This window comes from Streptomyces sp. NPDC050161, assembly GCF_044460025.1.
Classification (GTDB): Bacteria; Actinomycetota; Actinomycetes; order Streptomycetales; family Streptomycetaceae; genus Streptomyces.
The window spans coordinates 1-56347 of record NZ_JBITJM010000014.1 but is presented as its reverse complement, the minus strand read 5'-3'; the positions used below and the strand labels follow the sequence as shown (position 1 = coordinate 56347).

50 protein-coding genes, 3 pseudogenes and 1 riboswitch (1 of these 54 cut by a window edge) are annotated in these 56347 nt (G+C 71.4%); of the genes and pseudogenes, 29 read left to right on the top strand and 24 right to left on the bottom strand.

The annotated features are described in order from the left end of the window. Together ACIBK8_RS22675 and ACIBK8_RS22670 are read left to right on the top strand one after the other, a co-directional pair. Nucleotides 1-988, top strand: the 3' portion of a protein-coding gene (locus ACIBK8_RS22675) for an NAD-dependent epimerase/dehydratase family protein (RefSeq protein ID WP_399043609.1). Its footprint begins 50 nt before the window's first position; only the last 988 of its 1038 coding nucleotides appear in the window; the start codon falls outside the window, past its left edge; it ends in the stop codon at nucleotides 986-988. Nucleotides 989-1085: 97 nt separating this feature from the next. After that, nucleotides 1086-2777, top strand: coding sequence for a DUF885 domain-containing protein (locus ACIBK8_RS22670; RefSeq protein WP_399043608.1), 1692 nt, complete (start codon nucleotides 1086-1088; stop codon nucleotides 2775-2777). Nucleotides 2778-2915: 138 nt separating this feature from the next. Here the strand turns inward: ACIBK8_RS22670 and ACIBK8_RS22665 are convergent, their stop codons facing one another. From ACIBK8_RS22665 to ACIBK8_RS22645, 5 genes are all read right to left on the bottom strand, one after another. Then, complete coding sequence (locus ACIBK8_RS22665) at nucleotides 2916-6083, bottom strand: AAA family ATPase (protein ID WP_399043607.1); 3168 nt, start codon at nucleotides 6081-6083, stop codon at nucleotides 2916-2918. Continuing rightward, nucleotides 6080-7246 (bottom strand): exonuclease SbcCD subunit D, encoded by a 1167-nt coding sequence (locus tag ACIBK8_RS22660; protein ID WP_399043606.1) that lies wholly within the window; start codon nucleotides 7244-7246, stop codon nucleotides 6080-6082. The genes ACIBK8_RS22665 and ACIBK8_RS22660 overlap by 4 nt, the downstream gene beginning before the upstream one ends. Before the next feature lie 114 nt (nucleotides 7247-7360). Continuing rightward, a complete protein-coding gene (locus ACIBK8_RS22655) occupies nucleotides 7361-8542 on the bottom strand; it encodes a bifunctional 2-methylcitrate synthase/citrate synthase (RefSeq protein ID WP_399043605.1) in 1182 nt (393 codons plus the stop codon). A 19-nt stretch (nucleotides 8543-8561) separates the two neighbouring features. Further along, a complete protein-coding gene (prpB, locus tag ACIBK8_RS22650) occupies nucleotides 8562-9467 on the bottom strand; it encodes a methylisocitrate lyase (protein WP_399043604.1) in 906 nt (301 codons plus the stop codon). Next, nucleotides 9467-10975, bottom strand: coding sequence for an MmgE/PrpD family protein (locus tag ACIBK8_RS22645; RefSeq protein ID WP_399043603.1), 1509 nt, complete (start codon nucleotides 10973-10975; stop codon nucleotides 9467-9469). The genes prpB and ACIBK8_RS22645 overlap by 1 nt, the downstream gene beginning before the upstream one ends. A gap of 206 nt (nucleotides 10976-11181) precedes the next feature. Between ACIBK8_RS22645 and ACIBK8_RS22640 the strand changes: the two are divergent. Next, nucleotides 11182-12540: pseudogene (locus tag ACIBK8_RS22640) on the top strand (short-chain fatty acyl-CoA regulator family protein); the annotation flags it as partial. 109 nt (nucleotides 12541-12649) lie between these two features. After that, nucleotides 12650-13222 (top strand): histidine phosphatase family protein, encoded by a 573-nt coding sequence (locus tag ACIBK8_RS22635; RefSeq protein WP_399043602.1) that lies wholly within the window; start codon nucleotides 12650-12652, stop codon nucleotides 13220-13222. An 87-nt stretch (nucleotides 13223-13309) separates the two neighbouring features. On the opposite strand, the gene ACIBK8_RS22630 is transcribed toward ACIBK8_RS22635, so the two are convergent. Beyond that, nucleotides 13310-14068 carry a CbtA family protein gene (locus ACIBK8_RS22630; RefSeq protein WP_399043601.1) on the bottom strand — a complete coding sequence of 253 codons (759 nt, stop codon included), beginning with the start codon at nucleotides 14066-14068 and terminating at the stop codon, nucleotides 13310-13312. Between the two features lie 21 nt (nucleotides 14069-14089). Next, a complete protein-coding gene (locus ACIBK8_RS22625; RefSeq protein ID WP_399043600.1) occupies nucleotides 14090-14311 on the bottom strand; it encodes a CbtB-domain containing protein in 222 nt (73 codons plus the stop codon). Between the two features lie 61 nt (nucleotides 14312-14372). Then, nucleotides 14373-14458, bottom strand: a riboswitch (cobalamin riboswitch). Between the two features lie 516 nt (nucleotides 14459-14974). Here ACIBK8_RS22625 and ACIBK8_RS22620 point away from each other — a divergent pair. From ACIBK8_RS22620 to ACIBK8_RS22605, 4 genes are all read left to right on the top strand, one after another. Beyond that, nucleotides 14975-16735, top strand: coding sequence for an ABC transporter permease (locus ACIBK8_RS22620; protein ID WP_399043599.1), 1761 nt, complete (start codon nucleotides 14975-14977; stop codon nucleotides 16733-16735). A gap of 41 nt (nucleotides 16736-16776) precedes the next feature. Then, nucleotides 16777-18210: a nitrate/sulfonate/bicarbonate ABC transporter ATP-binding protein gene (locus ACIBK8_RS22615; RefSeq protein ID WP_399043598.1), complete on the top strand. Its 1434-nt coding sequence runs from the start codon at nucleotides 16777-16779 to the stop codon at nucleotides 18208-18210. Between the two features lie 181 nt (nucleotides 18211-18391). Continuing rightward, complete coding sequence (locus ACIBK8_RS22610; protein WP_399043597.1) at nucleotides 18392-19885, top strand: right-handed parallel beta-helix repeat-containing protein; 1494 nt, start codon at nucleotides 18392-18394, stop codon at nucleotides 19883-19885. A gap of 340 nt (nucleotides 19886-20225) precedes the next feature. After that, nucleotides 20226-20900, top strand: a complete 675-nt coding sequence (locus ACIBK8_RS22605; protein WP_399043596.1) for a hypothetical protein — start codon at nucleotides 20226-20228, stop codon at nucleotides 20898-20900. A 238-nt stretch (nucleotides 20901-21138) separates the two neighbouring features. On the opposite strand, the gene ACIBK8_RS22600 is transcribed toward ACIBK8_RS22605, so the two are convergent. After that, a complete protein-coding gene (locus tag ACIBK8_RS22600) occupies nucleotides 21139-21555 on the bottom strand; it encodes an ArsR/SmtB family transcription factor (protein ID WP_399043595.1) in 417 nt (138 codons plus the stop codon). Between the two features lie 188 nt (nucleotides 21556-21743). Next, nucleotides 21744-21947, bottom strand: a pseudogene (locus tag ACIBK8_RS22595) (SAM-dependent methyltransferase); the annotation flags it as partial. Nucleotides 21948-22158: 211 nt separating this feature from the next. Between ACIBK8_RS22595 and ACIBK8_RS22590 the strand changes: the two are divergent. The 4 genes from ACIBK8_RS22590 (at nucleotide 22159) to ACIBK8_RS22575 (ending at nucleotide 26009) form a co-directional block, all read left to right on the top strand. Continuing rightward, nucleotides 22159-22299, top strand: coding sequence for a hypothetical protein (locus ACIBK8_RS22590; protein WP_399043594.1), 141 nt, complete (start codon nucleotides 22159-22161; stop codon nucleotides 22297-22299). A gap of 84 nt (nucleotides 22300-22383) precedes the next feature. Next, complete coding sequence (locus ACIBK8_RS22585) at nucleotides 22384-23571, top strand: cupin domain-containing protein (protein WP_399043593.1); 1188 nt, start codon at nucleotides 22384-22386, stop codon at nucleotides 23569-23571. A gap of 14 nt (nucleotides 23572-23585) precedes the next feature. Beyond that, complete coding sequence (locus ACIBK8_RS22580; RefSeq protein WP_399043592.1) at nucleotides 23586-24656, top strand: hypothetical protein; 1071 nt, start codon at nucleotides 23586-23588, stop codon at nucleotides 24654-24656. A 126-nt stretch (nucleotides 24657-24782) separates the two neighbouring features. Continuing rightward, on the top strand, nucleotides 24783-26009 hold the full coding sequence (locus ACIBK8_RS22575) for an MFS transporter (RefSeq protein WP_399043591.1): 1227 nt from the start codon (nucleotides 24783-24785) through the stop codon (nucleotides 26007-26009). 35 nt (nucleotides 26010-26044) lie between these two features. On the opposite strand, the gene ACIBK8_RS22570 is transcribed toward ACIBK8_RS22575, so the two are convergent. Continuing rightward, nucleotides 26045-26671, bottom strand: a complete 627-nt coding sequence (locus ACIBK8_RS22570) for a YigZ family protein (RefSeq protein ID WP_399043590.1) — start codon at nucleotides 26669-26671, stop codon at nucleotides 26045-26047. A gap of 251 nt (nucleotides 26672-26922) precedes the next feature. On the opposite strand from ACIBK8_RS22570, the gene ACIBK8_RS22565 reads away from it, so the two are divergent. Together ACIBK8_RS22565 and ACIBK8_RS22560 are read left to right on the top strand one after the other, a co-directional pair. After that, nucleotides 26923-27771, top strand: coding sequence for a type VII secretion system-associated protein (locus tag ACIBK8_RS22565; protein WP_399043589.1), 849 nt, complete (start codon nucleotides 26923-26925; stop codon nucleotides 27769-27771). Between the two features lie 203 nt (nucleotides 27772-27974). Next, a complete protein-coding gene (locus ACIBK8_RS22560) occupies nucleotides 27975-28382 on the top strand; it encodes a CoA-binding protein (protein WP_399043588.1) in 408 nt (135 codons plus the stop codon). 15 nt (nucleotides 28383-28397) lie between these two features. Here ACIBK8_RS22560 and ACIBK8_RS22555 read toward each other — a convergent pair whose 3' ends face one another. Beyond that, entirely contained in the window at nucleotides 28398-28994 is a 597-nt protein-coding gene (locus ACIBK8_RS22555; protein ID WP_399043587.1) for an AAA family ATPase, read from the bottom strand. A gap of 171 nt (nucleotides 28995-29165) precedes the next feature. Here ACIBK8_RS22555 and ACIBK8_RS22550 point away from each other — a divergent pair, with 171 nt between their 5' ends. Then, nucleotides 29166-29663 carry a GNAT family N-acetyltransferase gene (locus tag ACIBK8_RS22550; protein WP_399043586.1) on the top strand — a complete coding sequence of 166 codons (498 nt, stop codon included), beginning with the start codon at nucleotides 29166-29168 and terminating at the stop codon, nucleotides 29661-29663. A gap of 30 nt (nucleotides 29664-29693) precedes the next feature. Here the strand turns inward: ACIBK8_RS22550 and ACIBK8_RS22545 are convergent, their stop codons facing one another. Beyond that, nucleotides 29694-30251 (bottom strand): YbaK/EbsC family protein, encoded by a 558-nt coding sequence (locus ACIBK8_RS22545; protein WP_399043585.1) that lies wholly within the window; start codon nucleotides 30249-30251, stop codon nucleotides 29694-29696. Nucleotides 30252-30325: 74 nt separating this feature from the next. Then, nucleotides 30326-30898, bottom strand: a complete 573-nt coding sequence (locus ACIBK8_RS22540; protein WP_399043584.1) for an XRE family transcriptional regulator — start codon at nucleotides 30896-30898, stop codon at nucleotides 30326-30328. Between the two features lie 94 nt (nucleotides 30899-30992). On the opposite strand from ACIBK8_RS22540, the gene ACIBK8_RS22535 reads away from it, so the two are divergent. Beyond that, nucleotides 30993-31862 (top strand): EamA family transporter, encoded by an 870-nt coding sequence (locus ACIBK8_RS22535; protein ID WP_399043583.1) that lies wholly within the window; start codon nucleotides 30993-30995, stop codon nucleotides 31860-31862. Between the two features lie 5 nt (nucleotides 31863-31867). Here ACIBK8_RS22535 and ACIBK8_RS22530 read toward each other — a convergent pair whose 3' ends face one another. The 3 genes from ACIBK8_RS22530 to ACIBK8_RS22520 form a co-directional block, all read right to left on the bottom strand. Continuing rightward, nucleotides 31868-32620, bottom strand: a complete 753-nt coding sequence (locus ACIBK8_RS22530) for an acyltransferase (protein ID WP_399043582.1) — start codon at nucleotides 32618-32620, stop codon at nucleotides 31868-31870. Nucleotides 32621-32709: 89 nt separating this feature from the next. Next, nucleotides 32710-33240 (bottom strand): gamma carbonic anhydrase family protein, encoded by a 531-nt coding sequence (locus ACIBK8_RS22525; protein WP_399043581.1) that lies wholly within the window; start codon nucleotides 33238-33240, stop codon nucleotides 32710-32712. Between the two features lie 93 nt (nucleotides 33241-33333). Beyond that, nucleotides 33334-33690, bottom strand: coding sequence for a DUF4333 domain-containing protein (locus tag ACIBK8_RS22520; protein ID WP_399043580.1), 357 nt, complete (start codon nucleotides 33688-33690; stop codon nucleotides 33334-33336). Nucleotides 33691-34019: 329 nt separating this feature from the next. Between ACIBK8_RS22520 and ACIBK8_RS22515 the strand changes: the two genes are divergently transcribed. Next, a complete protein-coding gene (locus ACIBK8_RS22515; RefSeq protein WP_399043579.1) occupies nucleotides 34020-36011 on the top strand; it encodes an ATP-binding protein in 1992 nt (663 codons plus the stop codon). 80 nt (nucleotides 36012-36091) lie between these two features. Then, nucleotides 36092-36301 carry a hypothetical protein gene (locus ACIBK8_RS22510; RefSeq protein ID WP_399043578.1) on the top strand — a complete coding sequence of 70 codons (210 nt, stop codon included), beginning with the start codon at nucleotides 36092-36094 and terminating at the stop codon, nucleotides 36299-36301. Between the two features lie 106 nt (nucleotides 36302-36407). On the opposite strand, the gene ACIBK8_RS22505 is transcribed toward ACIBK8_RS22510, so the two are convergent. Together ACIBK8_RS22505 and ACIBK8_RS22500 are read right to left on the bottom strand one after the other, a co-directional pair. Next, entirely contained in the window at nucleotides 36408-37058 is a 651-nt protein-coding gene (locus tag ACIBK8_RS22505) for a DedA family protein (RefSeq protein ID WP_399043577.1), read from the bottom strand. Nucleotides 37059-37268: 210 nt separating this feature from the next. Further along, nucleotides 37269-37724 carry a DUF4442 domain-containing protein gene (locus ACIBK8_RS22500; protein WP_399043576.1) on the bottom strand — a complete coding sequence of 152 codons (456 nt, stop codon included), beginning with the start codon at nucleotides 37722-37724 and terminating at the stop codon, nucleotides 37269-37271. A 238-nt stretch (nucleotides 37725-37962) separates the two neighbouring features. On the opposite strand from ACIBK8_RS22500, the gene ACIBK8_RS22495 reads away from it, so the two are divergent. Continuing rightward, on the top strand, nucleotides 37963-39240 hold the full coding sequence (locus ACIBK8_RS22495; RefSeq protein WP_399043575.1) for an MFS transporter: 1278 nt from the start codon (nucleotides 37963-37965) through the stop codon (nucleotides 39238-39240). 25 nt (nucleotides 39241-39265) lie between these two features. Here the strand turns inward: ACIBK8_RS22495 and ACIBK8_RS22490 are convergent, their stop codons facing one another. Continuing rightward, nucleotides 39266-40120: a spermidine synthase gene (locus tag ACIBK8_RS22490; protein WP_399043574.1), complete on the bottom strand. Its 855-nt coding sequence runs from the start codon at nucleotides 40118-40120 to the stop codon at nucleotides 39266-39268. Between the two features lie 194 nt (nucleotides 40121-40314). Next, on the bottom strand, nucleotides 40315-41493 hold the full coding sequence (tuf, locus tag ACIBK8_RS22485) for an elongation factor Tu (protein WP_399043573.1): 1179 nt from the start codon (nucleotides 41491-41493) through the stop codon (nucleotides 40315-40317). Nucleotides 41494-41923: 430 nt separating this feature from the next. Here tuf and ACIBK8_RS22480 point away from each other — a divergent pair, with 430 nt between their 5' ends. The 3 genes from ACIBK8_RS22480 (at nucleotide 41924) to ACIBK8_RS22470 (ending at nucleotide 44111) form a co-directional block, all read left to right on the top strand. Beyond that, on the top strand, nucleotides 41924-42625 hold the full coding sequence (locus ACIBK8_RS22480; RefSeq protein ID WP_399043572.1) for a TVP38/TMEM64 family protein: 702 nt from the start codon (nucleotides 41924-41926) through the stop codon (nucleotides 42623-42625). A gap of 210 nt (nucleotides 42626-42835) precedes the next feature. Beyond that, a complete protein-coding gene (locus tag ACIBK8_RS22475; protein ID WP_399043571.1) occupies nucleotides 42836-43708 on the top strand; it encodes an undecaprenyl-diphosphate phosphatase in 873 nt (290 codons plus the stop codon). 217 nt (nucleotides 43709-43925) lie between these two features. Next, entirely contained in the window at nucleotides 43926-44111 is a 186-nt protein-coding gene (locus ACIBK8_RS22470) for a hypothetical protein (RefSeq protein ID WP_399043570.1), read from the top strand. Between the two features lie 30 nt (nucleotides 44112-44141). Here ACIBK8_RS22470 and ACIBK8_RS22465 read toward each other — a convergent pair whose 3' ends face one another. Beyond that, nucleotides 44142-45365 (bottom strand): GDSL-type esterase/lipase family protein, encoded by a 1224-nt coding sequence (locus ACIBK8_RS22465; protein ID WP_399043569.1) that lies wholly within the window; start codon nucleotides 45363-45365, stop codon nucleotides 44142-44144. Between the two features lie 403 nt (nucleotides 45366-45768). Here ACIBK8_RS22465 and ACIBK8_RS22460 point away from each other — a divergent pair, with 403 nt between their 5' ends. The 3 genes from ACIBK8_RS22460 (at nucleotide 45769) to ACIBK8_RS22450 (ending at nucleotide 48226) form a co-directional block, all read left to right on the top strand. After that, nucleotides 45769-46911: a serine hydrolase domain-containing protein gene (locus tag ACIBK8_RS22460; protein WP_399043568.1), complete on the top strand. Its 1143-nt coding sequence runs from the start codon at nucleotides 45769-45771 to the stop codon at nucleotides 46909-46911. A 213-nt stretch (nucleotides 46912-47124) separates the two neighbouring features. Beyond that, on the top strand, nucleotides 47125-47856 hold the full coding sequence (locus ACIBK8_RS22455) for an alpha-ketoglutarate-dependent dioxygenase AlkB family protein (protein ID WP_399043567.1): 732 nt from the start codon (nucleotides 47125-47127) through the stop codon (nucleotides 47854-47856). A gap of 112 nt (nucleotides 47857-47968) precedes the next feature. Next, entirely contained in the window at nucleotides 47969-48226 is a 258-nt protein-coding gene (locus ACIBK8_RS22450) for a DUF2277 domain-containing protein (protein ID WP_399043566.1), read from the top strand. A gap of 33 nt (nucleotides 48227-48259) precedes the next feature. On the opposite strand, the gene ACIBK8_RS22445 is transcribed toward ACIBK8_RS22450, so the two are convergent. Continuing rightward, nucleotides 48260-48880, bottom strand: a complete 621-nt coding sequence (locus tag ACIBK8_RS22445; protein WP_399043565.1) for a flavin reductase family protein — start codon at nucleotides 48878-48880, stop codon at nucleotides 48260-48262. 119 nt (nucleotides 48881-48999) lie between these two features. On the opposite strand from ACIBK8_RS22445, the gene ACIBK8_RS22440 reads away from it, so the two are divergent. After that, entirely contained in the window at nucleotides 49000-49359 is a 360-nt protein-coding gene (locus ACIBK8_RS22440) for a hypothetical protein (protein ID WP_399043564.1), read from the top strand. Continuing rightward, nucleotides 49356-50006 (top strand): recombinase family protein, encoded by a 651-nt coding sequence (locus tag ACIBK8_RS22435; RefSeq protein ID WP_399043563.1) that lies wholly within the window; start codon nucleotides 49356-49358, stop codon nucleotides 50004-50006. The genes ACIBK8_RS22440 and ACIBK8_RS22435 overlap by 4 nt, the downstream gene beginning before the upstream one ends. A gap of 92 nt (nucleotides 50007-50098) precedes the next feature. On the opposite strand, the gene ACIBK8_RS22430 is transcribed toward ACIBK8_RS22435, so the two are convergent. Both ACIBK8_RS22430 and ACIBK8_RS22425 read right to left on the bottom strand, forming a co-directional pair. Further along, on the bottom strand, nucleotides 50099-50479 hold the full coding sequence (locus tag ACIBK8_RS22430) for a hypothetical protein (RefSeq protein WP_399043562.1): 381 nt from the start codon (nucleotides 50477-50479) through the stop codon (nucleotides 50099-50101). 22 nt (nucleotides 50480-50501) lie between these two features. Beyond that, a complete protein-coding gene (locus tag ACIBK8_RS22425; protein ID WP_399043561.1) occupies nucleotides 50502-54176 on the bottom strand; it encodes a tetratricopeptide repeat protein in 3675 nt (1224 codons plus the stop codon). Between the two features lie 252 nt (nucleotides 54177-54428). On the opposite strand from ACIBK8_RS22425, the pseudogene ACIBK8_RS22420 reads away from it, so the two are divergent. Then, nucleotides 54429-55199, top strand: a pseudogene (locus tag ACIBK8_RS22420) (IS5 family transposase). Nucleotides 55200-55439: 240 nt separating this feature from the next. Further along, nucleotides 55440-56294, top strand: a complete 855-nt coding sequence (locus ACIBK8_RS22415) for a hypothetical protein (protein WP_399043560.1) — start codon at nucleotides 55440-55442, stop codon at nucleotides 56292-56294. Nucleotides 56295-56347: the final 53 nt, after the last annotated feature.

Sequence of the window (56347 nt, the reverse complement as noted above, 5' to 3'; positions counted from 1 at the left end):
CGCACTCCGTCTCCTCACCGCCGGCTGGCAGGTGGACGTCACCGGCCGCGACCCCGGCCACCTGCCGCCCGAACTCGCCGCCGCGGGAGCCCGTTTCCGCCGCGCGGACCGTACGGACGCCAACCGCATGCGGGCCGTCATCGGCGACGGCACCGACCTGCTCGTGGACTGCGTCTGCTACACCGCGGCCGACGCCAGGATGCTGCTCCCGTGGGCCAGGGAATCCGGCTCCACGGTGCTGATCTCCAGCAAGGCCGTCTACGTCGACGAGCACGGCAACCACTCCAACTCCGTCACGCCGCCCGACTACGGCGGGCCGGTCCACGAGAGCCAGGCCACCCTGGCCCCGAGTGACATCGACCACCGCTCCCCGGAGGGCTACGGCCCCAACAAGGTCGCGGCCGAGCACGTCGCCCTCGACAGCGGGCTGCCCATCAGCGTGCTGCGCCCGTCCCGGGTGCACGGCGTCGGCGCGGCCAGGCCGCGCGCATGGGTCTTCGTCAAACGGGTCATCGACCGGCGCGCCAGTGTGCTGCTGGCCCGCCGTGGCACCGGCACCGTGCATCCGACGGCGGCGGCCAACATCGCCGCCCTCATCGAAACGGTCGCCCGCAGGCCGGGAGCCCGCATCCTCAACAGCGCCGACCCGGACGCGCCGACGGCGCTCGACATCTCCCGGACCGTCGCCCGGCACCTCGGCCACGACTGGACGGAAGTGCTGCTCGACGCCGACGCCGACGAGGACCTCGGCAGGACTCCCTGGGACGCGCCGCACCCGGTCGTCCTCGACACCTCCGCCGCCGAGCGGCTCGGCTACCGTCCGGCCGGTGACTTCGCCGCCACCGTCGCCGCCGAGCTGGACTGGCTCGTCGAGGCCGCCAGGACCGGGGACCACGCCGGAATCCTGCCCGCCGCCGACGACCCGTATTTCCGCCGGATGTTCCGCTACGACGCCGAGGACGCATATCTCGCGGCACACCGGGCCTGAGCCGGGTGCGCCGGGGAACCCCGCCACAAGGTAAAACGGCCGGAACGCCGGGCCACTTGGTGTGACGCGGAGGGGCCATCCGTACGAAGATGGCGGCATGTCCCAGAACCAAGCTTCCGGCGGGCAGCTGCCCCGCCAGATCTCCGACGCCTACGTCGACGCCCTCATCGAGCTGGACCCGATCACCGGCACCTTCCTCGGCATCCCCGAAAGCTCGGGCAGGCTCCCCGACCTGTCGCCGACCGGCCAGGAGGCGCTGGCCCAGCTCGCCCGTACGACGCTCGACCGGCTCACCGAGGCCGAGGCGCTGCCGGGCGCGGACAGCGCCGCCGAGCAGCGCTGCGCCCGGCTGCTGCGGGAGCGGCTGACCGCCGAACTGGCCGTCCACGAAGCGGGCGAGGGCCTGCGGGCCGTCAGCAATCTGGGCTCGCCGCTGCACCACGTACGCGAGGTGTTCACCGTCACCCCGGCCGAGACCGAAGAGGACTGGGCGGCCATCGCGCAGCGGCTGCGGGCGGTCCCCGGCGCGCTGGAGGGCTACCGCGCCTCCCTCGACGCGGGGCTCCGGCGCGAGCTGCCCGCAGGGCCGCTCCAAGTCACCACCGTGCTCGGCCAGTTGGACGAGTGGATCGGCACGGACCGCAGCTGGTTCGCCGAGTTCGCCGACGGCGGGCCGCAGACGCTGCGCGAGGAGCTGGGCGCGGCGGCCGAGGTCGCGACGGGCGCGCTCGTGGAGCTGCGGGACTGGCTGCGCACCCACTACGCGCCGGCCGTCGAAGGCGCCCCCGACGTGCTGGGCAGGGAGCGCTACGCCCGCCTCGCCCGCTACTACAACGGCGCCGACCTCGACCTGGACGAGGCGTACCGCTACGGCTGGTCGGAGTTCCACCGGCTGCTCGCGGAGATGGAGACGGAGGCCGAGAAGGTGCTGCCCGGGGCCAAGAGCCCCTGGGAGGCGCTGGCCTGGCTCGACGACAACGGCGAGATGGTCGAGGGGGTCGAGGAGACCCGGCAGTGGCTCCAGGACCTGATGGACCAGGCCATCGCTGAGCTGGACGGCACCCACTTCGAACTCGCCGAGCGGGTACGCCGGGTGGAGTCACGGATCGCGCCGGCCGGCAGCGCCGCCGCGCCGTACTACACCCAGCCGTCGCTGGACTTCTCCCGGCCGGGCCGCACCTGGCTGCCGACCATGGGCGAGACCCGCTTCCCGCTGTACGACCTGGTCTCCACCTGGTACCACGAGGGCGTGCCAGGACACCATCTCCAGCTGGCGCAGTGGGCGCACGTCGCGGACGAACTGTCGCGCTACCAGACGACGGTGGGCATGGTCAGCGCCAACGCCGAGGGCTGGGCGCTGTACGCCGAGCGGCTGATGGACGAGCTGGGGTTCCTCGCCAACGCCGAGCGCAGGCTCGGGTACCTCGACGCACAGATGATGCGTGCGGTGCGGGTCATCATCGACATCGGCATGCACCTCCAGCTGGAGATCCCCGCCGACTCGCCCTTCCACCCCGGCGAGCGCTGGACCCCCGAGCTGGCGCACGCCTTCCTCGCGTCCCACTGCAGCCGCCCGGCGGACTTCGTGGAGAGCGAGATCATCCGCTATCAGGGCATCGGCGGCCAGGCCATCGGCTACAAGCTCGGCGAGCGGGTCTGGCTGCGGGGCCGCGAGGCGGCGCGGGCCCGGCACGGCGCGGACTTCGACCTCAAGGCGTGGCACATGGCGGCGCTGTCCCAGGGGTCGCTCGGCCTTGACGACCTGCTCGTCGAGCTGTCCGCGCTCTGAGCTGCTGGCCGGCCACCATCGGGGCGGGTGTGCGGATACCCGATGGTGGCCGGCCACCGCCGTCCGTGGTGTCCACTGACATGACGAGGGACATCACGGCGGAGCGACCGCTCCTCGCCGCTCCCCCGCCGTCGCCGCTCAGCCGGGCACCCGGTGCCTGACGGTCGATCCCGACCGGTTCTTGACGACTTCGAGCTGGGCGGGGATGCGGCCCTTCAGGTCGGCGACATGGCTGACGATGCCGACGCTGCGGTCGCGTTCGCGCAGCCCGTCGAGGACGTCCAGGACCTCGTCCAGGGTCTGCTCGTCGAGGCTGCCGAACCCCTCGTCGATGAAGAGGGTGTCGAGACGGGTGCCGCCCGCCTCGTCGGTGACGACGTCGGCCAGGCCGAGTGCCAGCGCCAGCGAGGCGAAGAAGGTCTCGCCGCCGGAGAGGCTTGAGGTGTCCCGTTCCTGCCCCGTCCAGGCGTCGATGACGTGCAGGCCGAGTCCGGAGCGCCGGGTGCCGCCGGAGCGTTCGTCGGAGTGCACGAGGGTGTAGCGGCCGGATGACATCTTGTGCAGCCTGGCACCGGCGGCTGCGGCGACCTGTTCGAGCCGGGCGGCCAGGACGTACGACTCCAGGCGCATCCGCCGCTCGTTCTCGGCCGATGTGCCGGAGGTGAGGGTGGCGAGCCGGGCGATGAGGTCGTATTCGGCGCGCAGCGGGGCGAGTTGGCGGGTGTCGGCGGTGGCCCGTGCGGAGAGCCGGTCCAGTTCGGCGCAGCGGTCGCGGGCGGCCTCGTACGCCGCGGTGGCGGTCCGCAGCCGGTGGCCCGCGCGCTCCAGTGCGTCGCGCGCGGCGTCCGGGTCGGCGGCGGGCAGCGCAGCCGCCGCACCGGCCTGCGGATCGGCCAACTCGGCGTGGACGGCGGTCGATTCGGCCTGCCAGGTGTCGACGCGTTCCTGGAGGGCGCGCCATTCGGTGTCCGTCAGCTGCGCGTCGGCAGCGGCCCGGGGGGTGTCGAAGCCGGCCTGCTTCGCGGCGTCGGTCAGGGCCGCTCCGGTCTCCTCCAGACGGGCGGACGCCAGGCCGGCGGCGCGGGCGGCCTCCGCGGCGTCGGCGAGCCGCGTCACCCGGCTCTCCAGGAGGCGGGCCCGCTCGGCGACGCTCGCGCAGTCCCCGCGTGCCTGCGTCAACTGCTCGTCCAGGGCCGCGCTTTCGCGGTCCAGCGCCTCACGCTGCGAGGTGCGGGCGGCGGCTCTGCGTTCGGCCTGCTGCTGTGCGGTGCGGCGGCGTTCGTATTCGCGCTCGGCGCGGTCGAGCGCTTCGCGTGCGGCGTGCAGGTCGGCGCCGGCGGCGTGCTCCCGTGCGTGGTCGGCCCGCAACTGTTCGACGTGCGCGGCGAGTTCGGCGGCTGGGGTGTCGCCTGCCGTGGCGGTGGCGCCGGCCAGTGCCTCCTTGACGGCCTGCCGGTGCCGCTCGGCCTCCTGGCGCGACTCCTCGCGGGTGTGGTGGGCGGCGAGCGCGGCTTCCTCGGCCGCCCGGTCGACGTGCCCGGCTCCGGCGCGGGCGGGCGCGGGGTGCGCGGTGGCGCCGCACACCGCGCAGGGGTCGCCGTCGCGCAGCCCGTCGGCGAGTTCGGCGGCGATGCCGCGCAGCCTGCGGTCTTTGAGGTCGAGCCAGTGCTCGCGGGCGGCGGCCGACCGTTCCCTGGCGGTGAGCAGTTCCGCATCGGCGGTGCGGGCGTCACCGGCCAGCCGGTCGCGGCTGCGGGCGGCGTCCAGGCGTTCCTGGGCGGGGTCGATGCGGGCCCGCAGCTGTTCGGCGCGGGCGGCGGCCTCCTGGGCCGTCTCGATGCGGCGCCTGAGTGCTTGGCGGGTGGTGTCCCAGCCGGTGAGCCACTGTGCGGCGTCCAGCAGCGCCTGGTCGTCGGCGCGTGCCTCGCGGTCGATTCCGGCGCGCTCGGCGGCGATGTCCGCGGCCCGGTGTTCGGCGCGCCGGGCCGCGGTGAGCGAGCCGAGGTCCTCGCGTGAGCGGCGTTCCAGGGCGGCGAGCCGGTCGCCGTCGGCGCGGGTGAGGTCGGCGGGCAGCAGGGAGCGGCGGTGCTGTTCGGCGCGCAGGGCGGTGTCGTGTTCCCTCCTGGCGGCGTCGTGCAGGGCGAGTGCGGGCGCGACATCGGCGGCGGCCCTGGCGCGTGCCAGCCGGGTGCGGGCGTGCTCGCAGGCGTCGGCCGTGGCGTCGAGCTGCGCGGCGCGGCGGCGGGCGGTGGCGTACCGCTGCTGGAGCCGGTCGCGTTCGCGGGCTTCGTCGAACTGCTCGGCGGCGGCCCGCTCCGCCGTCTCCGCCGCCCGTACGGCGGTGTGCGCGCCCGTCAGCCGTTCGCGTGCGCTCACCCTGGCGACCGCGGCGCGGACGAGGACGGCTTCGGCGAAGCCCGGCTCTCCCGGGCCCGGCGCGGCTTCGGGTGCCGGTGCGGCGGCGGTACGGGGCGAGGGGCGGCCACCGGCGGCGGCCTGGCCGGGGATGCGCGTGCCCGCCGGTTGCCGTGTCCGGCCGCCGGAGCGGTCCCGTGCGGCGGGGTCGGGGGCCGCGGCGCCCGGTGCGGGGAGCGACGGGTCGGCGAGGTCGGCGCAGTCGCCCGCCGCCTGGGTCAGGCGGTGGGCCAGCGCGAGGAGTTGGTCGTCACCGGCGGCGACGCGGTCGGCGGCGGCCTTGCGGCGGGCGCCGAGACGCTCTTCGAGCGCGGCGAACCTGCGGGTGTCGAAGAGCCGGCCGAGCAGCCGGGCGCGGGATTCCGCGTCGGCGCGCAGGAAGCGGGCGAAGTCGCCCTGCGGCAGCAGCACCACCTGGCAGAACTGCTCCTTGCTCATCCCGATGAGCTGGCCGATCTCCTCGCCGATCTCCTGGTGGGACCGGCTGAGCGCCTTCCAGTGGCCCGCCGCTCCGTCCCCCTGTCCTGGCACGTACTCGCGCAGCAGGCTCTGCGCCTTCTCTTTGGTCGTGCCGGTGCCGCGTTTCTTGGGGCGGGTCTGCTCGGGCAGCCGGGTCAGCTCCAACCGGCGTTCCGCGACGGTCAGTTCGAGGACGACCTCGGTGAGCGTGAACGGGTCGGCGAGGTCGCTGCGGAGCGCCTGGCCGCTCTGCCTGGCGCCCGGCACCGAGCCGTACAGCGCGAAGCACACAGCGTCCAGGACGGAGGTCTTGCCCGCGCCGGTCGGCCCGTGGAGGAGGAAGAGGCCGTCTCGCGAGAGCCGGTCGAAGTCGACGGTCTGGGTGGCGCCGAACGGCCCGAAGGCGGTGACGGCGAGCCGGTGCAGCCTCATCGGGCCACCTCGTTCACCGTGTCGTCGAGCCGTACGTCGTCGATCGCCGACCGCAGCACGGCGCGCTCCTGTGCGTCGGCGGCGCGCCCTGACCGCACGTGTTCCACGAAGTCCTCGGCGATCTCCTGGTCGCTGCGTCCGCGCAGCCGCTGGGCGTACGAGGCGAGCGAGGTGGCGGGCCCCTCGTCGGGGTCGAAGACGAGGCTGACGATGTGCGGGAAGCGCTCGGTGAGGCGGGCCATCGGCTCGTGCGGGCGTACCGGGTCGGTGAGCGTCGCCTCCACCCATGCCGTGGTGTGGCGGTCCAGGTCCGGGTCGTCGAGCAGGGTTTCCAGGGGGCCGCGGACGCGGGCCAGCGGGCGGGGCACCGGGCAGTCGATCCGTTCGGCGTGCACCGTGCCGTCCGCGTCGAGGTCGATGAGCCAGGAGGACTTGCGGTGATCGGCCTCGGAGAAGGAGTAGGCGAGCGGGGATCCTGAGTAGCGGACGCGGTCGGTGAGCGCCTGGCAGCCGTGCAGATGCCCGAGCGCCGCGTAGTCCACGCCGTCGAACACGGACGCCGGGACGGAGGCGACGCCGCCGACGGTGAGGTCGCGCTCGCTGTCGCTGACGGTGCCGCCGGTGACGAAGGCGTGCGCGAGCACCACGGACCGTGTCCCGGCCGGGCGGGCGGCCAGGTCCGCGCGGACCCGGTCCATGGCGGCGCCCAGGACCTCGGTGTGCCCGGCTCGGGGGGCGCCGAGGGTGTCGCGTACCAGGGCGGGTTCCAGGTAGGGCAGTCCGTAGAACGCGACGGGGCCGTGCGCGTCGTCGAGGAGTACCGGGTCGGCGCAGTGTTCCGGGTCGGTCCGCAGGTGGATGCCGGCCTTTTCCATGAGCCCCGAGCCGACGCCCAGCCGGCGGGCGGAGTCGTGGTTGCCGGAGATCATGACGGTGGGGACGCCGAGGCCGGCGAGGCGGTGCAGGGCGCTGTCGAACAGCTCGACGGCGGCGAGCGGCGGCACGGCCCGGTCGTAGACGTCCCCGGCGACGAGTACCGCGTCGACCGCGCGGTCACGGACCGTCGCCACGAGGTGATCGAGGTAGCTGCGCTGGGCGTCCAGCAGGCTCACGCGGTGGAAGGCGCGGCCCAGATGCCAGTCGGAGGTGTGCAGGATCCTCACAACACCGCTCCGACCTGCATGTTTACCGCTCCTCCTGTGCCGTGCCCCGTACGGAACCTGCACGGGTACCGCGGTCAGCACCGACCACGTTAGCGCCGGCCGCCGCCGGGTCCGTCACCGACCTCGGTTTCCCGCCCGTGCCGGGGGCAGGACCGGCGCGCTACGGGCGGCCGGTACGGCCCGCTGCCCCGGGCCGTCGTAGGAGGCGAGCGGCCTGATGAGCGCGTTGTGGGCCAGCTGTTCCGTGATGTGGGCGCTCCAGCCGGTGATGCGGCTCATCACGAAGAGCGGGGTGAAGGTGGGGGTGTCGAAGCCCATCAGGTGGTAGGCCAAGCCCGCCGGGTAGTCGAGGTTCGGGTGGATGCCCTTCCGGGCGAGCACGGCGGTGCGCAGGGCACTGTGGAGTGCGCCGAGACGGGTGGCTTCGGGGTCGGCGGCGCGGGCCACCAGGCGGTCCAGGGCCTCCTGCATGATCGGTACGCGGGAGTCGCCGTGCCGGTAGACGCGGTGTCCGAAGCCCATGATCTTCCGTCGGCCGGCCAGGGCCGCGTCCAGCCACTCCCCGGCCCGGTCCGGGTCGCCGATCTCCTCCAGCATGTGCATCACGGCCTCGTTGGCGCCGCCGTGCAGCGGGCCTTTGAGTGCGCCGATCGCGGCGGTGACGGCGCTGTGCAGGTCGGAGAGGGTGGAGGTCACCACGCGTGCGGTGAACGTCGAGGCGTTGAAGCTGTGTTCGGCGTAGAGCACGAGGGAGATCTCGAAGCAGCGGACCACTTCGGGGGCGGGCACGCTGCCGAAGCACATCTGGAAGAAGTTCTCCGCGTACCCGAGTCCGGGGTCGGGGAGGATCGGGCCGAGGCCCCGGCGGCGGCGCTGGTCGGCGGCGACCACGGTCGGCAGCTTCGCCAGCAGGGCCAGGGACTTGGCGCGGTTGGCGGCGGGGCTGCCGTCGTCCTCGGTGGGGTCCTCGGCGCCGAAGACGCTCACGGCGGTGCGCAGCACGTCCATGGGGTGGCAGGTTTCGGGCAGCCGGCGCAGCAGCTCGGACGTGGTGCGGTCCAGCGGGCGCAGGGCGCGTTCGCGGGCCCGGAAGTCCCGCAGCCGTCCCGGGCCGGGGAGTTCGCCGTACCACAGCAGGTGGGCGACCTCCTCGAAGGAGCGGTGTGCGGCCAGGTCCTGGACGGGGTAGCCGCGGTAGGTGAGGGAGTTGGTCTCCTGGATGACGGTGGAGATGCCGGTGGTGTCGGCGACGACGCCGGCGAGCCCCCGGTGGATCCGGGGCGTGACGGTGGTCATGGTGGGTGTCTCCGGTGCGTCAGGTGCCGGGCGGGAGGGTGAAGTCGAAGACGGCCGCGTCGAAGGCGGTGTACGCCTCGTAGCCGAGGAGTTCGTAGAGCCGGGAGCGGGTCTGCATGCGCGGCAGCAGGGATTCCTGGGTGCCGTCGGCTGCGAGGGTGCGCAGGCCGTCCTCCATGGCGCCCATGGCCAGGCGCAGCAGGGTGACCGGGTAGAGGGCGATGTCGTAGCCGAGGTTCTGCAGGGTGTGTGCGTCGAGCAGGCGGCCCTTGCCGAACTCGGTCATGTTGGCGAGCAGGGGCACCGGGACGGCCTCGCGGAACGCCGCGAACTCGGCCTCGTCGGCGAGGGCTTCGGGGAAGACCGCGTCGGCGCCGGCGTCGACGTACGCCTTCGCCCGGTCGATGGCCGCGTCCAGGCCCTCGACGGCGCGGGCGTCGGTGCGGGCCATCAGCAGGAAGCCGGGGTCGCGGCGGGCGTCGACGGCGGCCCGGATGCGGCGGGTCATCTCCTCGCGCGGTACGACGGTCTTGCCGTCGAGGTGGCCGCAGCGCTTGGGGTTGACCTGGTCCTCCAGGTGGAGTCCGGCCAGTCCCGCGTCCTCCATGAGCTGGACGGTGCGGGCCGCGTTCATCGGTTCGCCGAAGCCGGTGTCGGCGTCGATGAGGACGGGCAGGTCGGTGGCGCGGGTCGTCTGCTGGGCGCGGGCGGCGATCTCGGTGGATGTGGTCAGGCCGATGTCGGGCAGGCCCAGGTCGGCGGCGAGTACGGCGCCGGAGAGGTAGGCGGCCTCGAAGCCGGTGTCCTGGATGAGGCGGGCGGAGAGCGGGTTGAGGGCGCCCGGCACGGTCAGCAGGCGGCCGGTGGCGAGCCGCTCGCGCAGCGCGCGGCGGCGCCCGGCGGGGGTGGTGCGGGTGTGCAGCATCAGAACAGTCCCTTCGGCAGGCCCGCGTCGTACGCGGCGACGGCGTCGGTGTCGACGGCGGGGAACAGCCCGTCGAGGTCGGGGGCGGTCAGCTCGGCCAGGTGTGCGGCGGCGGCCAGGAAGCGGTCCTGGCCGTCCGGCGTGACGATGCCGTCGGCGAGGGTGCGGAACTTGCCTTCGTAGGCGGGGCGGTCGAAGGGCCGGGCGCCGGCCGGGTGGGCATCGGCGACGGCGAGTGCGTCCTCGACGACCGTGCCGTCGTCGAGGGTGATCACCGCGCGTCCGCCGAAGGCACGGCGGCTCGGGTCGGGGTCGTGGTAGCGGCGGGTCCACTCCGGGTCCTCGACCGTCGTGATCTTCTGCCACAGCCCGACCGTGTCCGGGCGGCGGGCGCGCTCGGGTGCGTAGGACCGCTCGTGGTGCCAGGCGCCGTCCTGGAGGGCGACGGCGAAGATGTAGGGCACGGAGTGGTCGAGGGTCTCGCGGCTCGCGGTGGGGTCGTACTTCTGCGGATCCCGCGCGCCGGAGCCGATCACGTGATGGGTGTGGTGGCTGGTGTGCAGGACGACCGAGCGCACCTGCTCCAGCGGGCCGGTCCGCTCGCGCAGCCGCCGTGCCAGGTCGATGACCGCCTGGGCCTGGTATTCGGCGGAGTGCTCCTTGGTGTACGTGTCGAGGATCGCGCGGCGCGGTTCGCCCGGTTCCGGGAGGCTGACGGTGTAGTCGGCGCCGGGCCCTTCGAGCATCCAGGCCAGGAAGCCGTCCTCGCCCTCGTAGACCGGGGACGGGGAGGTCTCGCCGCGCATCGCCCGGTCCACGGCCTCGACGGCGGCCTTGCCGGCAAAGGCGGGTGCGTACGCCTTCCAGCTGGATATCTCGCCCTTGCGGGACTGCCGGGTCGCGGTGGTGGTGTGCACCGTCTGCTGCACGGCCTGGTACACCGTCTCCGTCGGCAGCCGCAGCAGGGCGCCGATGCCGCAGGCGGTGGCGGCGCCGAGGTGGGCGATGTGGTCGATGCGGTGCGCGTGCAGGCAGATGCCCTTGACCAGGGCGACGTGGATCTCGTACGCGGCGACGACGGCGCGCAGCAGGTCGGCGCCGGTGCGTCCGGTGTGCTGGGCGACGGCGAGCAGCGGCGGGATGTTGTCGCCGGGGTGGGAGTAGTCGGCCGCCAAGTAGGTGTCGTGGTAGTCGAGTTCCCGCACGGCGGTGCCGTTGGACCAGGCGGCCCACTCCGGCGAGACCCTGGCGCGGGAGCCGAAGACCGCGGCGCCGGGGGCGGCGGCGCGGTGGGCGGTGGCCTGGGCGCGGGCGACGGCGACCGGGCGGCGCGTCAGGGAGGCGACGGCGACCGCGGCGTTGTCGATGACCCGGTTGACGGCCATGGTGACGCTGCCGGTGTCCAGTTCGTCGGTTGCGGTGGCCACCGAAGCGAGCTTCCAGGCGAGTTGCTCCTGACGCGGGAGCCGGTCGGCGCTGGGACGGACGCGGACGTGGTGCTCGATCACGGGGCTCCTCGTGGGTCGGCGTTCCTGTGGTGGTGACAGGAGTGAGACTGCCCGGTGGGCGGTGGGCGGGACACCGTTCCCGGGTGCGGAATCCGTACCCGGCCGGGTCGCGAAGCTGCGGACGTTGCGAATTCTGCGGATGCTACGTTCACCTCCACAGCCGCCGTGGCACCACCGCCCTGCGGCTCACGACGGGGAGGTCCGCCATGGCCGGGCGACCGGCAGGCCGCAAGGTCTACGCGCACGCCAAGCTGCGCCGCCTGCGCAGGGAACACGGCATGAACCAGGTGGACATGGCCCGCGCGCTGGGCATCTCCACCAGCTACGCCAACCAGATCGAGCAGAGCCAACGCCCGCTGACGGTTCCGGTGCTGCTGCGGATCGCCGAGGTCTTCGGCGTCGACACGGAGTTCTTCTCCGAGGCCGACGAGGACCGTCTCGCCACCGATCTGCGGACCGCCCTCGCGGACGAGGCGTGCGGGGCGCCACTGCCCGCCGCCGAGGAGATCACCGAGGCGGCCCGCGACCACCCGGAGGTGGCCCGCGCCCTGGTCGCCCTGCACCGCCGCTACCGCGACGCCGCCGAACGGGCCGCCGTGCTCGCCGCGCCGGACGCGTCCGGACCGCCGCTGCTCCCGGGCGAACCGCATGACGAGGTCCGCGACTTCTTCTACGCCCACCACAACCACTTCGCCGCGCTGGACGCCGAGGCGGAGCGCATCGCCGGTGCCATGGAACTGGCGCCTGGCCTGGCGTCCGTGCCGCTCACCGCGCGCCTCGCCGAACGGCACGGCGTCCGGGTGGTCAGGGCCGCCGCGCAGCGCTCGTCCGACGCCCGGCGCTACGACCGGGACACCGGGCTGCTGTTCCTGTCCCCGTGGCTCAGCGACGGCCGGCGCGCCTTCCAGCTCGCCACCCAGCTCGCCCTGCTGGAGCAGGGGCCGCTGCTGGCCCAACTAGCGGCCAGTGCCCAGGAGTTGACCTCACCGGATTCGGTGGCGCTGGCCCGCATCGGCCTGGCGAACTACTTCGCGGGCGCGCTCCTGATGCCGTACACCGCCTTCCACGCGGCGGCCGAAGAGGCGGGCTACGACATCGAGTTGCTGTCGGCGCGCTTCGGCGTCGGCTTCGAGACGGTCTGCCACCGCCTGAGCACCCTCCAGCGCACCGGCCGCCGGGGCGTGCCGTTCTCCTTCCTGCGGGTCGACCGGGCCGGAAACATCTCCAAGCGGCAGTCGGCGACGGACTTCCACTTCTCCCGGCTGGGCGGCACCTGCCCGCTGTGGACGGTGTACGAGGCGTTCTCCGCGCCCGGCCGGATACTGACGCAGGTCGCCGAAATGCCGGACGGCAAGCGGTACTTCTGGATCGCACGGACCCTCACCCGCGGCGGATACGGCCACCGCGCCCCGCGCGCCGAGTTCGCCCTCGCGCTCGGCTGCGAACTGCGCCATGCGCACCGTCTCGTCTATGCCGACGGTGTCGCGCTGGACGGCGCCCGCGCGGCCACCCCGATCGGCCTGGGCTGCCGGATCTGCGAGCGCCGCGACTGCGCGCAGCGGGCACGGCCCCCGGCCGGCGGGCGGCTGGCCATCGACCCCGACCGCCGCACCTACGTCCCCTATCCCGTCGTCCACCGCGCCACCTGACCGCACCGCGCCCGAAGGAGCCCTTGTGACCAGCCGTGTCCTGCTCGTCTCGCCCGCCACGACCGCGTCGCTGCGCCGGGCCGCCTTCGACGACGGCGACCCGCTCGACACCGCGGGTGCGGCGCGGGCCCGCGCGGCGGCCGGTTCGCTGACCGCTCCGGCCGCCGTCGTCACCTCACCGAGCGTCCGCTGCCGGGAGACCGCCCGCGCCCTCGGGCTCGACGCCGGTGACGCGCCGCCGGAGCTGGCCGGTCTCGACGCGGGGCGCTGGCGCGGCAGGACGCTGGAGGAGGTGAGCGCGGCCGATCCGGAGGCGGTGGCCCGCTGGCTCGCCGATCCGCGGACGGCGGCGCCCGGCGGGGAGTCGGTGGCCGCCGTGTGTGCGCGGGTGGCGCACTGGCTCGACGCGCTCCGTCCGGCGGGCCGGGTCGTCGCCGTGGTGGAGCCCGAAGTGGTGCGGGCCGCGGCCGTGCGCGCGACCGGGGCGCCCGATGCCGCGTTCTGGCGTTTCGACGTACCGCCGCTGACCTGCACCGAACTCAGCGGACGGGCCGGACGGTGGAACGTGCGGCTCGGGGGTCCGCTCGCCGCCGCCTGAGGAGCGCGGTGCGCCGCCTTCGGGGCCTTCCGTGACGGCGCGAGGGCCCCCGGACGGATCCGCGGGCCCTCGTGCCGGTCGGTCGCGTCACTGCCCGGCAGGCACCGCCCGTCCGGGCACCGCCGTCGCCGCCGGACGCAGCAGCCGCTGCGCCAACTCGCCGAAGAGCAGGCCGAATCCGGCCCACAGGGTGAGCTGCATGGCGAGGGCGGAGAGCCGGAAGCGCCACAGCAGGGCCGCGGGGAAGTGCTCCGGCGTCTCGTTGATCGCGGGCAGGAAGGCGAACGCGAGGCCGACGACCACGGCGAAGGCCGCGACGGCCACGACCGTGGCGTACCAGGTGCCGGTCCTCGGGGCGAGCCGCTTGCCCAGGAGGGTCGCGGCGACGGCGAGGAGCACGCTCAGCACCATCATCAGGAAGTACAGGGCGGTCCGCTTGCCGATGGTGTCGGGGTTGCCGACGGCGGGCGGGTTGGCCGGGTACTTCAGGAACGGTACGACGTACACCGCGAGCAGGGCGCAGCCGGACAGCAGCAGCGCCGTGGCGCGCGGGCCGAAACGGCCGACGCGGCCCAGGGCGAAGCAGTGGACGAGTGCGGCGATTCCGCCGAAGGCGATGCCGTACACCAGGACGCCGGTGGCGAGTCCGGCGGTGGACTGCACGCCCCGGGAGACGAGTTCGACCTCGTGTTCATGGGAGTGGCCCGCGTGGGCCTCCTCGAAGCCGATGGCGCTGTCGACGTTCGGCTCACCGATGAGGTAGGCGACGATCAGGGCGAGCACGCCGGCGCCGAGGCCGGCGAGCATGCCCCGCACGAGCAGGTTTCTTACCGTTGCGGAGTTCATGGGTATGCGGCGCCCCTCGCGTCAGTGGCAGGGAAAGCCGAGCAGGTGGCGGGCGTCGTGCACCCATTCATGGACCTCCGCGCCGCTGAACACGGAGGTGGCGCCCTGTTCGGCGCCGACGAAGTACAGCAGGACCAGCATCAGGATGCCGAAGAAGACCGCCCAGGGAGCGACCGCCTTCAGCGGCAGCTTGACCGGTACGGCCTGGGGTGTGGCGGTCGGCTGGGCGACGTGTTGCGCCATGTCGTGGCCTCCTCTGGGAGTTCGCGTCCCAACTCGGTGGTGCACAGGACGACGGCCACGGGTCTGACTCACACACCCGCCCCGTCCGCGGGGACGGGGCGGGTGTGCACACAGTGGCGCGACCGTGCCGGTTTTCCACCGGCTTCCGTCGTGCCGTCGTCGATATCGCACCGAAGGTACCGCGTGTCGCAGGCCCGGCCAAGGCCCGGTCCGAGGCGTGACACCGCTCGCCGGGCGGCCGGCCCCGCGGACCTCCCCCGAAGCCCGAACCCTGAAGCCACCCACCGTATTTGCACAGAGACGCAAATAAAAAGCGCCCGATACTTGCGTACAGACGCAACAAAAGGCAGACTTTCCCCCGTCGAGCCGCCCGCCGCGCCGTGCGGGCGAGGCCGTGTCGCACCGGATCGCACCGCATCACTGGAGGAGGCAGCCATGGGCGAAGACCCTCCCAGTCCGCGCTGCCTCACCGGCCGCCTCTGACCTCTGTGCGCCGCCACGGCTGACCGAACCGTGCCACGGGCGCTGCCGCCGCACGGGCACCGGATGCCCGCCCACGGCGGTCCCGCTTTCTCCCTTTTTCCTCCACGCCGGGCCGGCGTGGCCCGGCGTGCGCGCTCACGCCCGGAGCCCGCCGTGCCCGGTGTGGCCGGAGGTTCTGTGATGTCGTTCCGTACGACGAGTCCCACCGCCCCCTCGGGGGCCTCGCTCCGCTCCCGGTTCACCGGCCGCCTGTCCCGCATGACCTGGGTGGACGTGGTCGTCGCCGCGGCCGTCCTGGTCCTGTGCTACCTCGTCCTGAGAGTCGGTCAGGGCACGACCGTCCGCTTCTCCCCCAGCCACTCCGTCACGGTGGACACCGGCCCCGGCCGGTTGCCGTACGACGCGGCGCGCTCGCTGCTGCGGATGTTCGTCGCGCTGGCCCTGTCCACCGTCTTCACCTTCGTCTACGCCTACGCCGCGGCCAAGAGCCGGCGGCTGGAACGGATCCTGATCCCGGCGCTCGACATCCTCCAGTCCGTACCGGTACTGGGCTTCCTGACCGTTGCGGTGACCGGGTTCCTCGCCCTGTTCCCCGGCTCGATGCTGGGCCTGGAGTGCGCGTCGATCTTCGCGATCTTCACCTCGCAGGCATGGAACATGACCTTCGCCTTCCACTCCACGCTCACCTCCCTGCCCCGTGAACTCGACGAGCTGTCACGGTCGTTCCGGTTCACCCGGTGGATGCGGTTCTGGAAGGTCGAGCTGCCGTCCGGGATGATCGGGCTGGTCTGGAACGGCATGATGAGCTTCGGCGGCGGCTGGTTCTTCCTGGTCGCGTCCGAGGCGATCAGCGTGAACAACAGGGACTACGCGCTGCCCGGTGTCGGCTCCTACGCGGGAGCCGCGATCGCCGACGGCGACCTGACGAAGGTCGGCTGGGCCATCCTCACCATGGCGGTCATGGTCATCGGCGTGAACTTCTTCTTCTGGCGGCCACTGACCGCCTGGGCCGAGAAGTTCAAGAACGAGCAGTCCGAGGCGAGCGAGGTACAGCGCTCCGTCGTCCTGGACTTCCTGCGCCGCTCCCACTGGCCGCAGCTGATCGGCGGCGCGCTGCGCCCCGTGGGCCGCGCGCTGGGCACCGTCGGCCGGGTACTCGGCACCGGCGACCGGCCCCTGGCCGTCGACCCGGCCCGCCGACGCACCGGTGACCTCACCTTCACGGTCGTCGCGGGCGGCCTGATCCTGTGGGGCCTGATCGACCTCGGCGGATACCTCAACGACCGCACCGGACTCGGGGTGTTCGGCGAGCCGCTGCTGCTGGGGCTCGCCACCCTCGCCCGCGTCATCGTCCTCGTCGTCGCCGCGACGGTCATCTGGGTGCCGATCGGCGTGAAGATCGGCTTCTCGCCCCGGCTGACCCGGATCGCCCAGCCGGTCGTCCAGGTCCTGGCCAGTTTTCCCGCCAACTTCCTCTTCCCGCTGGCCGTCTGGTTCTTCCTCAAGACCGGCCTGTCCCTCGACATCGGCGGCATCCTGCTGATGGCGCTGGGCGCCCAGTGGTACATCCTCTTCAACACCATCGCCGGCGCCATGTCCATCCCCAGTGACCTGCGCGAGGCCATGGACGACCTGGGCGTACGCGGCCTGCAGCGCTGGAAGCGGCTGATCCTCCCCGGGATCTTCCCCTCCTACGTCACCGGCGGCATCACCGCGTCCGGCGGCGCCTGGAACGCCTCCATCGTCGCCGAGGTCGTCACCTTTGGCCCCACCACCCTGACCGCCACCGGCCTGGGCGCCTACATCGCCAAGGCCACCGCGGCGGGCGACTTCCCGCACCTCCTCGCGGGTGTGGCGGTGATGAGCCTGTACGTCGTCGGCCTCAACCGCCTCCTCTGGCGCCGCCTCCACCGCCTCGCCGACACCCGCTACGCCCTCTGAGCTTCTCCCCTGAACTTCCCTACGCGATTCCGGAGCCACCCATGGCGCTGAACACCCTGCGCACCCTGTGCACCGCACTCCCCCGGGCCCTCGGCCTCGCCCGGACCGGGCAGACCCCCGCCGGCCTCCCCGCCGAGCCGCCCCGCGCCGCCGACGGCGACGTCCTCCTGGAGGCCGCCGGCCTCACCAAGACCTACGCGGGCGCCGACGGCGAACTGCCCGTCCTGAGCGGCATCGACCTGGAGGTCCGGGCCGGCGAAGTCGTCGCCCTGCTCGGCAAGTCCGGATCGGGCAAGTCCACCCTGCTGCGCTGCCTGGCCGGCCTGGTACCGCCCAGCTCCGGCGCGGTCTCCTACCGCGGCACCCCCCTGACCGGCGCCAACCCCGGCACCGCGATGGTCTTCCAGACCTTCGCCCTGCTGCCCTGGCTCACCGTCCAGCAGAACGTCGAACTCGGCCTGGAAGCCCGCGCCGTCCCCGCCGACAAGCGGGCGGACGCCGCCCGGCAGGCCATCGACCTGATCGGGCTCGACGGCTTCGAATCCGCCTACCCCAAGGAACTCTCCGGCGGCATGCGCCAGCGCGTCGGCTTCGCCCGCGCCCTCGTCGTCGAACCGGACGTCCTGATGATGGACGAGCCCTTCTCCGCCCTCGACGTCCTCACGGCGGAGAACCTGCGCGGTGAGCTGATGGAACTGTGGGAGTCCGGCCAATTCCCCACCCGCGCCATCCTGTTGGTCACCCACAACATCGAAGAAGCCGTCCTGATGGCCGACCGCATCGTCGTTCTGGGCGCCCGCCCCTACGGCACCATCCGCGAAACCATCGACGTCGGCCTCGACCGCCCCCGCGACCGCAACGCGCCCGCCTTCGAAGAACTCATCGACCGCGTCTACCGGATCATGACGGGACGCGCCAAGGAGACCCGGATCCCCGGCCGTCCCGAGGGCGCGGGCCCCGACAGGCGCACCCCGGCCAACACCCCGCTGCCGCACGCCGGTGTCGACGGCCTGTCCGGTCTCGCCGAGATGGTCGCCCACCGGGGTGGCCGCTGCGATCTCGCCGACCTCGCCGACGACCTCGGCCTGGAGATCGACGACGTCCTGCCCCTGGTCGACGCCCTCGACCTGCTCGGCTTCGCGAAGGTCAGCGACGCCGACCTCCTCCTCACCGACCGCGGCACCGCCTTCGCGGGCGCCGACGTCCAGCAGTCCAAGACCATCTTCGCCGAGGCCGCCGCGGACGTCCCCCTCGTCAAGCTGATCACCAGCAGCCTGCACCAGAACCCGGACGGCACCCTGCGCGCCGGCTTCTTCCGCGACGTACTCGCCCACCACTACACCAGCGAACAGGTCACCCAACAACTGGAAACCGCCACCGACTGGGGCCGCTACGCCGAGCTGTACTCCTACGACGCCGACCCGCAGGAGTACCGCTTGGACGAACCCGACGAGGGGGCGGGACACGGCGCCTGAATCAGGGGCCGCCGCGCCTAGGGTGTGTCCGATGCTGTTCGGCGCGCGGGGTGACGGGGTGTCAGGTGCGGCCGTCTGTCCGGACACCAGCACCCCAACCCACCCGCCACACACCTAACGTGACAATGCCCTCCGGCGTGTCCATGGGCCTTCGGGCCGACCCATCGCTACGTTCCGGGCCATGCCCTTACGTACCCTCCTGCTGGCCACCGTCCTGGCCACAGCCACCACCCCCATGGCAACCGCCGCCCCCGACGCCACCACCTACTACCTCGACTGCCGGCACGGTGACGACACCGCGACCGGCACCTCCCCCGCCGCACCCTGGCGCACCCTCGCCCAGGCCGGCGCCCACACCTACGCCCCCGGCGAGCGCCTCCTCCTCAAGCGCGGTACGGAGTGCGAAGGCGTGCTCGCGCCCAACGGAAAGGGGGCGGACGGGGCGCCCGTCCAGATCGACGCCTACGGGAGCACGAGCGAGAGCAAGCCGCACATCGATGGCGGGGGTGCCCGCGCCGCGCTCCTCCTCGCCAACACCGAACAGTGGGAGATCCGCAACCTCGACCTCTCCAACACCGGCCCCGACACCAAAACCGACCGCCGCGCGGGCCTCTACGTCGAGCTCACCGACTACGGCGTCGCCCACCACTTCGTCGTCGAGGACATCGACGTCCACGACATCCACGGGGCCGACTTCAAGGACCCGGACCCGAGCGGGGGAATCCTCTTCACCGTGAAGGGCTCCAAGACCCCCACCCGGTTCGACCACCTCAGCGTCAGCCGCTCCACCGTCCGCCACGTCGACCGTACCGGCATCGCCACCTCCTCCACCTGGAAGCGCGGCACCGACGCCGGGCGCATGCAGTCCACCAGCGTCATGTTCACGCACAACAAGGTCTACGACGTCGGCGGCGACGGCATCGTCGTGCAGAAGTCGCGCGGCGCCCTCGTCGAGCACAACTACGTCGACGGGTTCAACATGCGGTCGGCCGACTACAACGCCGGCGTCTGGGCCTGGGACTCAGATGACGTGCTGTATCAGTACAACGAGGTCACCGGGGGCCACGGGACGCGGGACTCCATGGCGTACGACATCGACGGCGGCAACAACCGCAACGTCTACCGGTACAACTACAGCCACGACAACGAGGGCGGATTTCTGCTCGTCTGCAATGCCGCAGACATGGCGAGCGACGGGAATCGTGCCCACGACAACATCAGTATCAACGACCGGAACACGGCCTCGCGCTACGGCGTCGTCTCCATCGTGTGCGGCGCTTCCACCGATACGCGTGTCTACCGCAACACCATCGTCACCAACCGGCCCGACACCGCGCTCGTCGCCAACGACAACAACCTCACCGGCGTCACTTTCCAGGACAACGTGTTCGTGGGCACGGCCGGCCAGGACTCCCCCATCCGCGACACCGTCAGCACCTACCGCAACAACCTCTACTGGCACACCGATCAGCCCCGTGATGCCGCCGGCGTCCGCGCCGACCCGCTGCTCAGGTCCGCCGAGCCGAGCGCCCCGGACGACGTACGCCTGAAGGGCGGCTCACCCGCACGCGGGGCCGGGTCCATCAAGGGAGGCGGGGACGACGGGACCACATACGACTACTTCGGGAATCCGATTCCGGACCCACCCAACATCGGTGCAGATCAGTCGAGTTGAGCGGAGAACGTCTGCAGCAGGGCCTTGTCACGTCAGTTGCGTGGCAGGTGATTTGGGGTGTACCGGGGGTGCCGGTGCCCAGGTGGCGATATACATGCACCATCGCCTGAAGGCAGAAGTCAGGTGGCGTCGGCCCTCCGCCCGTGCGACGGTGAAGGGGGCGCACTCCTGTGGAAGCCGCACACCGGTGGAAGCCGAGCGGTAGGCGAACGCCGGCTCCTCGCGAAGCCAAACGGCGGTTTCACCACCAGCCTGTTTCCTGGCCGAAACCCCTTCCGAACGGAACGGCGAGTAACCCGGAGCGCTACGCCCCCAATCATCTGCTGCACAGAGGGTTCCGATGGTGCTCAGCTGCGAGGAAATCAAAGCCAAAATGGACCAGTTCGACGGCTCGGGTTCAGGCGGCATGTACGAGGCGGCGGGCTACCTGGCGTTGTGGGCCGCAGCCAAGATCCAGGGCTGCTCTTTCCTGGATTCACTCAATCCTTACCACGAGGACCCCCAGAAAGGCGGCAGGGGGAAGCTCGAACGACAGCGACGGAGTAATGAAAGCGGGTATTCACCCTTCATCATGCTGTGCGAATTCGAGTACTTTGGGCATCTTGAGAGGATGTTGGGAGGGACGACCGACCGTCACCTGGCAGGTGAATTTCACTTCGTGCCAGCAGGGAGGCTCCTCAACGGAGCCGGGGAACAAGTCTACTTCCTGGCGGTCGCCGACGGGCCATACGCCGGTTACATTGTCAGCCGCTACATCGATTACCCGAAATACGGTGACAGTTCTTTCCTCCAGGCGAAGCCGCCCAGCGAGAACGCGGACCGCTGGACCATGTATGAATACGACGATAACGACGGAGGCTATTCTGGTTGGGAGTTTTCGTGTCATGACATTCCCCATGGAGCCCACGGCGCGATGGACATGCACGATAACGGAACCGTAAGCGATCAGAAAAATATATGGGGCGCGGACAACGCCTGTCAGCGATGGCTGTTCCGCCCGCCGAACTTCCATTGACCTCGCGGGCACCGCACCACACGATCGGCAAGCAAGTCCCGCAGAGGACGGACAGCGGGCGGCATCCGCCGTCACCCGCCAGGTGGACCTTGGTGGTGCACCCGCCGCGTGAGCCGTCCCGCGCTCTTCGGCACGTGTGGCTCCAGCCGATTCCACTCCTGATACGACGGATCACCCCGCCCCACACCAGCGAGAAGGGTGTCACCGCGGACAGGTCGCATGACCCATCGGGCAGCGCCTAATGCTCGGCCGCCGGCCGCCGGATGCGTGCCGTCCTGGCCGGGCGCGCGGTCCGCTCCCGCGTGACGGCGGCGGGCTCGGGCGGCGCCCCGTCGGAGCCGCCGCCCTCTCCCCGCACGTCGTTCGCGACCAGAGTCGCTTCCTCCAGCAGGCTCCGAACGCGCTCGCCCGCCCGGTAGTAGATGCGCGTGCCCTCACGACGGGAGTCCACCAGCCCGGCCGCCCGCAGCTTCGCCAGATGCTGCGAGGTCGCCGCCACGTGCGCGCCGAGCAGCTCCGCCAGTGCGCTCACCGGCAGCTCCTGCTGGGTCAGCGCCCACAGCAGCCGGTAGCGCGACGGATCCGCCACCGCCTTGAGCACCGCGACCGCACGGTCGGCGCCGGCCGAATCCCACGACATGACTTGCGCATTCATGCAAGTAGGTTAACGGGCCGCGCGGGTGCCGCCCATGACGAGCGGGTTATTCCCGTCGTGGCCGGTGTCCCCGTCGCGACCAACTCGCCTACGCCGACCACGACTTCACCGGCTTGCGGAGCAGGAGGCAGGCGTGCGGATCACGCAGGTTCTCCGGCTGCCCGACGAGTGTGGCCTGCACGGTCATGGAGATGCGCCGTCACATGGCCAGGACCGCACCCCACATCGGCGACCGGGCGGCCACCTGCGGCCCGCACGAGTTCCGCGAACGCCCCCAGCATCGCGCGCCCCAACAGGTCGTTCTCGAACGCGGGAGGCACCATCTCGGCGTAGTCGGCGGCAACGGTGTCGTACGACGTCCGGGTCTCACTCAGGTGGAACGGCTCGGTCACGCCGCAGACCCTACTGCCGCCGGAAATCCACCGAAGCCCCCGTCTGCCACTTCCGGCCCACCCACCCCTCACGCCACGCAACTACCAAGAGTTTCACATGCTTTGACAAACCCGGTTTGCCACACACTCATGATATTTGACACGTTTTTCACACTGCTTTCGGTAGGAAGAAGAAAGAGGTAAGGAAAAGCCCCTTAACCAAGGAGTCATCATGGCCAAGATGCACGCGGCACCCCAGCGCGAGGCCCACGCGGGCCGTCAGCCGAAGCGGATCGGGTTCTCCGTGGAGACGGTGAAGACGGCCCAGGTCAAGAGCGTGCCGAACCTTGAGGTCGACCAGAAGGACGTGTAAGGGAAGGAATCCGTCCAGGATCCGACCCGCCCGGTGGCTCCTGGAGCCACCGGGCGCCCGCCCCTTTGAACCGTAAGGACCAGCGTGTTCGATCTCGAATCCCTGCTCGCCCCGATGCCACTCGATCAATTCCTGCACGAGAACTGGACAACCCGGGGCGTCGTGTTTCGCGGGCAGGACCGGGACCGCTTCCGTCCGCTCTTCTCATGGGATCAGCTCAACCACCTTCTCAATTTCCATCGTCTCCGTTTCGGTGAAGAGATCCGCCTCGCAGCAATAGGCAGAAAACTCTTCGAGAAGCCCGAGACGCCCGAGGAGTGGATCAAGCACTGCCAGGACGGCTACACGCTCATCATCAACCAGTTGCAGGCGCGGCTTCCCGCGATCGCCGAACTGGCATCGTCGATCGAGCGCGGGCTCGGCCACCGCAGCCAGGTCAACATGTACTGCTCCTGGCCCGAGCAGCAAGGGTTCGACCAGCACCACGACGACCACGAGGTCTTCATCCTGCAGATCGAGGGGACGAAGCGGTGGGTCGTCTCCGAGGAGACGTACAAATACCCGCTCGACAAGTACACCAACAATTCCGGCGACACAGGCGAACCCAAGGGATCCCCTTACATCGAGACCGAACTCCACCCGGGGGACGTGCTCTACATTCCGCGGGGACACTGGCACTACGCGGTAGCCTGTGACGAACCCTCGTTGCACCTGACGCTCGGGGTGACGTGCCGTACCGGCGTCTACTGGTTGAAGTGGCTCGCGGACGAGCTGATGGACGAGGCGGAATGGAGGCGTAACCTGCCGCCCGTCGTCCGGGGTGACACCACCGAGCTGGCCGGCCACGTCCGCGCGCTGCTGGGCAGGCTCGCCACGCTGGCCGACGACGAGCGGCTGGTGGAGGCGTACATCTCCAACCATCTGACCTCACAGGACAGTCGCCACCGGGAGATCAGCCTGCCGAGCCAGTCGGGCTTCCAGCCGCTCTCCGTGAAGGGCGACACACGTCTGCGGCGGGCCAAGTTCACCCCTGTCAAGGTTGATTTCGATGCCGAGTCCGAACAGCACCGGATTCTTTTCGGCACGAGGAAGATCACACTCGACGGTGCCCCGGAGAAGCTGATCGACAATATCCTCCGCCACGATGCGTTCACCTTCGAGGAAGCCAGCGGATGGGCACCCGCATTCGACCCGGCGGAAGACATCGCCCCGCTGCTGCGGCTGCTCGTCGAAGAGGGGCTCCTCCTGGAAGACCCGTCCCACCGAGGCTGATGGAATATCACGCGATGAACATCGGCCTGATCGAACTCAGCGCACACAGCGAGGTTCTCGACAGCCTCATCCGGCAGGTCGTCGACATCGGCGGGAAACCGACCGTCTACACCAACGCGTTCTGCGCCGAATCCTTGAATGCCGCTTCCACCGCGGAAGTTGAGTGGCAGGTATGCACACCGAATGTTCCGTACGTTGAATTCATAGAGCGTTGCAGATCCTCGATCAGCTCGCAGGATCACGTATTCATCGTCACCCCGGTCGATGCCCTGTGCGGCCTGCTGTCCGGCGAGCGGGCGGGGAAACCCGCCTACCACTGCCTGGTACACAACCTCAACACATTCACCTCGCCGGACGAGAACCGGCCCAGCGCGGCCATCGCGAAGCTCGCTCTCCACGGCGCGGCGCATGTCCTTCTTCCTGACCTCCGGCTCATGACACCCGGCGCCCCGCTGCGGGACCGAGCAATCAACATCGCCTACCCGCAGCGCCCGCCCACCGCGTTCGTGCGGGACGAGGTGCGGTGCTGCATCCCGGGGAGAATGTACGGCGGCAGGGACCACGCCGAGGTCCTGTCCGCGCTGGAACTCGCCTCCCCACGGTTGACGAGGCCACTTCGGGTCGAGTTCTTGGGAGAGCACGCCGGCGAGGAGTCCCAGGCTGTCGTCGACGCGGCGGCGAAGGCGGTATCTCCCGCGGTCGAACTGCGGGATCACCCGGGTTACGTCGCCCAGGAAGAATTCGACCGGACTCTCGCGGAGGCGGACTTCCTCATCGTGCCGGTCTGCGAATACCTCACGCGTAACGGCATCACCGAGCGACGCGGTCGGACCTGTGTCACGGGCAACATCAACGACATGGTCCGGTTCGGTCTCCCCGCGCTCATGCCGGCGTTCTACCCGATGAGCGGCCATACGGACGGGATGACGGAACGGTACGACGGCGTCTCATCCCTGGCCGACCTGATCGTTGCCTGGGTGAACACCGGGGAGTTCAACCGCAGGAAGTGCGCAGCGGCACCGGGTCTGGCGGCGTACCGGCACGAGTGCCTGTCGGCCCTGCGCGCGGAACTGGCCCGCCGGTAGCGGTCATCGCGGAGATGAAGCCCCCTCTGTCCACGTACCGACAGCCCTCGTGCAGAGTTCCGAACCAGGTTCAAAGGAAAGTGACGTGTGCGAGCAGGACACCAACGGCGCTTCACGGAGACGTGCATGAAGACCGGCATACCCCGCGGCCCCGTACGTGTCCTGACGGTCGCCAGTTTCATCACCACTGTCGGCAGCGGGCTCTACCTCGCGGGCAGCATGCTGTTCTTCACCCGCGTCGTCGGGCTGAGCGTGGCGGGTGTGAGTGCCGGCCTCGCCGTCTCGACGTTCGTCGGCCTCCTGTCGGGCCTCCCCCTCGGTGCCGTGGCCGATCGCGTCGGGCCCCGGGGGCTGTACGTCGCCACCCAGGGAATCCAGGCAGTGGCGATGTTCCTGTTTCCGACGGCACACTCCTTCGCCGGTTTTCTCACACTGGTCACCGTCGCCGCCATCGGACAACGCGGCGCCCAGGCGGTCAGCGGCGCCCTCATCGCGCGGCTCAGCGAGCCCGGTCAACGCACCCGCGTGCGGGGCTATCTGCGCGCCGTCACCAACCTCGGCCTCGGCATCGGTGCCGCCGCGGCCGGCATCGCGCTCCAGCTCAACTCGACGGCGGGCTACACCCTTCTCATCCTGGCGAACGGACTGAGTTTCCTTGCAGCGGCCGGACTGCTGCTGATGATCCCCTCCGTGGATCCGGTGCCACGCCCCCCGGGCACGCGGCGCATGGAGGCCATGCGGGACAGGCCGTACCTCGCCCTGTCGCTGCTGTGCGGGGCCATCGGGTTCCAGTACGACGTGGTGTCGCTGATCCTGCCGCTCTGGCTGGTGTCGCACACCGATGCGCCCCGGTGGTGGCTCTCCGCACTGCTGGTGGTGAACACGGCGGTGGTCGTTCTGTTCCAGGTCAGGGCCACCCGCGGCGTGCGGGGCCCCTTGCCCGCCGCCACCGCACTGCGCGGAGCGGGATTCCTGTCCCTCGCCGGCTGTACGGTCCTCGCCTTCACCTCGGGGGTTTCCGCCCCCGTGGCCGCGGCCCTGCTGCTCGTCGGCGTACTCCTCCTGTCGTCGGGTGAACTCGGCCTGGCGGCAGGGGCGTTCGAGATCAGCTTCACGTTGGCCCCGGAACACGCCCAAGGGCAGTATCAGGGCACCTTCAACCTCGCCGACGGCGTGGTGCGGGCAGCGTCACCGGTGGTACTCACCACGCTGTGCCTCCAATGGGGCAGGCCCGGCTGGGTGGTGCTCGGCGTCGTCCTCGCGCTCTGCGGCCTCGCCACCCGGCCGCTCACCCGGTGGGCGCTGGCCACCCGGACGTTCCCGGCGCCGGAGGCCCCGGCCCCCGTCGGCTGAGGCGTCCATCGAGGACGCCATGCCACCCGCCGGCGTCAGGCGTCCCCGTACGCCTCGCCGCCGAGGTCGAGACCCGCCGTGCCGGAGGTGGCGTCGGCCAGCCAGGCGCGGAAGCCGTCGATGTCCGCCTCCGGCAGGCCGACCTCGATGCGGACGTCGGCGCCGTAGGTGACCTCGCGCACGACCCGTCCGGTGGCCCGCAGGTCGTTCTCCACCTTGCCGGCGCGCTGGTGGTCGACGGTGACCGTCGCCAGCCGGTAGCGCTGCCTGGTGACCGTGCCGAGGGTGTCCAGCGCCTCGCCGACGACGCCTCCGTAGGCGCGGATCAGCCCGCCGGCGCCGAGCTTGACGCCGCCGAAGTAGCGGGTGACGACGGCGACGACGTAGCGCACCTCGCGGCGCACCAGCATCTGGAGCATCGGCACTCCGGCCGTGCCGCCCGGTTCGCCGTCGTCGCTGGCCTTCTGGATGCCGCCGTCGGCGCCCAGCACGTAGGCGAAGCAGTGGTGGCGGGCGCCCGGGTGCTCCTTGCGGACAGCCGCGATGAAGTCCTGGGCCTCGGCCTCGGTCGCCACGGGTGCGAGCGCGCAGAGGAAGCGGGACTTGTTGATCTCGATCTCGTGCACGCCCGCGCGGGCGAGGGTGCGGTACTGCTCCTGCATCGCACCAGCCTATGCGGCCCGTCCGCGCCGCCCGGCACCGGCCGGTCCGACGGGCCCCGGGCCCGCGCCGCGCTGCGGGTGTCCGCCGTACGGGGGCTGCGCGCACGGCCAGGCGGCGTATCCCCGGGGCCACTCCGGTGCGTCGGGCAGACGTGCGGGCCGACCGTGGGCACTGTGACCGGGGCGACGGCCTCGTGGACGGGGCCCGGTCGCGTACCCAGAAACCGTACGGCGGGTTGGCGGAGGGCTTCATGGACGACAGCACACAGACGACGGTGGCGGTAGGTGTTCCCGTGACGGGTCAGGAGATGCCCGAGCCGCCCCCCGAGGTGATCGAGGCGGCCCGCAGCGCGCCGGACCACTGGCTGGCGATGGTCGATCTCACCTGGACCGGCGAGGGGCCGCCGCCGCGCTGGGCGCTGATCGGGCAGTGGCGCTCGGGCCCGACCGGCGAGATCGAGGAGTGGCGTGACAACCCGGAGTACCGGCCGTCCCCGCAGATGCTGGACTGGGCGGACCCGACGGACCCGGTCGACCAGGCCGTGCAGCTCGCCGCGACCGGGTACGGGCCGGCCCAGGACGTGCCGGACGCGCTCGCGCGCGCGCAGGTGTCGGTCCTGGTCAGCGCGACCGGCAGCCCGCTGGCCGCGGCGTCGCCCGAGGGCACTCCGGTGGTGCCCGTGTACACGTCGGACAGCCACCTGGAGTCCGTGGGGCGGCTGCTCTACGACCGGCGCCCGGTGGCGGAACTCGTCGGGCAGCTGCCGCCCGGCCATGCGATGTACCTGAACCCGACGGGTCCGGTGAGCATGCTGGTGGACATGGAGGAGCTGCACGCCGCCCTGTCGGCGGCCGGGGCGGGGGCCGCGGATGAGGACGGCGCAGCGGACGGCGGCTTCGCCCTGGTGGACGGGCCGGCGGCGCCCCGGCGTCCGGGTACGGCGGCGGGCGGCGCGGAGCCGGTGGGCGCGCACTCCGAGGACGGTTCCGAGGACGGCGTCGCGGGCCCGGCCGGCGGGCTGCCGATCGGCAAGCCCGCCCGTACCGCGGCCGTCGGCGCCGGAATGGCGAGCAGCGGTGCGAGGGGCAGGACCGCCTGACGTTCCGGCACACGATCCCGCCCCGCCCGTCTTCCCCTTCGGGCGGGGCGTTCCGCTGCCCGGGGGCGTCGCGGAGGAACCGGGCGGCTGCGCGGGGAGGACGGCGGGGCGAAACGGCCGGGGAAATACGTCCGGATCGGGAATCCCTGCGCGGGGTCGTCCGTTTCCCGGGCAGGAGACTTCCCTTCCGCAGGAGGCAGCGCGTGTACGGCGATCCCGCAACGATCCGCAGAATGCTCACCGAGCTGGGTGACACCTGGGCCGTCGTGGGCCTGTCGTCGAATCAGCAGCGGGCCGCGTACGGCGTCGCGGAGGTGCTGCAGCGCCACGGCAAGCGGATCGTGCCGGTGCATCCGAAGGCCGAGACGGTGCACGGCGAGAAGGGGTACGCGTCGCTGTCGGAGATACCGTTCCCGGTCGACGTGGTCGATGTGTTCGTCAACGGCGGGCAGGCCGGTGCCGTCGCCGACGAAGCCGTCGCGGTCGGCGCGCGGGGGGTGTGGTTCCAGCTCGGGGTCGTGGACGAAGCGGCCTGGCACCGGGTGCGCGACGCGGGCCTCGACATCGTGATGGACCGCTGCCCGGCGATCGAGATACCGCGGCTGCGCTGAGTGTTCGTCCGCCGCTCAGCCGATGGCCTGCCGGGTGCGGGCCGCGAGGGTGTGCCACGGGCGGGCGGCGACCACCGGCAGGGAGTGCAGGCCGGCCTGGTGGCTGAGCCAGTGTGAGTACTCCGCGCTGACCTGCGCCCGGTCCGTCTGCGCCGCGAGGTCCGGTTCCCGGGAGGCGTAGTTGGCGGTGATCTGCTCGGGGTCCGCTTCGTGCAGGAACACCGCGCGTACGCGGCGGCCGGCCGCCGTTCCCTCCCGGACGGCCCGGGTGGCGGCGGCCGGGGTGAGGTAGTCGCCCTCGATCACGGCGGGTACGTCGACGGTCAGGCGGTTGCGTACCACGCCGAGCGCCGCGGGTTCCAGGGCCTGTGCGGTGGCGATCTGGCGGTCGAGTACCTGCCCTGCGGGGAGTCGGGCCGGGTCGGTGTCCTGGTCGAAGTGGTGGAGGTCCGGGTGCTGTTCGGCCGTGGTGATCGCCTGTACGGCGCTGACGACGTCGTCGAACTCGACGACGAAGCCCTGCGATTCCTCGGCGAGACGGGCGGCGAGGCGGCTCTTGCCGACGCCGGAAGCCCCGCCGAGCAGCACGATGTCCCATGAGGTTGTTGTCACGGGCGAGACGGTATCGCGCGGTGCCGGCCGTGTGCCCGGGGGGGTCTCGGCGACCGGTCGGGCCGGCGGCCGGCATCCCAACGGGCTTGGTCCTGGCGGCGGTTCGGGCGGTCGTCCGGCCCTTGAGATATCCCGTTCGGGCCCGGGTGGCCGCTGCGCTAGCGTCCGGGCATGATCACGCCACGTCCCGCCGTGCCCGAAGACGCCGCCGAACTGGTCCGGTTGCGCCGCCTGATGTTCTCCGCGATGAACGGCCGCGACGAGCCCGGGGAATGGGAGCGGCGCGCCGAGGAGGTGGCGCGCCGTCAGCTCGCGGATCCGCAGGGCCCGCTCGTCGCGTTCGTGGTGGACGGCCCCGCCGGGGACGCCGCGCCGCGCCTGGTGGCCTGCGCGGTGGGCACGGTCGAGCAGCGGCTGCCCGCGCCCGGCCATCCATCGGGCCGGTTCGCCTTCGTCTTCAACGTCTGTACGGACGTCGGCCACCGGGGGCTCGGCCACGCGCGGGCGACGACGGAGGCGCTGCTGGACCGGTTCGCCGAGCTGGGCGTGACCCGGGTCGACCTGCACGCCACGGATGACGCGGAGGCGCTGTACCGCAGCCTGGGCTTCAGTGAGCACGCCACGGCGCTCTCCCTGGACCTGCGGTCCCGTTCGTCGGACGCCGGGTAGGCGGGGCCGGGCCGCCCCGGGCGTGGACCGTCAGGCCACGCCCAGCCCGTCGATGACCGTGGCGCCGGGGAGTTCGGCCAGCGCCTTGCCCGGCGCGATGATCTTGCCGCGTCGCCGGCCGCTGCCGATCAGCGCGTACGGGATGTCCGCGACGGCGGCGTCCACCAGCACCGGCCAGTTGCCGGGCAGGCCGATCGGGGTGATGCCGCCGTACTCCATGCCGCTGTCGCCGACGGCGGTGTCCATCGGCGCGAACGACGCCTTGCGGGCGCCGAGTTGGCGGCGCACCACGCCGTTGACGTCGGCCCTGGTGTGCGAGAGGACGAGGCAGGCGGCCAGGGTGACATCGCCGCCGCGCTTGCCCGCCACCACGACGCAGTTCGCCGACTGCTCCAGCAGCCAGGCGCCGTGGTGCTCGACGAGCAGCGCGGTGTCCGCGATCGCCGGGTCGGTGTCGACGTAGCGGATCTCCTCCACCGGCACGGATCCGCGCCAGTCGCGGAGGGCGGCGGCTACGGGGTCGGGCAGCAGGTCCAGGCGCTCGATCGCGGGCCGGACATCGTCGAAGGCATCCATGGGCACGGGCATGCCGCCAAGCTAGCAGGCACGGCGGGCCGGGCAGCGGCCCGTCTCAGGGGGCGAGAGGGGCCGTGGCCTGCGGGTCAGCGGGCGGGCTGGATGAGTACGGACATGGTCATCTCGACGGGTTCGGTGCCGTCGTTGCGGTAGCCGTGGGCGACCTCGGCCTCGAAGGTCGCCGATGCGCCGGCGGGGACGGTGTGGTCGGTGCCGTCGACGGTGAGCGTGAGGGTGCCGGTGCGGACGTGGAGCAGTTCGACGGTGCCGGGCGGGTGCGGGTCCGACTGGCTGCTGTCGCCCGGCATCAGCAGCCAGTCCCAGAGTTCGTAGGGCCCGGGGGCCTCGGCGCCGACCAGGAGGGAGGTGTGGCTGCCGGCCTCGGTCGACCACATGCGGACGGCTTCGCCGGGGGCCACCATCCGTACCTGCGGCCCCTGTTCGTGGTCGAGGAGGGTGATGATGCTGACGCCGAGGGCGTCGGCGATCTTGACGGTGGTGCCCACGCTCGGGTTCGTACGGGCCTGTTCGATCTGGATGATCATGCCGCGGCTGACTCCGGCACGGGCGGCCAGCGCGTCGAGGGTGTAGCCGCGTTCGGTGCGCCAGCGCTTGAGGTTGCGGGCGAGCGACTGCGTGATCTGGTCGAGGTCCGTCACGGTCCGTCCAATATATTGAATGCCATAGTCGCGATTATTGAACTACGGTGTGCTGCACTTCAGCGTTCAACCCACAGTACTGCGAGGTTTCACCATGACTGCGGTCTTCGCCCTGGCCACGAGCTTGCTGTGGGGGCTCGCCGACTTCGGCGGCGGACTGCTCACCCGGCGCTTGCACGCGCTGACCGTGGTGGTGGTCTCGCAGGCCCTGGCCGCCGTGGTCCTGGGCGCCGTCGTGCTCGCCACGGGCGGCTGGCGGGAGGCCGGCGGTTCGCTGTGGTTCGCGGTCGCCGCCGGTGTCGTGGGCCCCGCGGCGATGCTCTGCTTCTACCGCGCCCTGGCGCTCGGCCCGATGGGCGTGGTCTCCCCTCTCGGCTCGCTGGGCACCGTCGTCGTCCCGCTCGGCGTCGGCATCGCCCTGGGCGAGCGGCCGGGCGCGATGCAGGCGGTGGGCATGGCGGTGGCCGTGGCGGGGGTCGTGCTGGCCGGCGGGCAGCGGATGGGCGGGGTGTCCGTGCCGCGCCGGACGATCGCGCTCACCCTGGTCTCGGCGTTCGGCTTCGGAGCCGTGATGGCGCTGATAGCCGAGGCGTCGACGAACGTCACCGGCCTCTTCCTCGCCCTGTTCGTCCAGCGCCTGTGCAATGTCGCGGTCGGCGGCGCCGCCCTGTACGCGACGGTGCGGCGCGGTACCCCCGCGCTGCCCGGCGACGGGCTGCCCGCGCTGCGGGGTGCGCTGCCCGCCCTCGCGTTCGTCGGCATCGCCGATGTCGCGGCCAACGGCACCTACGCGCTCGCCGCGCAGCACGGCCCGGTCACCGTCGCCGCCGTACTCGCCTCGCTCTACCCCGTCGTCACCGCGCTCGCCGCGCTCGGCATCCTCAAGGAGCGGCTGCGCACGGTCCAGGCTGCGGGCGCCTCGCTGGCCCTGCTGGGCACGGTCCTGCTGGCATCCGCCGGCTGACCGGCTCAGCCGGCGTCCGCGGCGGAGCGCTCGTCGGCCGACAGCGCCAACAGCTGCTCGGGCGTGACCCCTTCGGGGATCGGCACCGGCGCCGGGGTACGCAGCGGCGGTTGCCACCCGGCCCGCGGATCCCAGCGCCTCACGACCTTCGCGGGCGCCCCGGCCACCACCGCGTGATCGGGCACCTCGCCGCGTACCACCGCGCCCGCCGCGACCACGACGTTCCGGCCGAGCCTGGCGCCGGGCAGGATGACCGCTCCGGTGCCGATCCAGCTGCCGGGACCGATCTCGACCGGGTCGGTGCGCGGCCACTGCTTGCCGACCGGCACGTCCGGGTCGTCGTAACTGTGGTTGGTGGTGGTGACGTAGACCCCGGGGCCGAAGAAACAGTCATCGCCGATCGTCAGCCGGACATCGGCGATCACATGGCTGCCGCGGCCGAGCACCACGCCGTTGCCCAGCGTGAGGATCGGATCGGGACCGAGATCGAGATCGGGCATCATGCCCGCGGTCAGCGTCACGTCCTGGGCGATGATGCAGTGGTCGCCGATCTCGATCCACGGGTCGCCGAACACCGTCCCCTGCGGGTACGCCAGCCGGGCGCCGGTGCCGATGCGGCGGAAGCGGTAAGGGCCCGGCCGCTCGGCGGTCACGGCCGCGGCCTGCCGCACCCAGCGCGTGCCGCGGTGGACGAGACGCGACACGGCCCGGCGCCGCCAGGCCGTGAGGGATGAGAACACGTTCTGGTTCGACGGCACCCGGACACCGTACTCAGCACGCCCCGCGACCGGCCGCGCGCCGCCCTGTGATCTTCGCCCCACCGCGCGCCGCCCCGGTGCGCCCGGAGTCAGCCGGTGACGGACTCGCGGTGCGCATCCGCCAGTTCCCGGTACATCGCGGCGTTGACCTTGATGCCCTCGCGCTCCTCAGCGGTCAGCTCCCGCTTGACCTTGGCGGGCACCCCGGCCACCAGCGAGCCGGGCGGCACGACCATTCCCTGGGGCACCAGCGCCTGCGCGGCGATCAGCGAACCGGCGCCGATGTGCGCGCCGTTGAGCACCGTCGCGCCCATGCCGACCAGGACGTCGTCCTCGACGGTGCAGCCGTGCAGCACGGCGTTGTGGCCCACCGACACACGGTCGCCGACGGTCACCGGGAACCCGGGATCGACGTGCACGGTGCAGTTGTCCTGGATGTTGCTGTCCGCCCCCAGGACGATCGGTCCGCAGTCGGCGCGGAGCACCGCGTGGTACCAGACGCTGGATCCGGCGCCCAGCGTCACCTCACCCACCACGACCGATGTCGGTGCGGTGAAGACCGTCGGGTCGATGCTCGGTGCGGTGCCGCCCACACCGGCGATGAGTGCGCCCTGCGCCATTGCCGTTCTCCTTCGTCCGTACGTGATCGCGCCGGGTGCACAGTAAGCGACGGGCCACGGGCGGGAGTCGGCGGGAGGGGTCCGGCCAGGAGGTCAGCGGTGCGGTGCGTCGTGCACGTACGTGATCCGTCCGCCGCCGACCCTGACGACCCGTACGGTCATCCCGCGGTCCGTGCCGCGCAGGTAGTGGGCCGTGCAGTGGACGCGCGCTCCCTTGACGGCCCGCAGGGCGCCGCGGCAGTCGACCGAGCGCGGACCCTTGGGGATCAGCGGCAGAGAGAGGTGCCCGGCGATCGACGAGGCGACTTCGGTGCCCGGAACGGAATGGCTGACGCGGTCCACCTTGCTGGTCGCGTACCGGTCGAGCATCCAGTGCGCGCCGGCGGCGAGCCCGCCGGCCAGCAGCGCCATGCCGGCCAACGCCAGGCCGACAGCCCGCAGATACCTCACAGCTTTCCTCCTGCCGGACCTGCCACGAACCCCGGACGCACCGCGGGCGGCCGGATCACGGGTCCATTGTTGTGGATCATCCGGCGGCGGCAACACGAGTGCTCCGGATGGCGCGGTCCGCCGATGCGGCGTCGGACGGCGGTTCTTCGGGCACGGCTCGCGCATCCGGCCCGCCCGACCCGTCACGCAGCCGGCCGGGCCGCGTCAAGCGCGCCACGCGCCATTCCCTCGATAGATGTCCGCCGGCATGGTTTGCCCAGCAGCCGGTTCTGGCATCGTGGTGAGCCGACGAGGTGGGCGCGGCGCCGTGCCGTGAACGGGGATGACCGATGAGCGCGTGGGCGGATCACCGGCCGCTGCCCGAGATGGTGGGGCGGGCCGTTGAGCAGCAGGTGGTGTCCGAGCTGGTCGACGGCGCGCCCCTGACGACCCTCACCGGACCGGCGGGTGTGGGCAAGAGCCTGCTGGCCCGCGCCGTGCTGGAGGACCGCGCCGCGCGCCTGGACGGCGCCGTGATCCGGGTCGGCTGCTGGGACGGTCTGGCCGACGGCGGACTGACGGACGCGCTGCTGCGCGCGGCGGGGCTGGACGGCGCCGATGCGACGTCCGGGGCCGGGGCGACGGGTGACACGAACGGGGCGCCCGGGAGCGGGGTCGCCGCGCTCGCCGCGTACTGCGCGACGGAGCGTGCCACGCTGCTGCTCGACGACTGCGACCCGGTGTCCGCCGAATGTGCCCGGCTGGTCGAGCGGTTGCTGCGGGCCGGGCCCGAGCTGCGCATCGTGGTGACGTCGCGGCGCCCGCTGGGGCTCGCCGGGGAACAGGTGCTGTCCCTCGCGCCGCTTCCGGTGACGCTGGGCGAGGGGATCGCGGGCCCCGCCGTCGAGTTGCTCGCCCAACGGGCAGGACCGGCGGCGCCGGAACTGCTCGTCGCGGTCTGCGAGGCGCTGGAGGGCTCGCCGCTGGCCATCGCGCTGGCCGCCCGTCAACTGGACCGGATGTCGCTGCCGCAGCTCGCGGCGGAGGCCGGTTCCGAAGGGCCGTTGTTCCACTCCGGTCCCGCCGCGACGGTCAGGCACACCTCGCTGTACGCCGCGCACGCGGCGGGCTATGCCCTCTGCTCCCCCGTCGACCGGCGCGTCTGGGCCCGGCTCTCGGTGCTGCCCGGCGACTTCGATCCGTGGCTCGCGGGGTGCGTATGCAGCAGCAGTGACGTTCCTGCGGCCGAGGTGGACGCGGCCCTGGAACGGCTCGGGTCCGCGTCCGTCCTGGAACGCGTACGGGACGCGGGCGGCGGGCCGCAGGACAGCCGGGCCGCGCTGCCGCCCCGCTACCGACTCCCGCGCGGCGCCCGGGACTTCGGGCGCACCCAGCTGCGCGAGGCGGGCGAGGAACCGGCGGCGCTGCGGCGCTTCCGGCAGGCCGTCGCCGCGCTCGCGGCCGAGGCGCAGATCGTCTGGCAAGGTCAGGACCAGCAGGTCGCCGTCCGTCTTGTGGAGGACGAACAGCACCATCTCGACGCGGCCCTGACCCGCCCGCCGCTGGACGCCGACGACGCGCTCGGCGCACTGGAGATCGCGGTGTCCCTGTGGTTCCGGTGGGGGGCGTGCGGCTTCCGGAGCGAGGGCCGGGCGCATCTCGACCGGCTGCTGCTGCTCTCCCGGGACGACACGGCGCTGCGCGCACGTGCGCTCTGGCTGGCGGGCTGGCTCGCGGCGCAGGAGCACGCGCTGGGAACCGCGGACGCGCTGCTCGACCAGGCGTGGGCGGCTGCCGTGATACACGGTGACTCCGACGGTCTGGCCCGTGTCGCCCATGCGCACGCCGTGGTGGCGCTCTACCGCGAGGACAGCGCGACGGCCGTGGCGTGCCTGGAGGAGGCGTCCGGGCACCGGTCCCTGGACGTCTGGTTCGGCCCCGGTCCCGCGCACAGCTGCGCCCTGCTGTCGATGGCGCTGGCGCCCACCGCGCCGGACGAGGCACGCGACGCGGCCCGCCGGGCCTGGGAGGGACGGCACTGCGACGGGGACTTCTGGCTGCACTCGAACGTGCTGTACGCCAGGGCCCTCATCGAGCAGGCGCACGGCAGCCGCGAGACCGCCCTGCGGGCCTGGCGCAAGGCGCTGGCGGCGAAGAAGGTGGTCGGTGATCCGCTGCTCGTCAAGGGCGCCGAGTTCCACGTCGCGAGCCTGCGGACCGGCGGCCGGGGCGGCGCGGCCTATCCGGCGGAGGCGGACGACGGGCCGCGCTGGTGGCAGCGGGAGGCCGGGGACGGTGACCGGAAGGCGCGGTTCTTCTCGCGGCTGCGGAGCGGGGCGTAGCCGCGGGAGACCCTCACCAAAGGTGACCAGGGCCTCACGTTCGGCATGCGATCATGCCGGGCCGGTCGCACCCTGGTGCCATGAAGCGCGCACCTGTGATCGTGCACCCGCCCTGCTCCGGCGGGCGTCGCGTCACGCTCCGCGGGCAGGACCTCGGACGGGCCCGCCGCCCCGGTGACGTGGCCGCGTTCCTGCGCCGCGCCGGATTCCCCGCGGCGCACCTGGCCTGGGACGACACCGGAGTCTTCGAGTGGCGCGACGGCGGACCCGACGTCTGGTACACGCCCTGACGGCGACGACAACGGCACCGGCCCGGCAGCGCAGGGCTGCCGGGCCGGTGTGGTCAGGTGGCCGCCGCTCCCGGTGGTCGACCGGTGCGGGGGCGTCCGACGCAGGTCAGTCGACGGTGGCGGAGACCGGGGCCTCGGCGGCCTCGCGTTCCGCGGCGGCCTTCTTCGCCCGCTGCTTCATGACCACGAACGAGCCGATGCCGAACAGCAGGGCGGCGACGAGCCCGAGCCAGGAGAACCGGCTGAGCCAGGGCTCGGCGACGATGCCGACGCTGTAGATCAGCGCGGTCGTCCCGCCGGCCCAGACGATGCCGCCCAGGACGTTGGCGATCAGGAACTTCCAGTACGGCATCCTCAGGACGCCGGAGAGCGGCCCCGCGAAGATGCGCAGCAGCGCGATGAAGCGGCCGAAGAAGACCGCCCACATGCCCCACTTCTCGAACTTCTCCTCGGCCATCGCGACGTGGTCGGGGCCGAAGTGCTTGGGGAACTTGCGGCCCGCCCAGTCCAGCAACGGCTGGCCGCCCTTGCGGCCGATGAGATACCCGATGGAGTCACCGATGATCGCGCCGGCCGACGCGCACGCGCCCAGCACGACGGGGTCGATGTGGTCCTGGGTCGCGGCGAGGATCGCCGCGCTGACGAGGACGATCTCGCCGGGCAGCGGGATGCCCAGGCTCTCCACCCCGATGACCACCCCCACCAGGAGGTAGACACTCACGGCCGGTACCGTCCCGAGCCACTCCTGGATATGCAAAGCCGCTTCCTCCGCACGATGTCGGGCCCCCGTGGGCCGCTGGCCGGTGTCACCGAAGCCGGTGCCGGCGGATTCCCCCGCGCGCCGGACAGCGCGCCGCCCGGGAAGGGTACTCGATCGCCCTTCCCGCACGACGCCGCCAACGCGCGCGCAGGGACACCTCGGTCACACCGGCCGCGCGGAGGAAAGCGGCTCCTGCCGGCCCCGGGATCAGCCGTTGGGGCGCAGGGTCCAGACGATCGTCATCTCGCCGGTCACCGCGCCGTCCTCGCGGGTGAGGGAGACGTTCACCGGGAATTCCGGGCGCTCGCCCGCGTCGAGGTCGGCGATCACCTCGGCGACCGGCCGGCCGAGCTGCGCGGTCGCGGTGACCGGGCCCATCGCGAGCTTCTTGTAGTCGATCTCGGCACGTACCGCGAGCGGCACCGCGCGGCCCAGTTCGGAGCCGAAGGCCGTCATCACGATCGCGCCGCTCGCCGACTCGGCGAGGGTGAACATCGCTCCGGCGTGCGGGCCGCCGACGTGGTTGTGGAAGTCGGACCTGTCGGGCAGTCGGACCACGGCGCGCTCGGCGGTGGTCTCGGTGAATTCGAGGTTGAGGGTGCGCACCATCGGCACGGATGCCGCCATCATTTCGCCGATAGACGGCAGGGTCTCGGAAGCCATGCCAGCATGTTACCTATCGGTAGCTTGGTGCGGAAGGGCCGCCCGCGATCGGCGGCAGGGCGGTTGGCCGGAAGGGCGGTGACCGGCGGTCCGCCGCGCGCATATCGTTGATCCCCATGTGGTCAGGACAGCAGCAGCCCGGGGACGAGAGACATCCGCACCCGGGACACCGCGGAGCGGAGGCCGGGCACCGGTCCGCCTCCCGGCCGGCGGCGGCAGCCGTGCGACGGGGCCGGTCTTGGTGATCGCCCGTCCCGCCTGGGCGGGACGCAACTACACCCTCCTCACGGCGGCCACCGTGATCGCCGGCCTCGGCAGTTCGGGCGCCCTGATCGCGTCCGCCTTCGCGGTGCTCGGCGCGGGCGGCTCCGCCACCGACGTCGGACTCGTCGCCACCGCGCGGACGGTGCCGCTCGTCCTGTTCCTGCTCGTCGGCGGTGCGCTCGCCGACCGGCTGCCGCGGCACCGCGTGATGGTCGCCGCCAACGCCCTCAGCTGCCTCTCCCAGGGCGCCTTCGCCGCGCTGGTCCTGGCCGGGCGGCCGGAGTTGTGGCAGATGGCGGTGCTGGCGGCGCTCGGCGGCACCGGGCAGGCATTCTTCGCGCCCGCGTCCGAAGGCATGGTGCTCGCCAGCGTCTCCGGCGCGCACTCCGGCCGGGCGTTCGCCGTCTTCCGGATGGGGATGAACGGCGCGAACATCGGCGGGGCGGCGCTCGGCGGCGCGCTGGTCGCCGCCGTCGGGCCCGGCTGGGTCCTCGCCATCGACTCGCTCTGCTTCGCCCTCGCCGGTGCGCTGCGCGCGTTCCTCGACGTGAGCGGCGTGCCCGAGCGGACGCCCGGCGCCGGCCTGCTGCACGATCTGCGCGACGGCTGGCGCGAGGTCATCTCGCGGCCCTGGCTGTGGGCGGTGGTGGTGCAGTTCGCCGTCGTCAACGCCGTGATCGTGGCGGCCGAGTCGGTCTACGGGCCGATGGTCGCCGACGAGTATCTGGGGGGCTCCGGGCCCTGGGGGATCGCCCTCGCCGCGTTCGGCGCCGGCACCGTCGGCGGTGCGCTGCTGATGACCCGCCTCACCCCGCGCCGCCTGCTGTTCGTCGGCTCCCTCTGCGTCTTCCCGCTCGCGCTCCCGTCGGCCGCGCTGGCCGTGCCGCTGCCCGCGGCGGGACTGACCGCGATCATGTTCGCCACCGGTGTCGCCGTCGAGGTCTTCGCCGTGACGTGGATGACGGCGCTGCACCAGGAGATTCCGGAGGACAAGTTCTCCCGCGTCTCGTCGTACGACTGGCTCGGGTCGCTGGCCATGGTCCCGTTGGCCACCGCGCTGGCAGGGCCGGTCCAGGACCTCATCGGCCGGAAGGCCGCCCTGTGGGGCTGCTCCGCGCTGATCGCCCTGCTCACGGCGGCCGTGCTGTGCGTGCCCGACGTGCGGCGGCTGACCCGTCGTCCGCCGCGGGAGCCGGGGCAGGCGGACGCGCCGGCCGGGTCCGCGGCGGGGGTGGCGGAGCCCGCGGGGTAGCGGGCGGCCGTCGGCCCCGCCCGGGTCAGCCGATGCTGAAGGCGCCGTCCGGTGGCACGGGTGAGGCGACCGCGTCCGCGTCCTTGACGGGGGCCGCGCCCGCGATCAGTTTCCGCAGCGCCGTACCGTGTTCGACCCGGGCGGGGAAGGCGTCGCCCGCCGCCCGGCGGGCCAGTTCGGCCAGCGGCAGCGGGGCGCACGAGGCGACCAGCACCGCGTTGCCGAAGCGGCGGCCCCGCAGCACGGACGGCTCGGCGATCAGCGCGAGATGCGCGAACACCGAGGCGAAGGTGGCGAGTTGGCCGCGCAGGAAGCCGAACGGCGCGCTGTCGGCGAGGTTCGCCGCGTAGACGCCGTCCGGCCGCAGCACGCGTGCCACGGCGCGGGCGTACTCGACGGATGTGAGGTGCGCCGGCACCCGGGAGCCGCCGAAGACGTCGCCGACGATGACATCGGCGCTGTCGTCCGCCGCCGCTTCCAGGGCGCTCCTCGCGTCCTGGTCCCGCACGGTGACACCGGACCCGGCGGGCAGCGGCAGCCGCTCGGTCACCAGGCCGATGAGCCCGCGGTCGGCCTCGATGACGAGCTGCCGTGAGCGGGGACGGGTGGCCGCGAGATACCGCGGCAGGGTCAGCGCCCCGCCGCCCAGATGCAGGGCGTCGAGCGGACAGCCGGGGGCCGCGGCCTCGTCCAGGACGTGGGCCAGCCTGCGGACGTACTCGAATTCCAGGTGGCCGGGCGCGTCGAGGTCGACGTACGACTGCGGTGCGCCGTCCACCGTCAGCAGCCAGGCACGCGGCCGGTCGACGTCGGGCATCAGTTTGGCGGTGCCGCAGTCCACGGCGCGGGTGACCGGTATCGGCTCGGGTGCTTCGTCCACCGTCCCATTGTGCCGGTCGGCCGGGGGCGGGCGGGACTCGTCCTTGTTGTACGGCGGCCGGGGCGAGGCGCCGCCCACAGGGAGAGCGAAACGGGCGGTACGGACACGCCGCCGTGTCCGTACCGCCCGGCCTCACGCGCCGGGCAGGCGTGCGGAACGCCCGCCACGGCCTGCCGGTTCCGGGCTCCCGCCGGTCAGTCGTGGCCTTCGACGGAGCGCACGGTGCCCGCGCCGACCGTCCTGCCGCCTTCGCGGATGGCGAAGCGGAGGCCGGTCTCCAGCGGCACGTCCCGGTCCAGTTCGACCGAGACCGTCACCGTCTCACCGGGGCGCGCGACCGCCTTGTCGCCGAGGTCGAGGTCGCCCGCCACGTCCGCGGTACGGAGGTAGAACTGCGGCCGGTAGCCCGTGGCCAGCGGCGTCCGGCGGCCTCCCTCCTCGGTGGACAGGACGTACACCTCGGCGGTGAACCGGCGCCGCGGGGTGACGCTGCCGGGTGCCGCGACGACGTGCCCGCGCCGCACCTGGTCGCGGTGCAGACCGCGCAGCAGCAGCGCGACGTTGTCCCCGGCTTCGGCGGACTCCATCGGTTTGCCGAACGTCTCCAGGCCGGTGACCGTGGTCTGTGCCCCGGCGCCGAGCACCGCCACCCGGTCGCCGACGCGTACCGTGCCCCGCTCGACGGCGCCGGTGACGACGGTGCCGCGCCCGGTGATGGTCAGGACGTTCTCCACCGGCAGCAGGAACGGTGCGTCGACGTACCGCTCGGGCATCGGGACATAGGTGTCCACGGCGTCCAGCAGCGCGTCGATCGCCGCCGTCCAGCGCGGGTCGCCCTCCAGGGCGCGCAGCCCGGAGACACGGATGACGGGGACGTGCTCGCCGTCGTAGCCGTGCGCGTCGAGCAGTTCGCGCACCTCCAGCTCGACCAGGTCGGTCAGCTCCGGGTCTCCGGCGTCGGCCTTGTTGAGGGCGACGACGAGGTGCCGCACGCCGACCTGCTTGGCGAGCAGAACGTGTTCGGCGGTCTGCGGCATGATCCCGTCCAGCGCCGAGACGACGAGGATCCCGCCGTCGAGCTGGGTGGCGCCGGTGACCATGTTCTTGATGAAGTCGGCGTGGCCCGGCATGTCGACGTGGGCGTAGTGCCGGGTACCGGTCTCGTACTCGACGTGCGAGAGGGCGATGGTGATGCCGCGGGCGGCCTCCTCCGGGGCCCGGTCGATCCGGTCGAACGGGACGAAGGTGCCGCTGCCCCGGTCGCTGAGGACCTTGGTGATGGCGGCGGTCAGGGTGGTCTTGCCGTGGTCGACGTGGCCCATGGTGCCGATGTTGAGATGCGGCTTGGTGCGTACGTATGCCGTCTTGGGCATGGCGTTGTTCTTCCTCGCAACACTGCGGTGACGACGGCGGCTTGGCGCCGTGGAGACCCCTGAGAACATCCGACCCTCCCCCTGCGGGGTCCGCCGGACGATCCGGAGAGGGTCAGCTTCGCGTGCCGCCGGCTGCGACGGACACGGCGGCGGTCTGTGCCGCAGCGGCGGTCGCCCCGCCTGCGACAGGGGCAACGGCGGCAGCCTTCAGCGCATCGACGTCCGCGAGGGCGGACGGGAGCGGGAGGAAGGCGGGCCGGAACATGACGCCCATGGTGCCGGGCCGTGGACGGGGCGTCGAGCGAATTTACGGGGCCGGGCCGGAGGATTGCCCCGGCCGGGAGGCGCACGCGCGGGCGGCGGAGCCGCCCCGGTGACCGTGCGGGCCGGATGACGGTCACCGGGCGGCCCGGTCGGTTACGCTCCCCGGGTGTTGGAACCCGCCGCAACGCCTGACGGCCTCGCCGCGCGCTGCACGCGTGTGCTCTTCTCCCCCTGGGCCAGGCTCGGCCTGCTCCTCCTCCTGCTCGGCTGCGCCGCCGCCGCGATGCTGCTGTGGCAGCCGCAGCACCTCCTGACGGGTGGCCGGCTGCCACAGATGTCGGGCCCGACGGCGCTGGTGGTCTTCGCCGTGGCGTACGGCGTGTGCACCACGGCGTTCGTGCCGCGCCCGGTCCTGAATCTCGCGGCCGGCGCGCTCTTCGGCAGCCAGGCAGGGCTGGCCACCGCGCTCGCCGGGACGGTGCTCGGCTCCGGCCTCGCCTTCGGCCTCGGCCGCCTGCTCGGCCAGGACGCGCTGCGTCCTCTGCTGCGCGCACGGTGGCTGACCGCCGCCGACCGGCAGCTGAGCAACCACGGATTCCGCTCGATGCTGGCCATCCGCCTCCTCCCCGGCCTGCCGTTCTGCGCGACGAATTACTGTGCGGCGGTCTCCCGCATGGGCTGGCTGCCCTTCCTCCTGGCCACGGCGCTCGGCAGCGTGCCGAACACCGCCGCGTACGCCATCGCCGGGGCTCGGGCCTCCTCCCCCACCTCGCCGACGTTCCTCATCGCCATGGGATTCATCGCGGTCAGCGGGCTGGCGGCCCTGATCGTCGCGTGGTGCAAGCGGAAGACCCTGCGCGGAACCTGAGCACGTACGCCGCCGGGCTGCCGGGGCCCCGACGCCGAACTGCCCCCGGCCTGCCCGCTCCCCCACCTGCCTGCCCGCTCTCCCTCACAGGCACCAGATGGCCAACGGAACGTAGTCCTTTGGCCATCTCCCGGCGCTACGCTGCCGCGACTACCTCATGATCCACTCCCCCAACTCCCCCTGTCGATCATCCCTGGATTGCTGCCTTCCATGAGCTGGTTTGCCTCTTTCGTTCTCGGACTCGTCCAAGGGTTGACCGAGTTCCTGCCCGTATCGTCCAGCGCGCATCTGCGGCTGACCGCCGCGTTCGCCGGCTGGCACGACCCGGGAGCGGCCTTCACCGCCATCACCCAGATCGGCACCGAGGCCGCCGTACTCATCTACTTCCGCAAGGACATCGCACGGATCGTCTCGACCTGGGCCCGCTCGCTCGTCAACCGCGACCTCCGGCACGACCATGACGCGCAGTTGGGCTGGCTGGTGATCGTCGGCTCGATTCCGATCGGCGTGCTCGGCATCACCCTCAAGGACGCCATCGAAGGGCCGTTCCGCGACCTCCGGCTCATCGCCACCACCTTGATCGTCCTCGGTGTCGTGCTCGGCATCGCGGACCGGATGGCCGCCCGTGACGAGAAGGGCGGCCGGCACCGCGCGGCGAAGCGGCGCAAGACCCTCGCCGATCTCGGCGTCAAGGACGGCCTGCTGTTCGGCATCTGCCAGGCCATGGCCCTGGTCCCGGGCGTCTCACGCTCGGGCGCCACGATCAGCGGCGGCCTCCTGATGGGCTACACCCGCGAGTCCGCGGCCCGCTACTCCTTCCTCCTCGCCGTACCGGCCGTACTGGCGTCCGGCGTCTACGAGTTGAAGGACGCGGGCGAAGGCCATGTCGCCTGGGGGCCCACCCTCTTCGCCACGGTCATCGCGTTCGCCGTCGGCTACGCGGTCATCGCCTGGTTTATGGCTTTTGTCTCCAGCAAGAGCTTCCTCCCGTTCGTCGTCTACCGGATCGTCCTGGGCATCGCGCTGTTCGCGCTGATCGCCGCCGGGGCCCTGAGCCCGCACGCCGCCGAATCCGCGGGCTGAGCCGGGAGCCGGCCGGCCCGGCCGGCGGCCGGTGCCGCGGTCGCTGAGCGTGTGGGACTGGACACATGCAGACAGTTCCATCGCCCCCGACGTTCGAACGTCTTTGCTGGTCAGCGAGTTGACGGGAGGAAGAGGAGTGACCGCGGCAACACCCCTGCCCGGCCCGGGGCGTTCGCGAGGTGAGGCGTTGTCAGTGGCTGCCCCTAGCATGTCTCACATGTCCCCAACTCCCTCTGCCCACCCGGGCCCGTCCCTTCCTGCCTCCGAGGCGAACGAAGCGATCCGGTGTTTTGTGCGCGCCAGGCGCGGCTGGTCGTGGACCGCACAGGACATGACGGAGTACGCGGAGCTGCTGGAGAACTGGACGTTCGCGGTGCGGGCAGAGGTCGTCGAGGCGGCGTAGGGCGTTCCGGCACGGTGCGCCGCGGGCGGCTCAGCCGCGCTCGGTGGCGAACGGGCCGTCGGCGCCGAAGGCCAGCGCGGCGAAGCGTTCGCCGATGCGGCGGTGGGTGGCGGCGTCCGGGTGGAGCTGATCGGGCAGCGGCAGTTCGGCGAAGTCCGCCTCGCCGTAGAGGTCGCGGCCGTCCAGGTAGTGCAGGTTCGGGTCGTCGGCTGCCCGCTGCTGCACGACGCGGTCCAGTTCGTCCCGGATGACGTTGAGGGTCAGCTTGCCTGCGGCCCGTTCCGCGGGGTCTCCCGTGGCCTTGAACTGGAGCTGTCCCTCGCGGAGATTGCTGAAGTCCGGGGCGGCGGGGCCCGGGGTGTCCTCGTGGATGGGGCACAGGATGGGCGAGACGACCAGGAGCGGAGTGGTGGGGTGCCCCTCCCGGATGGTGTCGAGGAAGCCGTGCACCGCCGGGGTGAAGGCGCGCAGCCGCATCAGGTCCATGTTGACCACGTTGATGCCGATCTTGATGCTGATCAGGTCCGCCGGGGTGTCCCGCAGGGCGCGGGCGGTGAACGGATCGAGCAGGGCGCTGCCGCCGAAGCCGAGGTTGGTCAGCTCCACACCGCCGAGGGAGGCGGCCAGCGCCGGCCAGATCGTGGTGGGGCTCGCGGCGTTGGAACCGTGGCTGATCGAACTGCCGTGATGCAGCCACACCGCGCGGCCGTTGTCCGGCACGGCGTCGACGGGCGCGTCGGTGCGCAGCGCGACGAGCTGGGTGATCTCGTTGTACGGCAGCCAGATCTCGACGTCCTTGACGCGGTCGGGCAGGCCGGAGAACCGGACGGTGCCGACCGGTCCCGGCTGGGTTTCCCTGGACCCGGTGGTCATGTCCACCGTCAGGACGTTGCCGCCGGTCACGCTTGCCTGCCCGGCCTGCCGGCCGTCGACGAGCAGGTCGTACAGGCCGTCCGGGCGGGGCGGGGCGCCTCGGTAGGCCATCTTGGTGCGGAGCGTGTCCAGTTCGACGGCGGTGGCCCGGGTGCGGAACACCAGCCGTACGCCGGACGGCTGGGCCTCCGCCGTGGCCAGCTGCCCGTCGGGGTACTGCGCACGGGCACGTGCGGGCAGCCGGTGCGGCAGCACTCCGTGGTCGGTGTGCTCCACGTCGAGCGCGCCGCGCAGGAGGTCAGCGGTGAGGGGTGTGGTGATCCAGTCCGTTGCCCCGTGCGGGGTGGCGGGACCGGGGGCGGGGTCGTGCTGAGAGTTCATGGCCTCAGCCTGTCAACCGGATACCTGATCCGCACATGTTTTTCCGGTCCGCCACCGTCCGTGGCCTAGGTCCTGTCGTCAAATTCCCGTCGTCTGCCCGGAGGGCAGGCCCCGCGGCGTCTGGTGCGTGCGTTCGCAAGGCGGAGGGTCTTCCCGGTACTGGGTGTACCGGGGAGATCCCGACAACGCGGCGAGCGTGCGTGCCAGGCGTCGCGGGGCAGACGGGAATTTGACGACAGGACCTAGACCCCGAAGGCAGCCGTCGGCCGCCCGGCCCGTGACAAGGAAAACCGCTCGTGGGAGGGGGTGCGGACCACGTACCGTGACCAGCCGCGCCGGGGCATCAAGGTCCCGGCGCGGGTACAGCCACGAGACGGATGCGGGCACGGGAGAGATGCGGGCGATGGAGCACAACGGCGGGGCGGACGAACGATTCGGGGCCGTGGCGGACGAGTTCGCCAGGAACTTCGCCGAGTTCGGTGAACTCGGCGCGGCGGTCACGGTGTTCGTCCGGGGGCGCAAGGTCGTGGACCTGTGGGGCGGCGTCGCGGACCGGCGGACGGGCAGGCCGTGGCAGGAGGACACCGTCGTCCCGGTCTTCTCCTGCGCCAAGGGCATCGTCAGCATCTGCGCCCATCTCCTCGCGCAGCGCGGGCAGTTGGACCTCGACGCCCCGGTGAGCCGCTACTGGCCGGAATTCGCCCGTGCGGGCAAGGAGCACATCACGACGCGGATGGTGCTCGGGCACCGGGCCGGCCTGCCCGCCCTGGACCGCGCGCTCAGCTTCGACGACGTCGTCGGCTGGACCCCGGTGATCCGCGCCATCGAGGAACAGCAGCCCTACTGGGAGCCGGGCGAGGCGTACGAGTACCACGGTCATGTCTTCGGGTTCCTCGTCGGCGAGGTGATACGCCGGATCACCGGCCGCACCCCCGGCGCGTACTTCCGGGAGGCCATCGGCGACCCGCTGGGGGCGCAGTGCTGGATCGGCCTGCCGGAGGACGAGATCGGCCGGCTGGCGCGGCTCGTCGAGGCCGACGGCCGGCCCGCCATGCCCGACGCCGCGTCGCTGGTCATGCGCATCGTGACGATGAACGGCGCGCTGGCCTTCCCCGGTGTCGACGAGCCCCACGGCTGGAACGACCCCGACCTGCTGCGGGCCGAGCTGCCCGGTGCCGGGGCGGTCGCGTCGGCGCGCGGCCTGGCGACGGTCTACGCGGCGGCGTTCACCGGCGTGGACGGGCAGCCGCGGCTCCTCGATGCCGGCACCGTCACCGACGCGACGCGGGAGGTGTCGTCCGGCGCCTCGTGGTCGGGCTTCGACATGGGCACCCGCTGGGGCTCTGGCTTCCTGCTCGACTCCGCGTTCCGCCCCCAGCTCGGCCCGCGCAGCCTCGGCAGCGACGGCGCCGGCGGGCAGTTCTGCTTCGCGGACGACGCGCAGGAGGTCGGTTTCGCCTACGTCGCCAACAAGATGATCGGGCACGGCGACCCGCGGGCCACCCGCCTGGTGGCGGCGGTACGGCGGTGCCTGAACGAGGCGTGACCGTCGGCCGCCGCGGGCCGGTCCCGGCCCTGGCGCCGTCGTGAGGTCGGTTTTCCGCCGGATCGATGGCGCCCGGTGCCGGAGAATCGGAGACGGACGGCGGGAGGCGGGGCCGGTGAACGTGCCACGCTGGGAGGGACGCCGCCCACGGGCGGCCCGTCCGCCACAGCCCCCGCCTTCACCGGCAGCGCACCCGAAGCACCCGAGGTACCGATGAGCACGCCACTTCCCGGCTTCGAAGACCTGGGCGGCCTTGGTGCGGCCCCCGGGGACGGCTCCGCCGACGGATCGGCGGCTCCGTCGCGCCAGGGCAGGCAGGTGCTCGCGCCGGGCGCCGTCCACCTGCCGGGCTGGCTGTCCCTGGAGGAGCAGCGGCGGCTTGTCGCCGCCTGCCGGGGCTGGGCGACCGGCCCGGTGCCCATCCGGCACACCAAGCTGCCCCGTGGCGGCGTGATGTCCGTGCAGACCGTCTGCATCGGCTGGCACTGGCAGCCGTACGCCTATACGCGTACCGCCGATGACGTCAACGGCGCGCGCGTGCCGGAGTTTCCCGACTGGCTGGCCGCGTGGGGGCGTCGCGCGCTGGCCGATGCGTACGACGACGCGTCGGCGGGTGACGGCTACGCGCCCGACACCGCGCTGATCAACTTCTATGACGGCCAGGCCAAGCTCGGGATGCACCAGGACAAGGAGGAACGCTCCGCGGCGCCGGTGGTGTCGCTGAGCATCGGTGACACCTGCGTCTTCCGGTTCGGCAATACCGAGACGCGCACCAAGCCGTACACCGACGTCGAGCTGAGGTCGGGTGACCTGTTCGTCTTCGGCGGGCCTTCCCGGTTCGCGTACCACGGGGTGCCCAAGGTGCACCCGGGCACCTGCGACCCGGCCTGCGGTCTCACACACGGCCGCCTCAACATCACCATGCGTGTCACCGGCCTCACCTGAGCGCGCCGCACCGGGCGGGCCAACTCCCCACGGCGCCCCGGCCGATGCCACGGTCGGCCCGCGTGCCACCGGACCGCCTGCCCGCGCCGGCTCCCGGAGGCAGACTGGACACATGTGCCGCAGTATCAAGACGCTCCGCCCGCCCGCCACCCCCGACGTCACCGACGAGGACGTCAGGGCCGCGGCCTTGCAGTACGTACGCAAGGTGTCCGGATTCCGCGCCCCGGCCGCCCACAACCGTGCCGTCTTCGAGCAGGCGGTGGACGCCGTCGCGGCGGCCACCCAGGAACTCCTCGACGGCCTCCGGGTCCGCGGGGCGGCCACTCCCCCGGCACCGGCGCGCGGTGCGGGCCAGGGCCGGGGGAACTGAGCCGGACCGGCTGCCGGGGCGGGCGTCCCTCCGTCACCGGCCGCCCGCGGGCCCCTGCCAGTCCGCGTGCCGGATGCGGGCGATCTCCCGGACGTCGCCGAGGGTGCCCCATTCGTCCTTGCCCAGCCGGCTCAACGGCCGCATTTTGGTGATCTCCGCGTGCCCGTCGACCAGTACGTCATCGGCCACGGACGCGTGCACCACCCGGCCGAGTACGAGGGTGGAGTCACCGATGCCGACCGTGCTGTGCAGCTCGCATTCCAGCGCCACCGGCGAGGCCGCCACCCGCGGCGGCTTGACCCGCAGGCTGGGCTCGGATTCGATGCAGGCCGCTTCGAACTCGCTCACGCCGTGCGGGAAGTTGGTGCCCGTGTCGTTGATCTGCTCGAACATCCCCTCCGGCGCGAAGTTGACCACGAACTGACCGGTGGCCTCCACGTTCCGCAACGAGTCCTTGCGCCCCACGGACGTGAACTGGACGACGGGCGGGGCGACACTGGCGATGGTGAAGAAGGAGTGCGGGGCAAGATTCGCACAAACGCCATACTGATCGATGGTTGACACCCATGCGATCGGCCGCGGCACGACCGTGGCGGTCAGCAGCTTGTAGAAGTCGCTACGGGGCATCTCGGCAGGGTCGAAGTCAACGCGCATGAAGATCAGTATCCATGGGCGGAGCCGCGGATTCTACAAAGGATCCACAGCACCGCCCAACCGCGGAGTTCAACGGAAAGTGCCTGGTATCGGGACCATCGAGACCAGGAGCCGACACCGTGCCAGCAACCGCCCTCCCCACCGCCTGGGAGGACTTCGAAGTCCCCGCCCACGCCCGCGGCGGACAGGTCACCCTCAATCTCTACGACCACCTGGCCTCGTACACCCCGAAGCGCCCCGCCGCCTACCTCCGTATCTCCTCCGACCGCTACGGACTGGAGGCCGGCGTCGACCGCCAGCTCGAAGACGCCGAGGACAGCCGGACCCGGCTCCGCTGGGGACCGTTCGCCAAGATCTACAGGAGAACGACACCTCCGCCTTCAAAAAGCGCAAGATCACCAAGCCCGACGGCACCATCGACTGGGTCGTCCTACGACCCGAGTTCCGCCAACTGCTCGCCGACCTCGCCCTCGGGGTGATCGACGGCGTCATTTTCTACGACCTCGATCGGCTCGTCCGCCAACCACGCGACCTCGAAGACCTCATCGACATCGTCGAGTACGTCCAACGCCCCGTCACAGGCGCCACCGGCGGCCGCATGAACCTGATCAACGACAACGACCGGCACATGGCCCGCATGATGTGCGTGATGGCGCTGAAGTCCTCCGAAGACACCGCACGCCGCGTCGCCCGCCAGCATCTCTCCGCCGCCCGAGACGGCGAAGTCCAAGGCCGGATCGCCTACGGATGGATCCGCAAGGGCGAGCACAAGGGTCAGCTGGTCCCCGAAGAGGCCGATGTCGTTGCCCGCATCTTCCAGGACTTCCTGGCCGGCGAATCCGCCTACAGCATCGCCAAAGCATTCAACATCGAGGGAATCGAACCGCCTGCCGCGAAGACCTGGTCCTCCACCGTGGTCGCGAAAATGCTCCACCCGTCAGGAACCTGCGGATTGCGATCGCCACCTGGATCGGGAGGATCTACCGCCGAGGCCGCCGACAGACCTCGCCCGGCGGACTTGCCCCCGTCGCATTCGAAACTGCCACGACCACACCGGCCTTCAGGCCGCGTCACTGAACCTGTCGCCCAAGCCTGCATCAGCCCCTCCGACGTGCTGAGAAGCTGAGCAGCAGGACGACGAGGTGTAGAGGACATACGCACTCGCGCAATCAAGACGGTCCGAACCGAGGCTCGGGCTCCGACAGCGGGCCGTCGTCTTCAGTTCTGGCCAGAGACGGGGCCCTGTGCTGCGTTGAGCGTTTCTTCAATGGTGATGTCGATGTAGCGGTCGCGGTCCGCGGAACTGAGGGCCGGTTGGGACATTTCGGCTTGACCGAGTCGGATGCGGACGTGGCGAGTGATGACGTCGTGATGGGGTCTGGGGGTTTGCTTTCTGAGGTCGCTGTAGACCGTCCAGGCAAGGCTGGCCACACTCACGATGAGCGCGCCGAGCGAGATCGGGTCCAGATACTGATCGGGGCGCGTGGTGGTCTCGCGGGCATGGAGGGCGGCTTCCACGTCGGTTGGGAGGTCGAGATTGTTCGGGGTGGCGAGGCGCTGTGCAGCGGATCGTGCGCCGAGCCCGATCGGGTCAGCCATGTGGGTGTTCTCCTAGTGTTCGTCAGACAGTTGTGGACGGGGCTGTGATGACGTAGTGGCGTATCGCAGGCGGGAGATGGTGGCCGGTGACGGCCTGCCAGGTCCGTTCAAGGGCCTCGATTCCCAGGGCATGGGTCAGCCGCTTGAGATGAGTGGTGACTGATCGGGTTGACGGATGCGGGACCTGCTCAAACAGGGCCACGCACCGAACCATCCACTCCAATGCCTTCTCCGGCTGTTGCCGTGCCTTGGCCAAGAGACCGAACTGTCCATAGTTGGTGGCTATGCCATGCTGATTGCCCAGATTCTCGTTGATGGCGAGGGCTTCGCGATACCAATCCTCGGCCTCTTCCAGTTGTCCCCACCCTTGAGCGACGGTGCCAAGCATGTGGTAAGTGTGCGCTATGCCAGGCCTGTTGCCGAGGCCCTCGTTAATGGTGAGGGATTCGCGATACCACTCCTCGGCCTCCTTCGGCCGCCCCCGCAGCTGGGAGACCACGCCGAGCTGGTGGTAGGTGCTGGCCATGCCCGGCCGATTACCAAGCTCCTTCTCAATGGCGAGGGATTCGCAGTACCACTCCTCGGCCTCCTCCAGCCGCTCCCGCTCCTGGGCGACGATGCCGAGCTGGTGGTAGGTGCTGGCCATGCCCGGCCGATTACCAAGCTCCTTCTCAATGGCGAGGGATCGGCCATGCCAGTCCTCTGCCTTCCCCAGATGACCCCGCAACTGGTCTACCACACCGAGGTGGTGGTAGGTGCTGGCCATGCCCGGACGGTCGCCGAGCTCCTTTTGAATGGTGAGGGATCGGCCATACCAGTTCTCGGCCTCCTTCAGACAACCCCGCTCCTGGGCGACTCTGCCGAGGTGGTGGTACGTGGTGCTAAGACCGAAGCGTTGCTGGGGTGTGGTGGGCTGCTGTTGCAGAGCGTTGAGGATGCCGCGGTAGGTGCGCTCCGCTTGATCCAACTGGCCGGCCTCCGTCTGTCGGTTGGCTTGAGATACGACCAGGAACTGCCACAAGGAGCCAGCGGGGGTGTCCAGGTTGGGTGGGATGCCGTCGGCGGTTTCCAGGACCAGCCGTGCCCGGTCGACCCAAGAGCGGGCCTCTTCCGTCAGCCCCCGCGCGTTCCAGTAGTCGTTCAGCGGCCGGGCGATGTAATGAGCGTGGGTCCATAGCCTTTGGTCGAGAGCGTGGCCGAGCATGCTGCTCAGTGTCCGCTGCTGATGGTGGATCCGTGACATGGTGAGCTGGGCGTCACTGCTGCTGATCTGCTCAGTGACGCAGTAGCCGAAGGCTGCGTGGGCAACGATGAGGGCGAGGGTGGCGGCGGTGCGCTGGTGGTGGTAAGTGTCGAGGGCCTGGGTTTGCCAGTGGGTGGTGAGGTAGGCGGGCAGGGCCGGGTGGATGCGATACATCCCCGCCCGCAACGGCGTCAGCAGCCCTACCCCCGCCGCGCGGTCCAGCAGTTGTGTCCACTCGGCGGTAGCGCGGCCACGGAACAGCTGAGGAACGTCCGGGTCCACAGAGAAAGTACCTAGGACGCTGGCATCGGCGACGCTGTGGAGGAGGCTGAGCGCGCTCAGGGCGTGCTGGTCGGCGGCGGGCAGGTGCGTGAAGGAATATGTGATGCTGGCGGCGAGGGAGGTGGTGCGCTCGCCGGTTGCAGTGTCGGGCAGAGCGGTGGTGCCCTGAAGGCTGGCCAGTAGATCCTGCGGGTGGGTGGTGTCCAGGTGAGGCAGGATGATGCCCATGCTGAGCGGGTGTCCGTCCAACCACTGCATCAGTTCTCCGAATGCCCGCGACTCCCGCCGTTGTTGGGAATCAGGGTAGGAGGCCAGGAGGTAGTCGGCATACTGGCCAGCCTCCTCAGTATCCAGCCCGGGCACCTCCACCCTGCGCATCTGGGGACCGAGCCAGGATTCCGGGGTCCGGCTGGTGACGATGACCGCGCTGGTGCCGTGGGCGGCGATGCGGGCGAGGAAGTCGCGCAGCCGATTGCGGTCCTGCTCCGGCAGGGGCGGGGTGGCCTGGGTGGGGTCGGGCATGGTGTGGATGGATTCGAAGTTGTCCCACACCAACAGCAGCCGCCGTTCGCACAGGACCTTTTCCACCAAGGTCTGGCGCCGCTCAGGGCCGAGTCGGGCGAACTCATTGCCGAAGAGGCGCAGTCCGATGCTGGTGATCACGCCGTCCAGACCGAAGGAAGCGACGCCGGGTTCGAAGGAGTGCCAGATCACCCCGTCTGGATGGTCCAGTGCCCCGGTGTCGCGCCACCATCGGCCGAACGCCTTGGCCAGTTCAGTCTTGCCCGTCCCTCCGGGCCCGTGCAGCACCACCACACGCTGAAGTCGGGCGGCCACGTCCAGGGTGTAGAGCAGGGCGTCACGCCCGATGAACTCCCCTACCGCCTCCAACGTCCCCTCCGGACCCGTCTCGCCGGTGTGGGGAGTCTCGCGGACTTGGTCCAGCATCTCCTCCAGAGACTGACCAGCCTGGCGCTCCGTGTGCAGACCGGGTAAGCGGACCTCGCTGCGAGAATACAGCACCGGCACCACCCAATCCGCCAGCGGCATCATGCCCTTCGGCGACGGCCGAAGATCCTGCTGGGCCAAGCGGCGGCGGCCAGCGGCGACCGCTTCGGTCACCCGGTCACCGGCGAACAGCCGCTCGTAGAACGCCGCCATGAACTCGGCAGCCGCCACCGCGTACACGCTGTAGGCCATCGCCACTACGGCTGCGGTGCCCTCCTGCAGCAGCCGCGTCGCCACGGCCGCCTCGGCCTGCGATCCCAGCGCCGCCGACTGGCAGGCGTTGAGCACTGCCACTGGCACTCGCGCCTGCTTCAGCACTCGTGCCACCTCATCGGCGGGCACCAGGTCCCGTCCTCCCTCCAACTTCTCGAAAGCCAGCATCCCTTGCGGCCCTGGTCCCCGGAACATCACCGGCCTGCCCGCCTCGCCCAACAGGCCGGATGGCTGGCCGAATACACCATGTCCGTCGAAGTGCACGATCTGGAACGGCTCACCCGCCTCCCGCGCTTGGGCCAGCGCCTCCTGTAGCCCCTTTAGTGTCGGCGGGCGCAGCACCACCAGATCCATCTTCCCTCGGACGGCAGCCAGGCGGTCCAGCAACGGGTGAGCGATCATCTGATAGCCCACGTCCTGGGTGCCGCGCGGCCGAGAGATCACCATCAGCACTCTCAGCCGCTCCCCCTCGACCGTGAAGACCTCTCCCCGGTCCGCGGTCGGCATGGTGCGCGAGACGGCCATCTGTGTATCCAGCGCGAGCGGCGTCGGCCGGTTCGGGTCAGCCATCAGTTCCCATGGCCAACCCAAAGGCTCCGCCGCCTCCGACCTCACCACCAGCTCCACGCGGCCGTCGCGAGCTTCCGCATGTGCTCGTGCCCGAATGTAGGCATCCCGCGCCGACCCTGCGCCGAACACTGCTTCGAAGACTTGCTCGCCCCACCGTCGCAGCTCGGCAGCCACCTGCGAGCCCCGCTCGCCGTACACCCCGAACGGCGCCCGCAGATACTCCTCCAGATACCAGCGCAGCTCCTCCAACGCCGACCCGTCCAACGGCTGGACCAACTCGACCGGATCGCCCACTTGGCTGGGGTATGACTCCCCAGTCGGCCATGCCAGAACCGTCACCCGGCCGTCATCTGCCACCTCCAGCAGCAGACGCTCCGTCACAATCCCTCACCCCGTGCCAACCTGCTATACACCGCCACGCTTATCGCAACCAGAGCCAGTCAGCTGCATCACCGATAGCAAAACACCCGAATCAGTGTCGAGTACGTACCCCTCTAATCCCCCAGCAGACCAACTCTCTTCAATAGTACGCGTGGTACGAGCAGACCCGCCCTAGCCCAGTCGATACTCGCGCGGGGCCTAAAACGTCGTTTCTTTTGGTGTCTGGTGGCCGTTGGGCAGGTCGTGACGGATCTGGTTGAGCGGTTGGTGCCGGATGAGTTGTGGGTGTTGTTTCGTCGGGTGGTTGAGCCGACGGTGGTGAGGCGTCCGCAGGGTGGGGCCGGGCGCGGGCGGGTGATCGTGAGGTGCTCACGGCGATCTTGTTCGTGGCGACCTCTGGTTGCACCTGGCGGCAGTTGCCGCCGGTGTTCGGGCCGGCCTAGCCCACGGTCTACCGGCGTTTCGCGCAGTGGAGCCGGGACTGTGTGTGGGCCCGGCTCCACCGCGTCATCCTCGACGAACTCGGCGCGCGAGGCGAGCTGGACTGGTCCCGATGCGCGATCGATTCCGTCAGTGTCCGGGCCGCAAAAAGGGGCCATTGACCGGACCGAATCCGACCGACCGTGGCAAGTCGGGATCGAAGATCCACCTGATCATCGACCGAAACTGACTGCCGCTGTCGCTGGGGATATCCAGCGCCAACATGCACGACAGTCTCGGCCCGGCGCCGCTCGTGCGAGGCATCCCGCCCATCCGGTCCCGACGCGGCCCGCGTCGCAGGCCTCCGGCGAAGCTGCACGCCGACAAGGGCTACGACTACCGTCACCTGCGACGATGGCTCCGCGAGCGCGGCATCACCCCTCGCAACGGCTCGGCCGCCACCGCTGGGTAGTGGAGAGGACAGTGTCCTGGCTGAGCGGCTGCCGACGCCTCCACCGACCCTACGAACGCAAAGCGCAACACTTCCTCGCCTTCGTCGGCATAGCCGCAGCTCTCATTACCTACCGCCGCCTCACCAAATGAAACGACGCCTTAAGGGCTGGCCCTCCTGAGAAAACTGTGCTGCAGTACCAACCGCAGCACCGCGATCGTCGAGGCCGTTCTCGCCCTTCACCTCGCTGCCGCGTCAGGATGAAGACCCCTCAGTGGTCAGACCGCAGCACACCATGCCCCCGGCCGGCCCACCGCCATACGGTCTCAGGCGACCGATGTCCGAGGTGCCCGATAGGTTGGTTACCTTCATACGGGCGGGAGGGGCACCGGGTGACGGAGCGCGGGGGGCAGGCGGCAGCAGATGGGTTCCAATACCAGTACCTCGTGACACTGGAAGCGCTTCTCGATGCCGCAGAAGACCGCTTCCCCGGAGTCGCTGCAGCACTGATCGAACCCGCAACCACACCGGATGAAGACTCGACGGACCCCGACGCAATCGACTTCGAACTTGTCGATCAACACCGCGGCAGCATCCATGCAGCCCAGGTAAAGTCCGGCGGTTCAGGTACGGAGATGTCTGCTCCTGATGCCTTCGGCATCCTGCTTCGGATGATCCGCGCACGGCCGCGGGCAGGGTCGTATCGACTGATCACGAACATGCGGCTCCACCCCAAGGCGGTGCAGTTGAACCGGGCCTTGAGTGTCGACGATCCACACGAGCTCCGCGAGCACCTTCAGCGGTTGATGGAGCGCGGACGCTGGCGAGACGAGCCGGCGGGAATGAACGATGACGAGCTGCACCAACTGGGCCGCGCACGAATCTCGGTGGATTCCAGGCAGCGGTATCAGCTGCGGGATCAGCTACGGGAACGCATGCGGCGACTCCGAAACGAGCATTGCCGCGGTCTTGGCCATGAGTCTGCCGGCCGACTGACGAACTATCTGGCATTCGAGATCCACCGTCGCGCTTCGGGCGAGTTCGACGGCGTGTTCCCCCTGGCGGGGTTTCGCGAGGAACTCCTCACCCCCGGGCGCCATCTGGCCTATGAGCTCGGCGAGTTCGACTGGGGCGTCATGGTGGGGGCAGTGCCGGCCGCACCAGATGTCCCCCGCCCGGATCTCATCGACCGTATCCGCGCGGCACTAAGAAGTCATCTCATTTGGCGAGTCTGCGGTAGCAGATGAGGGTGCAGGCGATGCTGGTGAAGGCGAGGAAGTGGTCAGCCTTGCGCTCGTAG

Bases quoted from the DNA above. Each gene is read 5' to 3' on its own strand.
- ACIBK8_RS22665 (WP_399043607.1), bottom strand. From the start codon at position 6,083: ATGAGGCTGCACCGGCTCGCCGTCACCGCCTTCGGGCCGTTCGGCGCC.
- tuf (WP_399043573.1), bottom strand. From the start codon at position 41,493: ATGCCCAAGACGGCATACGTACGCACCAAGCCGCATCTCAACATCGGC.
- ACIBK8_RS22550 (WP_399043586.1), top strand. From the start codon at position 29,166: ATGATCACGCCACGTCCCGCCGTGCCCGAAGACGCCGCCGAACTGGTC.
- ACIBK8_RS22515 (WP_399043579.1), top strand. From the start codon at position 34,020: ATGAGCGCGTGGGCGGATCACCGGCCGCTGCCCGAGATGGTGGGGCGG.
- ACIBK8_RS22545 (WP_399043585.1), bottom strand. From the start codon at position 30,251: ATGCCCGTGCCCATGGATGCCTTCGACGATGTCCGGCCCGCGATCGAG.
- ACIBK8_RS22570 (WP_399043590.1), bottom strand. From the start codon at position 26,671: ATGCAGGAGCAGTACCGCACCCTCGCCCGCGCGGGCGTGCACGAGATC.
- ACIBK8_RS22600 (WP_399043595.1), bottom strand. From the start codon at position 21,555: ATGAATGCGCAAGTCATGTCGTGGGATTCGGCCGGCGCCGACCGTGCG.
- ACIBK8_RS22500 (WP_399043576.1), bottom strand. From the start codon at position 37,724: ATGGCTTCCGAGACCCTGCCGTCTATCGGCGAAATGATGGCGGCATCC.
- ACIBK8_RS22655 (WP_399043605.1), bottom strand. From the start codon at position 8,542: ATGACCACCGTCACGCCCCGGATCCACCGGGGGCTCGCCGGCGTCGTC.
- ACIBK8_RS22565 (WP_399043589.1), top strand. From the start codon at position 26,923: ATGGACGACAGCACACAGACGACGGTGGCGGTAGGTGTTCCCGTGACG.
- prpB (WP_399043604.1), bottom strand. From the start codon at position 9,467: ATGCTGCACACCCGCACCACCCCCGCCGGGCGCCGCCGCGCGCTGCGC.
- ACIBK8_RS22620 (WP_399043599.1), top strand. From the start codon at position 14,975: ATGTCGTTCCGTACGACGAGTCCCACCGCCCCCTCGGGGGCCTCGCTC.
- ACIBK8_RS22450 (WP_399043566.1), top strand. From the start codon at position 47,969: ATGTGCCGCAGTATCAAGACGCTCCGCCCGCCCGCCACCCCCGACGTC.
- ACIBK8_RS22470 (WP_399043570.1), top strand. From the start codon at position 43,926: ATGTCCCCAACTCCCTCTGCCCACCCGGGCCCGTCCCTTCCTGCCTCC.
- ACIBK8_RS22610 (WP_399043597.1), top strand. From the start codon at position 18,392: ATGCCCTTACGTACCCTCCTGCTGGCCACCGTCCTGGCCACAGCCACC.
- ACIBK8_RS22630 (WP_399043601.1), bottom strand. From the start codon at position 14,068: ATGAACTCCGCAACGGTAAGAAACCTGCTCGTGCGGGGCATGCTCGCC.
- ACIBK8_RS22445 (WP_399043565.1), bottom strand. From the start codon at position 48,880: ATGCGCGTTGACTTCGACCCTGCCGAGATGCCCCGTAGCGACTTCTAC.
- ACIBK8_RS22455 (WP_399043567.1), top strand. From the start codon at position 47,125: ATGAGCACGCCACTTCCCGGCTTCGAAGACCTGGGCGGCCTTGGTGCG.
- ACIBK8_RS22535 (WP_399043583.1), top strand. From the start codon at position 30,993: ATGACTGCGGTCTTCGCCCTGGCCACGAGCTTGCTGTGGGGGCTCGCC.
- ACIBK8_RS22465 (WP_399043569.1), bottom strand. From the start codon at position 45,365: ATGAACTCTCAGCACGACCCCGCCCCCGGTCCCGCCACCCCGCACGGG.
- ACIBK8_RS22605 (WP_399043596.1), top strand. From the start codon at position 20,226: ATGGTGCTCAGCTGCGAGGAAATCAAAGCCAAAATGGACCAGTTCGAC.
- ACIBK8_RS22460 (WP_399043568.1), top strand. From the start codon at position 45,769: ATGGAGCACAACGGCGGGGCGGACGAACGATTCGGGGCCGTGGCGGAC.
- ACIBK8_RS22525 (WP_399043581.1), bottom strand. From the start codon at position 33,240: ATGGCGCAGGGCGCACTCATCGCCGGTGTGGGCGGCACCGCACCGAGC.
- ACIBK8_RS22670 (WP_399043608.1), top strand. From the start codon at position 1,086: ATGTCCCAGAACCAAGCTTCCGGCGGGCAGCTGCCCCGCCAGATCTCC.
- ACIBK8_RS22475 (WP_399043571.1), top strand. From the start codon at position 42,836: ATGAGCTGGTTTGCCTCTTTCGTTCTCGGACTCGTCCAAGGGTTGACC.
- ACIBK8_RS22625 (WP_399043600.1), bottom strand. From the start codon at position 14,311: ATGGCGCAACACGTCGCCCAGCCGACCGCCACACCCCAGGCCGTACCG.
- ACIBK8_RS22575 (WP_399043591.1), top strand. From the start codon at position 24,783: ATGAAGACCGGCATACCCCGCGGCCCCGTACGTGTCCTGACGGTCGCC.
- ACIBK8_RS22510 (WP_399043578.1), top strand. From the start codon at position 36,092: ATGAAGCGCGCACCTGTGATCGTGCACCCGCCCTGCTCCGGCGGGCGT.
- ACIBK8_RS22615 (WP_399043598.1), top strand. From the start codon at position 16,777: ATGGCGCTGAACACCCTGCGCACCCTGTGCACCGCACTCCCCCGGGCC.
- ACIBK8_RS22590 (WP_399043594.1), top strand. From the start codon at position 22,159: ATGGCCAAGATGCACGCGGCACCCCAGCGCGAGGCCCACGCGGGCCGT.
- ACIBK8_RS22430 (WP_399043562.1), bottom strand. From the start codon at position 50,479: ATGGCTGACCCGATCGGGCTCGGCGCACGATCCGCTGCACAGCGCCTC.
- ACIBK8_RS22580 (WP_399043592.1), top strand. From the start codon at position 23,586: ATGAACATCGGCCTGATCGAACTCAGCGCACACAGCGAGGTTCTCGAC.